Annotated in this window: 54 protein-coding genes, 2 tRNA genes, 1 other RNA gene and 1 pseudogene (1 of these 58 cut by a window edge); 20 read left to right on the plus strand and 38 right to left on the minus strand. The window is 76.2% G+C overall.

Annotated elements, in window-relative coordinates:
• Window positions 1–114 precede the first annotated feature (114 nt).
• Entirely contained in the window at window positions 115–1923 is a 1809-nt protein-coding gene (locus tag ACI796_RS15705; protein ID WP_456942162.1) for an ABC-F family ATP-binding cassette domain-containing protein, read from the minus strand.
• Between the two features lie 161 nt (window positions 1924–2084).
• On the opposite strand from ACI796_RS15705, the gene ACI796_RS15710 reads away from it, so the two are divergent.
• The 6 genes from ACI796_RS15710 (at window position 2085) to ACI796_RS15735 (ending at window position 7930) form a co-directional block, all read left to right on the plus strand.
• A complete protein-coding gene (locus tag ACI796_RS15710) occupies window positions 2085–2852 on the plus strand; it encodes a hypothetical protein (RefSeq protein WP_456942163.1) in 768 nt (255 codons plus the stop codon).
• A gap of 56 nt (window positions 2853–2908) precedes the next feature.
• Window positions 2909–4444 (plus strand): Mur ligase family protein, encoded by a 1536-nt coding sequence (locus ACI796_RS15715; RefSeq protein ID WP_456942164.1) that lies wholly within the window; start codon window positions 2909–2911, stop codon window positions 4442–4444.
• Window positions 4445–4522: 78 nt separating this feature from the next.
• Window positions 4523–5509: a pirin family protein gene (locus tag ACI796_RS15720; protein ID WP_456942165.1), complete on the plus strand. Its 987-nt coding sequence runs from the start codon at window positions 4523–4525 to the stop codon at window positions 5507–5509.
• Window positions 5510–5587: 78 nt separating this feature from the next.
• Window positions 5588–6499 carry a DUF5996 family protein gene (locus ACI796_RS15725; RefSeq protein WP_456942166.1) on the plus strand — a complete coding sequence of 304 codons (912 nt, stop codon included), beginning with the start codon at window positions 5588–5590 and terminating at the stop codon, window positions 6497–6499.
• A gap of 34 nt (window positions 6500–6533) precedes the next feature.
• Window positions 6534–7505: a pirin family protein gene (locus tag ACI796_RS15730; RefSeq protein WP_456942167.1), complete on the plus strand. Its 972-nt coding sequence runs from the start codon at window positions 6534–6536 to the stop codon at window positions 7503–7505.
• The gene (locus ACI796_RS15735) at window positions 7502–7930 is read left to right on the plus strand and encodes a PPOX class F420-dependent oxidoreductase (RefSeq protein ID WP_456942168.1); all 429 of its coding nucleotides are present in this window, start codon (window positions 7502–7504) and stop codon (window positions 7928–7930) included. The genes ACI796_RS15730 and ACI796_RS15735 overlap by 4 nt, the downstream gene beginning before the upstream one ends.
• A 6-nt stretch (window positions 7931–7936) precedes the next feature.
• On the opposite strand, the gene ACI796_RS15740 is transcribed toward ACI796_RS15735, so the two are convergent.
• Window positions 7937–8698 carry a VOC family protein gene (locus tag ACI796_RS15740; protein WP_456942169.1) on the minus strand — a complete coding sequence of 254 codons (762 nt, stop codon included), beginning with the start codon at window positions 8696–8698 and terminating at the stop codon, window positions 7937–7939.
• Between the two features lie 85 nt (window positions 8699–8783).
• Window positions 8784–10823 (minus strand): TPM domain-containing protein, encoded by a 2040-nt coding sequence (locus tag ACI796_RS15745; protein ID WP_456942170.1) that lies wholly within the window; start codon window positions 10821–10823, stop codon window positions 8784–8786.
• Window positions 10824–10921: 98 nt separating this feature from the next.
• Here ACI796_RS15745 and ACI796_RS15750 point away from each other — a divergent pair, with 98 nt between their 5' ends.
• Window positions 10922–11281 (plus strand): Rieske (2Fe-2S) protein, encoded by a 360-nt coding sequence (locus ACI796_RS15750; RefSeq protein ID WP_456942171.1) that lies wholly within the window; start codon window positions 10922–10924, stop codon window positions 11279–11281.
• 137 nt (window positions 11282–11418) lie between these two features.
• Here ACI796_RS15750 and ACI796_RS15755 read toward each other — a convergent pair whose 3' ends face one another.
• The 21 genes and pseudogenes from ACI796_RS15755 to ffs all read right to left on the minus strand — a co-directional run bounded on the left by ACI796_RS15755 (window position 11419) and on the right by ffs (window position 33019).
• The gene (locus ACI796_RS15755; protein WP_456942172.1) at window positions 11419–12558 is read right to left on the minus strand and encodes an ABC transporter ATP-binding protein; all 1140 of its coding nucleotides are present in this window, start codon (window positions 12556–12558) and stop codon (window positions 11419–11421) included.
• Window positions 12555–13634 carry an ABC transporter ATP-binding protein gene (locus ACI796_RS15760; RefSeq protein WP_456942173.1) on the minus strand — a complete coding sequence of 360 codons (1080 nt, stop codon included), beginning with the start codon at window positions 13632–13634 and terminating at the stop codon, window positions 12555–12557. The genes ACI796_RS15755 and ACI796_RS15760 overlap by 4 nt, the downstream gene beginning before the upstream one ends.
• On the minus strand, window positions 13631–14572 hold the full coding sequence (locus ACI796_RS15765; protein ID WP_456942174.1) for an ABC transporter permease: 942 nt from the start codon (window positions 14570–14572) through the stop codon (window positions 13631–13633). The genes ACI796_RS15760 and ACI796_RS15765 overlap by 4 nt, the downstream gene beginning before the upstream one ends.
• Before the next feature lie 16 nt (window positions 14573–14588).
• Window positions 14589–15593, minus strand: coding sequence for an ABC transporter permease (locus tag ACI796_RS15770; RefSeq protein ID WP_456942175.1), 1005 nt, complete (start codon window positions 15591–15593; stop codon window positions 14589–14591).
• An 88-nt stretch (window positions 15594–15681) separates the two neighbouring features.
• Entirely contained in the window at window positions 15682–17388 is a 1707-nt protein-coding gene (locus ACI796_RS15775) for an ABC transporter substrate-binding protein (RefSeq protein ID WP_456942176.1), read from the minus strand.
• 192 nt (window positions 17389–17580) lie between these two features.
• Window positions 17581–18180 carry a recombination mediator RecR gene (gene recR, locus ACI796_RS15780; RefSeq protein ID WP_387987503.1) on the minus strand — a complete coding sequence of 200 codons (600 nt, stop codon included), beginning with the start codon at window positions 18178–18180 and terminating at the stop codon, window positions 17581–17583.
• Between the two features lie 35 nt (window positions 18181–18215).
• A complete protein-coding gene (locus ACI796_RS15785; RefSeq protein WP_456928344.1) occupies window positions 18216–18557 on the minus strand; it encodes a YbaB/EbfC family nucleoid-associated protein in 342 nt (113 codons plus the stop codon).
• A 58-nt stretch (window positions 18558–18615) separates the two neighbouring features.
• The gene (locus ACI796_RS15790) at window positions 18616–20985 is read right to left on the minus strand and encodes a DNA polymerase III subunit gamma and tau (protein ID WP_456942177.1); all 2370 of its coding nucleotides are present in this window, start codon (window positions 20983–20985) and stop codon (window positions 18616–18618) included.
• Between the two features lie 69 nt (window positions 20986–21054).
• Complete coding sequence (locus ACI796_RS15795; RefSeq protein ID WP_456942178.1) at window positions 21055–22014, minus strand: sugar kinase; 960 nt, start codon at window positions 22012–22014, stop codon at window positions 21055–21057.
• Complete coding sequence (locus tag ACI796_RS15800) at window positions 22011–22670, minus strand: bifunctional 4-hydroxy-2-oxoglutarate aldolase/2-dehydro-3-deoxy-phosphogluconate aldolase (RefSeq protein WP_456942179.1); 660 nt, start codon at window positions 22668–22670, stop codon at window positions 22011–22013. The genes ACI796_RS15795 and ACI796_RS15800 overlap by 4 nt, the downstream gene beginning before the upstream one ends.
• Window positions 22667–23815, minus strand: coding sequence for a pyridoxal phosphate-dependent aminotransferase (locus ACI796_RS15805; RefSeq protein ID WP_456942180.1), 1149 nt, complete (start codon window positions 23813–23815; stop codon window positions 22667–22669). Before ACI796_RS15805 ends, ACI796_RS15800 begins: the two co-directional genes overlap by 4 nt.
• Before the next feature lie 28 nt (window positions 23816–23843).
• Window positions 23844–24737, minus strand: a complete 894-nt coding sequence (locus tag ACI796_RS15810; RefSeq protein ID WP_456942181.1) for an amidohydrolase family protein — start codon at window positions 24735–24737, stop codon at window positions 23844–23846.
• Window positions 24734–25711, minus strand: a complete 978-nt coding sequence (locus tag ACI796_RS15815) for an ABC transporter permease (protein WP_456942182.1) — start codon at window positions 25709–25711, stop codon at window positions 24734–24736. The genes ACI796_RS15810 and ACI796_RS15815 overlap by 4 nt, the downstream gene beginning before the upstream one ends.
• On the minus strand, window positions 25708–27225 hold the full coding sequence (locus ACI796_RS15820; RefSeq protein ID WP_456942183.1) for a sugar ABC transporter ATP-binding protein: 1518 nt from the start codon (window positions 27223–27225) through the stop codon (window positions 25708–25710). The genes ACI796_RS15815 and ACI796_RS15820 overlap by 4 nt, the downstream gene beginning before the upstream one ends.
• Window positions 27226–27229: 4 nt before the next feature.
• Window positions 27230–28426 carry a substrate-binding domain-containing protein gene (locus ACI796_RS15825; RefSeq protein ID WP_456942184.1) on the minus strand — a complete coding sequence of 399 codons (1197 nt, stop codon included), beginning with the start codon at window positions 28424–28426 and terminating at the stop codon, window positions 27230–27232.
• The gene (locus ACI796_RS15830; protein WP_456942185.1) at window positions 28423–29463 is read right to left on the minus strand and encodes an ABC transporter permease; all 1041 of its coding nucleotides are present in this window, start codon (window positions 29461–29463) and stop codon (window positions 28423–28425) included. The genes ACI796_RS15825 and ACI796_RS15830 overlap by 4 nt, the downstream gene beginning before the upstream one ends.
• Entirely contained in the window at window positions 29460–30734 is a 1275-nt protein-coding gene (locus ACI796_RS15835; protein ID WP_456942186.1) for a M20 family metallopeptidase, read from the minus strand. The genes ACI796_RS15830 and ACI796_RS15835 overlap by 4 nt, the downstream gene beginning before the upstream one ends.
• Window positions 30698–31168 (minus strand): pyridoxamine 5'-phosphate oxidase family protein, encoded by a 471-nt coding sequence (locus ACI796_RS15840; protein ID WP_456942187.1) that lies wholly within the window; start codon window positions 31166–31168, stop codon window positions 30698–30700. The genes ACI796_RS15835 and ACI796_RS15840 overlap by 37 nt, the downstream gene beginning before the upstream one ends.
• Window positions 31165–32025 (minus strand): IclR family transcriptional regulator, encoded by an 861-nt coding sequence (locus ACI796_RS15845; protein ID WP_456942188.1) that lies wholly within the window; start codon window positions 32023–32025, stop codon window positions 31165–31167. The genes ACI796_RS15840 and ACI796_RS15845 overlap by 4 nt, the downstream gene beginning before the upstream one ends.
• Window positions 32026–32333: 308 nt before the next feature.
• A pseudogene (locus ACI796_RS15850) lies at window positions 32334–32810 on the minus strand (YceI family protein); the annotation flags it as partial.
• A 113-nt stretch (window positions 32811–32923) separates the two neighbouring features.
• An RNA gene (ffs, locus tag ACI796_RS15855) (signal recognition particle sRNA small type) lies at window positions 32924–33019 on the minus strand.
• A gap of 189 nt (window positions 33020–33208) precedes the next feature.
• On the opposite strand from ffs, the gene ACI796_RS15860 reads away from it, so the two are divergent.
• Window positions 33209–34150 (plus strand): DMT family transporter, encoded by a 942-nt coding sequence (locus tag ACI796_RS15860; RefSeq protein WP_456942189.1) that lies wholly within the window; start codon window positions 33209–33211, stop codon window positions 34148–34150.
• Between the two features lie 47 nt (window positions 34151–34197).
• Here ACI796_RS15860 and ACI796_RS15865 read toward each other — a convergent pair.
• Window positions 34198–34282, minus strand: a tRNA-Ser gene (locus ACI796_RS15865).
• A 155-nt stretch (window positions 34283–34437) separates the two neighbouring features.
• Between ACI796_RS15865 and ACI796_RS15870 the strand changes: the two genes are divergently transcribed.
• Both ACI796_RS15870 and ACI796_RS15875 read left to right on the plus strand, forming a co-directional pair.
• Complete coding sequence (locus ACI796_RS15870) at window positions 34438–34785, plus strand: hypothetical protein (RefSeq protein WP_456942190.1); 348 nt, start codon at window positions 34438–34440, stop codon at window positions 34783–34785.
• A 43-nt stretch (window positions 34786–34828) separates the two neighbouring features.
• Window positions 34829–36499: a serine/threonine-protein kinase gene (locus ACI796_RS15875; protein WP_456942191.1), complete on the plus strand. Its 1671-nt coding sequence runs from the start codon at window positions 34829–34831 to the stop codon at window positions 36497–36499.
• Window positions 36500–36554: 55 nt separating this feature from the next.
• Here ACI796_RS15875 and ACI796_RS15880 read toward each other — a convergent pair.
• The 5 genes from ACI796_RS15880 to ACI796_RS15900 all read right to left on the minus strand — a co-directional run bounded on the left by ACI796_RS15880 (window position 36555) and on the right by ACI796_RS15900 (window position 38995).
• Window positions 36555–36642: transfer RNA gene (locus tag ACI796_RS15880), tRNA-Ser, on the minus strand.
• A gap of 10 nt (window positions 36643–36652) precedes the next feature.
• Window positions 36653–37138 (minus strand): nucleoside deaminase, encoded by a 486-nt coding sequence (locus tag ACI796_RS15885; protein WP_456942192.1) that lies wholly within the window; start codon window positions 37136–37138, stop codon window positions 36653–36655.
• On the minus strand, window positions 37135–37791 hold the full coding sequence (locus ACI796_RS15890) for an HAD-IA family hydrolase (RefSeq protein WP_456942193.1): 657 nt from the start codon (window positions 37789–37791) through the stop codon (window positions 37135–37137). Before ACI796_RS15890 ends, ACI796_RS15885 begins: the two co-directional genes overlap by 4 nt.
• Entirely contained in the window at window positions 37788–38291 is a 504-nt protein-coding gene (locus ACI796_RS15895; protein ID WP_456942194.1) for a tRNA adenosine deaminase-associated protein, read from the minus strand. Before ACI796_RS15895 ends, ACI796_RS15890 begins: the two co-directional genes overlap by 4 nt.
• Window positions 38288–38995, minus strand: a complete 708-nt coding sequence (locus ACI796_RS15900; protein WP_456942195.1) for an O-methyltransferase — start codon at window positions 38993–38995, stop codon at window positions 38288–38290. Before ACI796_RS15900 ends, ACI796_RS15895 begins: the two co-directional genes overlap by 4 nt.
• Here ACI796_RS15900 and ACI796_RS15905 point away from each other — a divergent pair.
• Genes ACI796_RS15905 through ACI796_RS15915 form a run of 3 tightly spaced genes read left to right on the plus strand, consistent with a single transcriptional unit; the run spans window position 38994 to window position 40617 of the window.
• The gene (locus tag ACI796_RS15905) at window positions 38994–39437 is read left to right on the plus strand and encodes a PaaI family thioesterase (RefSeq protein WP_456942196.1); all 444 of its coding nucleotides are present in this window, start codon (window positions 38994–38996) and stop codon (window positions 39435–39437) included. The two genes, ACI796_RS15900 and ACI796_RS15905, sit on opposite strands and share 2 nt — an antisense overlap.
• Entirely contained in the window at window positions 39434–40345 is a 912-nt protein-coding gene (locus tag ACI796_RS15910) for a prephenate dehydrogenase/arogenate dehydrogenase family protein (RefSeq protein ID WP_456942197.1), read from the plus strand. Before ACI796_RS15905 ends, ACI796_RS15910 begins: the two co-directional genes overlap by 4 nt.
• A gap of 38 nt (window positions 40346–40383) precedes the next feature.
• A complete protein-coding gene (locus tag ACI796_RS15915) occupies window positions 40384–40617 on the plus strand; it encodes a DUF2630 family protein (RefSeq protein WP_456942198.1) in 234 nt (77 codons plus the stop codon).
• Window positions 40618–40655: 38 nt separating this feature from the next.
• Here ACI796_RS15915 and ACI796_RS15920 read toward each other — a convergent pair whose 3' ends face one another.
• Window positions 40656–41891, minus strand: a complete 1236-nt coding sequence (locus ACI796_RS15920) for a PucR family transcriptional regulator (protein WP_456942199.1) — start codon at window positions 41889–41891, stop codon at window positions 40656–40658.
• Window positions 41892–42067: 176 nt separating this feature from the next.
• Between ACI796_RS15920 and ACI796_RS15925 the strand changes: the two genes are divergently transcribed.
• The 7 genes from ACI796_RS15925 to ACI796_RS15955 all read left to right on the plus strand — a co-directional run bounded on the left by ACI796_RS15925 (window position 42068) and on the right by ACI796_RS15955 (window position 50225).
• Window positions 42068–42949 (plus strand): ABC transporter ATP-binding protein, encoded by an 882-nt coding sequence (locus ACI796_RS15925; RefSeq protein WP_456942200.1) that lies wholly within the window; start codon window positions 42068–42070, stop codon window positions 42947–42949.
• A complete protein-coding gene (locus ACI796_RS15930; RefSeq protein ID WP_456942201.1) occupies window positions 42942–43754 on the plus strand; it encodes an ABC transporter ATP-binding protein in 813 nt (270 codons plus the stop codon). The genes ACI796_RS15925 and ACI796_RS15930 overlap by 8 nt, the downstream gene beginning before the upstream one ends.
• A 37-nt stretch (window positions 43755–43791) precedes the next feature.
• Window positions 43792–44673 carry a branched-chain amino acid ABC transporter permease gene (locus ACI796_RS15935; protein WP_456942202.1) on the plus strand — a complete coding sequence of 294 codons (882 nt, stop codon included), beginning with the start codon at window positions 43792–43794 and terminating at the stop codon, window positions 44671–44673.
• Window positions 44674–44678: 5 nt separating this feature from the next.
• On the plus strand, window positions 44679–45842 hold the full coding sequence (locus ACI796_RS15940) for a branched-chain amino acid ABC transporter permease (protein WP_456942203.1): 1164 nt from the start codon (window positions 44679–44681) through the stop codon (window positions 45840–45842).
• Between the two features lie 113 nt (window positions 45843–45955).
• Entirely contained in the window at window positions 45956–47296 is a 1341-nt protein-coding gene (locus tag ACI796_RS15945; protein ID WP_456942204.1) for an ABC transporter substrate-binding protein, read from the plus strand.
• 187 nt (window positions 47297–47483) lie between these two features.
• Entirely contained in the window at window positions 47484–48461 is a 978-nt protein-coding gene (locus ACI796_RS15950; RefSeq protein WP_456942205.1) for a UDP-glucuronic acid decarboxylase family protein, read from the plus strand.
• A gap of 123 nt (window positions 48462–48584) precedes the next feature.
• The gene (locus ACI796_RS15955) at window positions 48585–50225 is read left to right on the plus strand and encodes a VWA domain-containing protein (protein ID WP_456942206.1); all 1641 of its coding nucleotides are present in this window, start codon (window positions 48585–48587) and stop codon (window positions 50223–50225) included.
• A 6-nt stretch (window positions 50226–50231) separates the two neighbouring features.
• Here the strand turns inward: ACI796_RS15955 and ACI796_RS15960 are convergent, their stop codons facing one another.
• The 7 genes in view from ACI796_RS15960 to ACI796_RS15990 are tightly spaced (at most 20 nt apart) and all read right to left on the minus strand, a layout consistent with a single transcriptional unit that may run on beyond the window.
• Complete coding sequence (locus tag ACI796_RS15960; RefSeq protein ID WP_456942207.1) at window positions 50232–51176, minus strand: glycosyltransferase family 9 protein; 945 nt, start codon at window positions 51174–51176, stop codon at window positions 50232–50234.
• Between the two features lie 8 nt (window positions 51177–51184).
• On the minus strand, window positions 51185–52570 hold the full coding sequence (rfaE2, locus tag ACI796_RS15965; protein WP_456942208.1) for a D-glycero-beta-D-manno-heptose 1-phosphate adenylyltransferase: 1386 nt from the start codon (window positions 52568–52570) through the stop codon (window positions 51185–51187).
• On the minus strand, window positions 52567–53247 hold the full coding sequence (locus tag ACI796_RS15970; protein ID WP_456942209.1) for a D-sedoheptulose-7-phosphate isomerase: 681 nt from the start codon (window positions 53245–53247) through the stop codon (window positions 52567–52569). The genes rfaE2 and ACI796_RS15970 overlap by 4 nt, the downstream gene beginning before the upstream one ends.
• A 20-nt stretch (window positions 53248–53267) precedes the next feature.
• Window positions 53268–54512 (minus strand): glycosyltransferase, encoded by a 1245-nt coding sequence (locus ACI796_RS15975; RefSeq protein WP_456942210.1) that lies wholly within the window; start codon window positions 54510–54512, stop codon window positions 53268–53270.
• Window positions 54509–55489, minus strand: coding sequence for a glycosyltransferase (locus ACI796_RS15980; RefSeq protein WP_456942211.1), 981 nt, complete (start codon window positions 55487–55489; stop codon window positions 54509–54511). Before ACI796_RS15980 ends, ACI796_RS15975 begins: the two co-directional genes overlap by 4 nt.
• Complete coding sequence (locus ACI796_RS15985; RefSeq protein WP_456942212.1) at window positions 55486–56511, minus strand: glycosyltransferase family 9 protein; 1026 nt, start codon at window positions 56509–56511, stop codon at window positions 55486–55488. Before ACI796_RS15985 ends, ACI796_RS15980 begins: the two co-directional genes overlap by 4 nt.
• Window positions 56508–56809, minus strand: the 3' portion of a protein-coding gene (locus ACI796_RS15990) for an HAD-IIIA family hydrolase (protein ID WP_456942213.1). 1189 nt of this gene lie beyond the right edge of the window; only the last 302 of its 1491 coding nucleotides appear in the window; its start codon lies beyond the right edge, outside the window — the gene reads right to left on this strand; its stop codon occupies window positions 56508–56510. The genes ACI796_RS15985 and ACI796_RS15990 overlap by 4 nt, the downstream gene beginning before the upstream one ends.

Here is a 56809-nt window from a genome sequence, read left to right on the forward strand (position 1 = left end):
CGCACACACCCCCCGCCCGCCCCCCCCGCCCCCCCCCCCCCCCCCCCCCCCCCCCCCCCCCCCCCCCCCCCCCCCCCCCCCCGCGCTCGCGTGAGCCAGGACGACGGCGCCGCGTCAACCCTCGGCGAGCTCCGCGGCGGCCAGCCAGTCGGTCTCGACCTGGTCCTTCTCGGCCAGCAGGGTCCGCAGCCGGCCGTCGAGCTCCATGACCCTCGCGTGGTCGGTGGCCGCGGCGGCGAGCTCGGAGTGCAGCCGCTCCTCCTCCGCGCCGAGCTTCTCCAGCCGCCGCTCGAGCCGGGCGGCCTCCTTGCGGGCGGCACGCACCTCCGCCGCCGAGGGCCCGGCCGGGGCGGGGGCCGCCGCGGTCGGGCCGGCCGGCGCCGCGGAGGGGAGCGCGGCCTCCCCGGCGGCCCGGCGGGCGAGGTACTCCTCCACCCCGCCGGGCAGCGCGGCCAGCGAGCCGTCGCCCATCAGCGCGACCACCGAGTCGCACACCCGGTCGACGAAGTACCGGTCGTGGCTGACCACCAGCACCGTGCCGGGGAAGGAGTCGAGCAGGTCCTCGAGCTGGGTGAGCGTGTCGATGTCGAGGTCGTTGGTCGGCTCGTCGAGCAGCAGCACGTTCGGCTCGGCCATGAGCAGCCGCAGCAGCTGCAGCCGCCGCCGCTCGCCGCCGGAGAGGTCGCCGACCGGCGTCCACTGCCGCGACGCCGGGAAGCCGAACCGCTCGGCCAGCGACGACGCGGAGATCTCCTGGTTGCCGATCCGGGCGATCCGCGCGACCTCCTGCACCGCCTCGAGCACCCGCAGCCGCCCGGGCAGCTCGGTGACGTGCTGGGACAGGTACGCCGGGGCGACGGTCTGGCCGCGCACCACCCGGCCGCGGTCGGGCTCGGTCTCGCCGACCAGCAGCCGCAGCAGCGAGGTCTTGCCGGCGCCGTTGACGCCGACCACACCGATGCGGTCGCCGGGCCCGACGTGCCAGGTCAGGTCGCGGAACAGCGGCCGCGGGCCGTCGTCGGAGGGCACCGCGTAGTCGACGTCCTCGACGTCGTACACCGTCCTGCCGAGCCGCCGGGCGGCGAAGCCCTTGAGCGCCATCGACTCCCGGGGCGGCGGCTCGTCGGCGATCAGCGCCTCGGCCGCCTCGATCCGGAACCGCGGCTTGCTGGTGCGCGCCGGCGCGCCGCGGCGCAGCCAGGCCAGCTCCTTGCGCACCAGGTTCAGCCGCCGCTCCTCGGTCACCGCCGCGACGCGGGCGCGCTCGGCGCGGGCCAGGGTGTAGGCCGCGTAGCCGCCCTCGTAGGCGTGCACCGCGCCGTCGGTGACCTCCCAGGTCTGCGTGCAGACCTCGTCGAGGAACCACCGGTCGTGGGTGACGACGACCAGCGCGCCGACCCGCCGCTTGACGTAGTCGGCCAGCCACGCGACGCCCTCGACGTCGAGGTGGTTGGTCGGCTCGTCGAGCACCAGCAGGTCCAGCGGCCGGATCAGCTGCGCGGCCAGGGCGACCCGCCGGCGCTCGCCGCCGGACATCGGGGCGACCGGGCTGTCCAGGCCGAGCCGGTCGAGCTCCAGGCCGGTCAGCACGCTGCGGACGGCCGGGTCGGCGGCCCACTCGTGCTCCGCGGCGAACAGCGTCTCCGGCAGGACGACGTCGCGGACGGTGGCGCCCGGCGGCAGCGTGCCGGACTGGTCGAGGACGCCGACGGCGAGGTCGCCGCGCCGCGTGACCCGGCCGGAGTCGGGCTCCTCGCGGCCGGTGAGGACGCCGAGCAGCGTGGACTTGCCGCTGCCGTTGCGCCCCACGACGCCGATCCGCTCGCCGGCGGCGACGCCGAGCGAGACGTCGTCGAGCAGCACGGTGGTGCCGTGGGCCTTGGAGACCCGCTCGAGGTTGAGCAGGTTCAGCGGGGCGCTCACGGCCGGGTCCAGGTCATCGGACGCCCAGTATCCCCGGCTCCCGGTCCGTCCCGGCCGCCCGGGGGCGGACCGCTAGTGGACCCCAAGGCACCCGCAAGTGCGATCCGGAGAGTCGTCGGCAGCACACCCCGGGTGTCCGGGGCGGACGAGCGGAGGACGACATGAGCATGACGGCAGCGGCCCACGACGCGGCGTTCCCGGGCCCGGCGCCGGCGGCACCGCGCCTGCGGGCGGTCCCGCCGCTGGCCGAGCCCGCCCCGGAGACGACGGCGCTGTGGTGGGCCCGGCTGCTGCGCCGCGGCCCCGGCCCCGTCGAGTACTCGCTGGTGGCGGTCAACTCCGACCGCTTCCCCGACGGCACCCCGGTCGACATGACCGCCGTCGACGCCCGCGGCCGCCGCCCCGCCGGCTGGCAGGTCGACGTCCGGCACCGCGCCTCCGACGGCCGGGTGGTGCGCATCGAGGTCGCCGAGGAGCTGTCGGGGACCTGCCCGCCGATGTGGTTCGCCGAGGTCACCCACGCGCACAGCGCGGTCCCGGCCGCCTCGCTGCTGGCCTTCCGCGGCAACGCCTTCCGGCCCGGCGCGGTCGTCCGCCCGCACGAGGTCGCCGCCGCCGGGGTGCGGATGACCGACCGGATCGCCGAGGTCCGCTGGTGGATCCGCTCCGGCCTGGTCGACGACGTCACCGTCGAGCCGGTGTACCGCGGCCGCGGCGTGGCCCGCACCCTGGTCACCGCCGCCGAGGGGCTGCGGTTCCTGCGCGGCTGGGCGCCGCTGCGCTCCGACGGCCGGCTCACCGACGCCGGCGCCGCCTGGCTCGGGTCGGCCCCGCCGGCGTGGCGGCCACGGCTGGCCGAGCGCAGCGAGGTGCTGCCCGACGCCGACGTCGAGGAGGAGCTGACCGGGGTCGCCCGGCTGCTCCGCTGAGCGCCGCCGTTCCTCTCGACCTGCAAGAAGATCGCGCGCCACCTATCGTCGGTCCGGTGCGACTCCCCGCCGTCCCCTGGTCGGCCGTGGAGCGCCGCGCCGCCACCGTCCCCGGCGGACCCGTCTCCCGCGTCGGGGGTGCCGGCCACCCGGCCGTGCGCGGTCTGGTCACCGACTCCCGGCGGGTGGTCCCCGGCTCGTTGTTCGCCTGCGTCCGCGGTGCGGTCAGCGACGGGCACCGGCACGCCGGGGCCGCCGCGCGGGCCGGCGCCGCGGCGCTGCTGGTGGACCGGCCGGTCGACGTCGCGCTGCCGCAGCTGCGGGTCCCGTCGGTGCGCGCCCAGCTCGGCCCGCTCGGCGCGCTGCTCGCCGGCGACCCGGCCCGCGCGCTGCGCCTGGTCGGGGTGACCGGCAGCAACGGCAAGACGACGACCGGCGCGCTCGTGCGCGGCGTGCTCGACGCGGCGGGCACCCGCACCGGCGTCGTCGGCACGCTCGGCGCGTCCGTCGGCACCCGCTCGCGCGGGACGTCGCTGACCACGCCCGAGGCCCCGGAGCTCCACGAGCTGCTGCGGTGGATGGTCGACGCGGGGGCGCGGCGGGCCGTCGTCGAGGCGTCCTCGATCGCGCTGGACATGGGCCGCATCGACGGGCTGCGCTTCGACGTCGCCGTGTTCACCGGCTTCGAGGAGGACCACCTCGACCACCACGGCACCCTCGAGCAGTACTGGGCGAGCAAGGCGCGGCTGTTCGAGCGCGACCGCGCGGCGGCCGGCGTCGTGGTCGTCGACGACCCGTGGGGCCGGCGGCTGGCCGACCAGGCACCGGTGCCGGTGACCCGCGTGGGTTCGGCCGCGGACGCCGACGTCCGGGTGCTGGGCTGGCGCACCGGCGCCGGCGGCACCGAGGTGCTGCTGGCCGACGACGCCGGCGGGCACCGGGTGCACAGCCCGCTGGTCGGCCGGGTGCACGTGACCAACCTGGCCGCGGCCTGGGCCACCGGGCGGGCGCTCGGCATGGACCCGGAGCGGATCGCCGACGGCCTGGCCACGGTCGCGCCGCCGCGGGGGCGCAACACCGTGCTCGGCGGCGCGGGGCGGCCGCTGGTCGTCGTGGACTACGCGCACACCCCGCGCGCGCTGGCCGCGGCGATCACCACCGCCCGCGACCTGTCCGGGCCCGGCGGCCGGGTGCACCTGGTGCTCGGCGCCCGCGGCCGGCGGGACCGGTACAAGCGGCAGGGCCTGGGCGAGTCCGCCCGCGCGGCCGACGTCGTCTGGCTGACCAACGAGGGCAGCCACGGGGAGGACCCGGCGGCGATCGTGGCCGAGCTGCGGGTCGGCCTGCTGGGGGCGGACGCGGCCGTGCGCACCGTCCCGGACCGGCGCGCGGCGATCCTGGCGGCGGTGCGCGCCGCCGGCCCGGCCGACGTCGTCCTGCTCGTGGGCCGCGGCCACGAGACCCGGGTGCTCGACACGACCGACCCGCGCGACGCCGTCCACCTCGACGACGCCGAGGTCGCGAAGACCGCGCTGCTCGCCGAGCACGGGCCGCCGACGAACGGCGCGGCCGGCGACGAGCTCGCCTCCTGACGCCCGGGCGGGAACACGCGGGGCCTTCCCGGTGCTACGGTCGCCACTGGTTGAGAGCTCAACTGAGGGAGGCCGGCCATGCCCGCCGTCACCGTCGAGGACACCACCACCCTGCCCCGCGTCCCGCTCCCCGCGCCGGGCACCGTGCGGCGCCGCACCCGCTCGGTGACCACCGCGCCGTCGGGGTTCGAGGGCGAGGGGTTCCCGGTCCGCCGCGCCTTCGCCGGGGTCGACCTGCGCGACCTCGACCCGTTCCTGCACATGGACCAGATGGGCGAGGTCGAGTACGCCCCCGGTGAGCCCAGGGGCACCTCCTGGCACCCGCACCGCGGGTTCGAGACCGTCACCTACATCATCGACGGCACCTTCGAGCACGCCGACTCCCACGGCGGCGGCGGCACGATCAGCAACGGCGACACGCAGTGGATGACCGCCGGCGGCGGCGTGCTGCACATCGAGCGGCCGCCGGAGCACCTGGTGGTCAGCGGCGGGCTGTTCCACGGCCTGCAGCTGTGGGTGAACCTGCCGCGGGCGCAGAAGTGGGTGCAGCCGCGCTACCAGGACCTGCGCGCCGACCGGTCGGTGCTGCTGGCCAGCCCCGACGCCGGCGCGTTCCTCCGGGTCATCGCCGGTGACGTCGCCGGGCACCGCGGGCCGGGCTCCACGTACACGCCGATGGCGATGGTGCACGCCACCGTCTCCCCCGGCGCGACGCTGGACCTGCCGTGGGACCCCTCGTTCAACGCCCTGGTCTACGTGCTGTCCGGCGCCGGCTCCGTCGGCATCGACGGGGCGCCGGTCCGCACCGGCCGGCTCGCCGTCCTCGGCCCCGGGGACACGGTGACGGTGCGCGGCGCGGTGCAGCAGGAGTCGCGGACGCCGGCCCTCGACGTCGTCGTCCTCGGCGGCCGGCCGATCCGCGAGCCGATCGCCGTGTACGGGCCGTTCGTCATGAACACCCGGCAGGAGCTGCTGGACGCGTTCGCCGACCACCAGGCCGGCCGGCTCGGCAGCATCCCGGCCACCGACGCGCACCGCGCCGTGCGCGGCGAGACCGGGCAGTGAACGCGGCCCCCGGTGGCGGCTTCCACGCCGCCGCCGGGGCCTGCATGCTGGCCGCAACCCGCCGACCGAGGAGTCCCCGTGTCCGTCTTCCCGCCCGTCCCGCTGGCCGAGTGGGCCGACACCAAGGACACCCTGCACCGGTTCCTGCAGGTCGTCGGCAAGCTGCGGCTGGCCAACGCCCCGCGGCGCAACCACTGGTGGCACGTCCCCTTCCACCTCACCGGCCGCGGCCTGACCACCCGGCCGATGGGCTTCGACCCCGTCTTCGCCGTCGACCTCGACCTGGTCGACCACCGACTGGAGATCGCCGTGGCCGACGGGCGGCGGGCGTCGTTCCCGCTGCCCGGGCTGAGCGTGGCGGCGTTCTACCGCCGGCTGCTCGGCAGCCTGGCGGCGCTCGGCCTGCCCGCGACCGTCGAGCTGCCCGTCCCGTTCGACCTGGCCGACCGCACGCCGTTCGCCGAGGACGAGCACCACGCCGCCTACGACCGCGCCGCGGTGACCCGCTACTGGGTGGTGCTCGGCCAGGTGGCCCAGGTGCTCGAGGAGTTCGCCGGCCGCAGCTACGCCAAGACCAGCCCGGTGCACCACTTCTGGCACACCTTCGACCTGGCCGTCACCCGCTTCTCCGACCGGCGGGTGGAGCAGCCGGAGACGGTCGACCCGGTCACCCGCGAGGCCTACTCGCACGAGGTGATCAGCGCCGGCTTCTGGTTCGGCGACGACCAGGTCCCGGAGCCGGCGTTCTACTCCTACACCGCGCCCGAGCCCGCGGGCCTGGCCGAGGAGCCGCTGCGGCCGGCGGCGGCGCGGTGGATCGACAGCCGCGGCGCCCACCTCGCGCTGCTGCCCTACGAGGACGTGCGGACGGCGGCCGACCCGCGCGGCACCGTCCTGGACTTCCTGGAGAGCGCCTACGCCGCCGGCGCCCGCCGCGCCGGCTGGGACCTGGGCGCGCTGCGCTGCCCGACCGCGCCCGAACCCCGCTGACCCTGCCCACCGCCCGCCGTCCGGAGGTCCGCCCGTGAGCAACACCGAACCCCGTCCTACCCCGCGCGAGGTGGGCGGCCTGGACGGCACGGCCGCCGGGCCCGCCCTCGACCTGCTGCCCGCCAAGGAGGTGCCGCTGGGCGAGTCCACCGTCGTCCGGCGGCTGCTGCCGACGCTGGGCCGCCGGATGGTCGGCGCCTGGGCGTTCGTCGACCACTACGGCCCCGACGACGTCGCGGCGACCTCTGGCATGCAGGTGACGCCGCACCCGCACACCGGCCTGCAGACGGTGTCCTGGCTGCTGCAGGGCAGCGTGCACCACCGCGACTCCCTCGGCAGCGACGTCACCTTCGGCCCCGGCCAGCTCGCGCTCATGACCGCCGGGCACGGCATCGCGCACTCCGAGCAGTCCCCGGTGCCGCACCCGCGGTTCCTGCACGGCGCCCAGCTGTGGGTGGCCCTGCCCGACGCCGCCCGCGACACCGCGCCGGCGTTCGAGCACCACGCGACCCTGCCGGGCTTCACCTCCGACGGGCTGACCGCGACGGTGCTGCTGGGTGGCTTCGGCGGCGCGGTGTCGCCGGGCACCGCGTACACGCCGATCCTGGGAGTCGACCTGGACCTGGCCGCGGGCGCGGACGTCGAGGTGCCGCTGGAGCCGGACTTCGAGCACGCGCTGCTCGGCGCCTCCGGCGGGGCCGACGTCGAGGGCGCGCCGCTGGCGCACGGGGCGATGGTCTACCTCGGCACCGGCCGGCGGTCCGTGCGGATCCGGACCGAGGCGGCCACGAGGCTGCTGCTGCTCGGCGGCGAGCCGTTCGAGGAGCGGCTGGTCATGTGGTGGAACTTCGTCGGCCGCTCGGGCGAGGAGATCACGGAGTACGCCGAGCGGTGGAACGACGGCGACCCGCGGTTCGGCGTCGTCGCCGGGTTCGACGAGGACCAGCGGCAGCTCGCGCCGGCGTTGCCGCCGGTGCCGCTCAAGGCCCGGGGGCGGGTCCGGTGACCGTCCACGACCGGCACCTGGCGTTCGTGGCGGAGCACCAGATGGGCGTGCTGGCCACGATCAAGCGCGACGGGCGGCCCCAGGTGTCCAACGTCGGCTACTCCTACGACCCGGAGCAGCGGCTGTTCCGGGTCTCGGTGACCGCCGACCGGGCCAAGACGCGCAACCTCCAGGCCGACCCGCGGGTCACCCTGCACGTGACCTCGCGCGACTTCTGGTCGTGGGTGGCCGTCGAGGGCACCGCGGAGCTCACCCCGGTCGCCGCCGACCCGCACGACGCCACGGTGGAGGAGCTCGTCACCTACTACCGCGGCGTCTCCGAGGAGCACGAGGACTGGGACGACTACCGCCGGGCGATGGTGGCCGAGCGGCGCCTGGTCGTCCGGTTCACCCCCGAGCACACCTACGGCCAACTGCCCGGCTGACCCCGCTCACGCGGCGGGTGGCTCCTGGAGCACGGAGAAGCCGGCGCCCCACGGGTCCGCGACCACGGCGAAGCGGCCGAACCCGGTGTCCTCCGGCGTCGTCGTGACCTTTCCGCCCGCCGCCTCGACCGCGGCCACCGCCTCGTCGGTGGAGGCGACGGAGAAGCAGGTCGCCCAGCCCTGCGGCGCGCCCGGGACGACCCCGCCCAGGCCGCCGAGCGGGCGCTCGCCGGTGGCGAAGGTGGCGTAGCCGCCCATGCCCTCCAGCTCGTCGAACCGGAAGCCGAACACCGCGGCGTAGAAGGCCCGCGCCACGGCGGGGTCCTCGACGGCGGCCTCGTTCCACGCCAGCGAGCCGGGCTCGCCGTGCACCTCCACGCCGGTGTGCGCGCCGGCCTGCCACAGGCCGAACTGGTTGCCCTGCGGGTCGCGGGCGACGGCCATCGCGCCCAGCGGCCCGATCTCCACCGGCGCCACGACGACGGTGCCGCCGGCGTCCCGGATGCGGTCGCAGGTGGCCCCGGCGTCGCCGGTGGCGAAGTACGTCGTCCACGACGGCGCGGCGCCCGGCTCCGTCTGCGGGCCGAGACCGGCGGCCCGGTGCCCGTCCCGGAGCGCGGTGACGTAGCCGCCGGACCCGGGCGCGTCCTCCGTCCAGTCCCAGCCCAGCAGCGCGCCGTAGAAGGCCTTCGCCGCGGCGGGGTCGACCGCGCCGTAGTCCACCCAGCAGGGCGTGCCGTCGGGCCAGGGGGCGTTCCGGGTGGGCATGGCTCCTCCTCGGGTCGGGAGGGCACCGTCCCACCGGTGACCGACAGTCCGCCGCCCTCCGGGGCGCCCTCCGGAGGGGCCGCGGCTAGAAGCGGCCGCCGCCGCTGCGGCCGCGGCTGCGCGAGCCGCCGAAGCTGCCCCCGCGCGGCCGCCCACCACCACCGAAACCGCCGCCGAGCCCCCCGCCGCCGTAGCCGCGCCCGTGCCCGCCGCCGAAGCCGCCGGCCAGGATGCCGCCGAGCACCAGGCTGCCGAGGTCCACGCCGCCACGTCCGCCGCCGTAGCCGTAGCCGGACGGGTAGCCCGGCCCGTAGCCCGGCCCGTAGCCGCCGTAGCCCGCGGACCAGCTCGTGACGTCGGACTGCGCGAGCTGCAGCGCCGACTGCGCGAGCTGGTCGGCCAGCTGCGCCTCCCGCAGCGCGCCCTCGGGGTCGGTGCGCCCCGTGCCGACGGCGGCGTCGAGGTGGCGCTGCGCCTCGGCCAGCCGCGTGCGGGCCTCGGGGCCGACCGCACCGCGCCGGGTGGCGACGAAGTCCGCCGCCGCGGCCACCGCCGAGCGGGCCCGCAGCAGCGTCTGGTCCAGCGCCGCGGCCGCCCGGCGGGCCCGGGTCTGCGCGTCCCGGGCGACGGCGAGCGCCTGCTCCAGCGCGAGGTCCGCCTCCTCCAGCCGGCGCAGCGCGGTGAGCGGGTCGGGCAGCGCGCCGCCCGCGGAGCCCATGGCCTCCTCCGCGGCGGCCAGCCCCGCCTCGGCCCGGGCCACCTGCGGCCGCAGCCCGCCGGCGTTCCCGGAGGCCACCAGCGCGCGGGCCTCGGCGAGGTCCTCCTCGGTCTCGGCGCGGACGGCGGGCAGCCGGGCGGCGGCCTCCTCGAGGTCGCGCTCGAGCCGCCCGACGGCGTCGAGCAGCGTGCCGACCTGGGCCACCGCGTCCTCCGCCGCCCGCAGGTCGCCCACCGCCTCACCCGAGCGGCCGGCGTCGAGCGCGGCGCGGGCCTCGGCGGCCTCCTGCTCGGCGGCGGCCAGCCGCGCGCGGGCCTGGTCGAGGTTGTCGGCCACCGGCGCCAGCGCGGACGCCGCGTACCGCCGCTGCAGCCAGGTCATCCGCTCCTCGTCCTGCGGCAGCCGGCCGTGCAGCGCGGTGATCCGCGGGCCCAGCGCCTCCAGCGCCTGCGGGGCGGTGCGCTCGAGGTCGCGCAGCTGGTCGAAGGCCTGCGCCTGCTCGTCGAGCCGGGCGTCGGCGGCCGCGGTGAGCTGCAGGATCTCGCCCAGCACCCGCCTGCGGGTCGGCTCGTCCTCGGGCACCTCGTCGTCGAGCTGCTGGCGCAGCGTGAACGCGCGGGTCAGCTCCTGCCGCGACCGCCCCAGCGCCTCGGTGAACCCGGCGACGGCGGCCTCCCCGTACTGCAGCCGGGCGAAGTCCAGGTCCAGCTGCGAGGTCTTCACCGCCTCGTCGAGGTCGAGCAGCGCGGCGCTGGCCCGGCCCTGGAGCTCCTCGGTGGGCACGCCGGCGTTCGGGTCGGGCCGCTCGATCCGCGTCGTCGGCGGCTGCTGGGCCCCCTGCCGGCGGCGCCGCGACCGCGCCACCAGCCAGGCGCCCCCGCCGACGACTGCGACCCCTCCGACGACGGTGGCGGTGACGGCACCCGAGCCCGAGCCGGAGCCGGAGCCCGCCGCGTCGCCGACGCCCTCGGCGAAGGCCACCCCGGCGCCGGCCCAGTCGCCGGCGCCGAGCTCGGGCTCGACGTCCCGCGCGAGGAAGTCCTCGATCTCCGCGTCGCTCTGCGGGAACGCGTCGTCGACCCAGTAGCCGTAGCGCCGGTCGTCCACCGCGACGGCGAACAGCACGTCGGTCGACCCGAGTCCGGACGCCTCCGCGGTCGCCTGCGCCCACGCCCCCTGGTCGAGGCCGTCGAAGCTGGCCACGTAGACGACGAACGCCTGGGTGCCGTCCTCGGCCTGCCGCTCGTCGACCGCCTGCTGCACCTGCCCGAGGCCCCCGGAGCCGAGCACCCCGGCGCGGTCGGTCACCTCGTCGGGGACGTCGAGGGGCGGCTCGGCCAGCGCCGGGCTCCCGCCGGCGACCAGGACCGCGGCCGTGACTGCGAGGACTCCCACCAGCCGGCGCACGGTCCCGACCCTAGGGGGGCGCCCGCCCCTCGGCCGGGTAGGACGGGCACGACCGGGTAGGGGGCGGTCGACCGAGTCCCGGCCCGAGGAGGACCACCGTGAGCGAGACCGACCGCATCCCCGCCGACCGGCTGCCCCCGGGGACGGTGGGCCGGGCCGGGAAGTGGGCCGTGGGCAACCGCGACGGCGAGTACTTCGCCGTGTCCCGCCGCTGCCGCCACCAGCTCGCCGACCTCTCCGGGGGCTCCCTCGACGAGAACGGCTGCCTCGTCTGCCCGTGGCACCAGGCCCGCTACGACGTCCGCACCGGCGACATGGTCGAGGGCCCGCGCGGCTTCCTCGGCTACCACGGGCCCACGCCGGGCTACACCCAGTTCGTCCGCGGCTACGCGAAGGTGCTGCGGCTGCGGGTGAAGCGGGCGCTGCGCCGCGGCAACGACGTCGTCGTGGAGGACTGACGTCGTCGTGGAGGACTGACGTCGTCGTGGAGGACTGACCTCGTCGTGGAGGACTGACCTCGTCGTGGAGGACTGACGTCGTCGTGGAGGACTGACGTCGTCGTGAAGGACTGACGTCGTCGTGGAGGACCGAGGCCCTAGGTCCGCTCGATCGGCGCGTCGAGACCCTGCACGAGCGCATCGCTCTCCGGGCTCTCCGCGCCGGTCGGGCGGACGCTGACGCCCTGCGTGGCGGCGACCTCCTCCGGCGAGCGCGGTGCGAGCAGCCCGTCGCGGATCTCCTCCGCCCAGTGACAGCCCACCAGGTGCCCGGTGCCGAGCTCGCGGAGGACGGGCACCTCGTCGTCGCACCGGGTCTCCTGCCGCCACGGGCAGCGGGTGTGGAAGCGGCAGCCGCTGGGCGGGTTGGCCGGGGAGGGCAGGTCCCCGGCCAGCAGGATCCGCTCCCGGCTCTCCTCGACCACCGGGTCGGGCACCGGGACGGCGCTCATGAGCGCCCGCGTGTACGGGTGCAGCGGCTCGGAGTAGAGGACGTCGGAGGGGGCCTGCTCGACCAGCGAGCCCAGGTACATGACGCCGACGACGTCGCTGATGTGCCGGACCACCGCGAGGTCGTGGGCGATGACGAGGTAGGTCAGGCCCAGCCGCTCCTGCAGCTCCTCGAGCAGGTTGACGACCTGCGCCTGCACGCTGACGTCGAGCGCGGAGACCGGCTCGTCGGCGATGAGCAGGTCCGGCTCGAGGGCGATCGCGCGGGCGATGCCGATGCGCTGGCGCTGGCCGCCGGAGAACTCGTGCGGGTAGCGGCGCAGCGCGGCCGACGGCAGGCCGACCGCGTCGAGCAGCGTCCGGATCCGCTCGGCGATGCCCTGCCGGCCCCCGCCCAGGCCGTGGGCCACGAGCGGCTCGGACAGCAGCGACTCGACGTTCTGCCGGGGGTCGAGGCTGCCGAGCGGGTCCTGGAAGACCATCTGCATGCGGCGGCGCAGGGTCCGCAGCGGCTCCCCGGACAGGGAGGCGACGTCGGTCCCGTCGAAGACGACCCGCCCGCCGGTGGGCTCGACCAGGCGCAGGACGGCGCGCCCGAGGGTGGACTTGCCGCAGCCGGACTCCCCCACCAGCCCGTACGTGGTGCCGCGCTCGATGCTCAGGTCGACGCCGTCCACGGCGCGGACGTGGCCCACGGTGCGGTCGACGAACAGCCCCCGCTTGATCGGGAAGTGCACCTGGAGGCCCTCGACCCGCAGCAGCGGGTCCGCGGACGGGACGGCGGTCATCGGGCGGCTCCGGACGCGGTGGCCCCGGCCGGGGACCCGGGGTACTCGAGGGGGTGCCGGCAGCGCAGCTCGCGGCCGGGGCCGTCGTACTCCAGCGGCACCGTGCTGCCGGCGACCTCGGTGAGGCAGTCGTCCTGGGCGTTGTCACACCGCGGCGCGAACGCGCAGCCCTCGGCCCAGGGGATGGCGTCGCGCGCGGAGCCGCGGATGGGGTGCAGCGGCGCGCCGCGGGCGCCGTCCAGCCGCGGGACGGAGGCCAGCAGGCCGCCCGTGTAGGGCTGGCGGGGCCGGGCGAACAGCTCGTGCCGGTCGGCCGACTCGATGATCCGGCCGGCGTACATGACGTGCACCCGGTCGCAGAGCCCGGCGACGACGCCCAGGTCGTGGGTGATCATCACCAGCGCCGTCCCCGAGTCGACGACGAGCTCGCGCAGCAGCTCGAGGATCTGCGCCTGGATCGTCACGTCGAGCGCGGTCGTGGGCTCGTCGGCGATGAGCAGCCGGGGCGCGCAGGCCAGCGCCATCGCGATCAATGCCCGCTGCCGCATGCCGCCGGAGAGCTGGTGCGGGTACTCCTTGAGCCGGCGCCGGGGGTCGGGGATGCCGACGCGGTCGAGCAGGCGGGTGGCCTCGTCGACGGCGTCCTTCCTCGACAGCTCCCGGTGCTGGAGGAGGACCTCGGTGACCTGGGTCCCGATGGGCACCGTCGGGTTCAGGGAGGACAGCGGGTCCTGGAACACCATGGCCATGTCCGCGCCGCGCCGGTCCCGCAGCTCCTTCTCGGGCGCACCGACCAGCTCCGCGCCGTCGAGCCGGACCGACCCGCCGACCTCCACGCCGCGGCGCGGCAGCAGGCCCATGACCGCGAGGGACGTCACCGACTTGCCGCAGCCGGACTCGCCGACCAGCCCGATCGTCTCGCCCGGCGCCACGCTGAAGCTGACGCCGTCGACGGCCCGCGTCGGCTGCTCGCCCCGCCGCGTGAACGTGACGGTGAGGTCCTCGACCTCGAGCACGGGCAGGCCGGTGCGGTCGACGGATCTGGGCGGCAGCTCCTCGATGGTCAGCGGGCTCACCTCCGGAACTTCGGGTCGAGCGCCTCGCGCAGCGACTCGCCGAGCAGGGTGAAGCCGAGCGCGACGACGACGATGCACAGGGCCGGGTAGACGGCCAGCTCCGGCCGCACGGACAGGAAGTCCTGGGCGTTGGACAGCATGGCGCCCCACTCGGGGCGGGCCAGGTCGGGGTCGCCCAGGCCGAGGAAGGACAGGGCCGCGGCCTCGATGATCGCGGTCGCCAGCGACAGCGTCGTCTGGACGATCACCGGCGACAGCGAGTTGGGCAGGACGTGCCCGAACACGATCCGGCCCCGTCTGATGCCCAGGGCCTGGGCGGCGAGGACGTAGTCGCTGTTCCGCTGGCTCAGCATCGACCCGCGCAGCAGCCGGGCGAAGACGGGGACCTGGGTCACCGCGATGGCGATCACCAGCGACCACTGGTTCTGGCCCAGGAGCACCGAGATGCTGATCGCCATCAGCAGGCCCGGGATGGACAGCATGATGTCGACGAGCCGCATGATGACGGTGTCGACCCAGCCGCCGAACGCTCCGGCCAGGACGCCGAGGGACATGCCGACGACGACGCCGATCAGCGTCGACACCACCCCGATCAGCAGCGACTGGCGGGAGCCGACGATCAGCCGCGAGAGCAGGTCCCGGCCCAGCTCGTCGGCACCGAGGGGGAAGCCCTCCCGGGCGCCGGGGATGAAGCCGGGGCGGATCTCCGACAGCAAGGTCTGCGCCAGCGGGTCCCGCGGGGCCAGCAGCGGCGCGAACGCCGCCACGAGCAGGAACACGACGACGATGACCGCGCCGGCGATCGCCACCGGGTTGCGCCGCAGCCGGCGGAACGCGCTGCGGGTGAGCGAGACGCCGCCCTCGCCCTCGGGCACCTGGCCGGCGCGGGCGGCCAGCTCGTCGATCCGCCGCCGGCGGACGTCGCCCACCGCGGTCATCGGCCCTCCCCCTCGTTCACGAGACCCTGACCCGGGGGTCGAGCAGCCCGTAGGAGATGTCGACCAGCAGGTTCACGATGACGTACATGATGGCCAGCATCAGGACGAAGCCCTGCAGCAGCGCGTAGTCCCGCTGGAAGATCGCATCGTAGATGGCCGACCCCACCCCGCCGAACGCGAACACGGTCTCGGTGAGCACCGCCCCCGACAGCAGCAGGCCCGTCTGCAGCCCGATCGTCGTCGACACCGGCAGCAGCGCGTTGCGCAGGACGTGCCGGCGCCGGACGGTCGCCGTCGCCAGGCCCTTGGCGTTCGCCGTGCGCACGTAGTCCTCGTTCACCACGTCCAGGACCGAGGCCCGGGTGATCCGCACGATGATCGCCAGCGGGATGGTGCCCAGCGCGATGCCCGGCAACACCAGGTGCGTGAAGGCGTCCCAGGCGGCGTCCCACTCGCGCGTCAGCAGGCCGTCGAGGACGTAGAAGTTGGTGACGCGGGTGGCGTCGATGCGCACCTCCTGGCGCCCGGAGCCGGGCAGCCAGCCGAGCTCGACGGCGAAGAGCAGGCGCAGCAGGTAGGCGAGGAAGAAGACCGGGATGGCGACCCCGATCAGCGAGCCGATGACCGACGCCGAGTCCAGCCAGCTGCCGTGCCGGCGGGCGGCCAGGTACCCCAGCGGGATGCCGACGCCGATCGCGAACACCATCGCGAACACGGTCAGCTCGATGGTGCCGGGCATCCGCTCGAGGAACTCCTCGGTGACCGGGCGCCCGGTGCGCGCGGAGTTGCCGAAGTCCAGTTGCACGGCGCGGCCGAGGAAGCGCAGGTACTGCACGTACAGCGGCTGGTCGAGCCCGAACAGCTCGTTGTAGCGGGCGATCGCCTCGGGGGTGGCGCGCTCACCGAGCGCGGCCTGGGCCGGCCCCCCGGGCAGCGCCCGCAGCCAGGCGAAGAGCAGGACCGACAGCCCCAGCAGGATCGGGATCAGCTGCAGGAGCCGCCGGACGACGAAGCGGAGCACGCGCTCGGGTCACCTCTCCGGGGGCAGGAACGGCGCCGGCCGCGCCGGGGACAGGATCCTCCTGCCCCGGCGCGGCCGGCACTGCGGGTCAGTCGCTGAGCGACACCGTCGCGAACTCCTCGGCGGTCAGCGGGCTGGGCTCCAGGCCCTGCACGTTCTCCGCGACCACCAGGGCCGGCGGGGAGTGCGAGATCGGGACACCCGGCAGGTAGTCCATGATCAGCCGGTTGGCCTCCTGGTAGAGCTCGGTGCGGCGGCTGGCGTCGGGCTCCTGGTCCGCCTGGTCCAGGGCCTGGAAGATCTCCGGCGCGCTGAACGCGCCGAACTCCGCCGACGCCTGGTTGTTCGCGTCCTCGGCGAAGAACGTGCCGATGAAGTTGTAGGCGTCGTTGTAGTCACCGGTCCAGCCGAGCAGGTGGACGTCCGCCTGGCCGGCCTGCACCGCGTTGGTGTAGTCCGGGTTCCACGGCAGCGCCGTCGCCTCGACCGTGAAGCCGGCGTCGGTCAGGTTCTGGCTGATGACCTGGAACATCGCGGCCGGGTCCGGCAGGTAGGGCCGGCTGACGTCGGTCGGGTAGTAGAACCGCAGCGTCGTGCCGAGCTGGCCGGCCTCGGTGAGGAGCTGCCGGGCGCGGTCGGGGTCGTAGTCGTAGGTGGTGACGTCCTCGGCCCAGCCGTCGACCGTCGGCGGCATGAACTGGGTGGCCGCCTCCGCACCGGCAGGCAGCAGCGAGTTGACGATCGTCTCGCGGTCGATGGCGTGCGCGATCGCCTGCCGCACCCGGATGTCCTGCAGCGCCGGGTTGGCGTTGACGCCAGGCACGTTGCCGCCGTTGATACCCAGGTACAGGATGTTGAACGGGTCGCGGACCAGGACCTGGAGGCCCTCGTCCTCCAGGGACTGGTAGTCCGCGGGGGCCACGTAGTCGTAGCCGTCGATCGAGCCGGCCTGGAGCTCCTGCCGGCGGGCGTTCCCGTCCGGGATCGTCCGGAAGATGATCTCGTCGAGGAGTGCGGAGTCACCCCAGTAGTCGTCGTTGCGGACGATGGTGACCTCGCCGTTGCCGCGGTCCCAGCTCTCGAACTTGAACGGACCGGTGCCGACCGGGTGCTCGAGGGCGTACGCGGGGTAGGTGAGCGCGTCCTCGCTGCCCGAGAGGTTGTCGGCGTCGTACTCCTGCAGGGCCGTGGGGCTCTGGATGGAGAACGCCGGCAGGGCGAGCGCGGAGGGGAACTTCGAGGTGACCTGGGTCAGCCGGATGACCGCGGTGTTCTCGTCGCTCGCCTCGCAGCTCTCGTAGATGCTCGGGAAGTCCGGCGTGCTGGCGAAGCCGCCGAAGACCGCCTGGTAGTAGTACGAGGCGCTGGGGCTCTGTGCCAGGCCCTCGAAGTTGTACCAGCGGTCGAAGTTGAAGCAGACCGCCTCGGCGTTGAAGTCGGTGCCGTCGTGGAACGTCACGCCCTGGCGCAGGTTGAAGGTGTACTCGAGTCCGTCCTCGCTGACCTCCCAGTCCTCCGCCAGTTCGGGCTCGGGATCGGTTCCCCCCAGTTCGTTGCCCAGGAGGCCCTCGAAGATCTGCCGGGAGACGCGGAAGGTCTCACCGTCGCTGCCGAAGGCCGGGTCGAGCATGGCCGGGTCACCGGCCGCCCCGAAGACGAGGGTGCCGCCGGACTGGGCCTCGCCACCCTCCCCGCCGGAGCCGGAGTCCCGGTCACTGGAGGCACAGGCGGCCAGGGTCACTGCGGTGAGCACGGCCGCCGAGGCGGCGAGCGCACGCTGTGGTCGACGCTGCATCGCGGAAGACCTGCCTTCTCGACCCCGCGGGGCCGGATGAGTTCGACGCTGGGCGGCCGCGCGGCGGAAGAACCGCGCGGACGTGCGTCGGACCCTAGGTCTCCCGGGGAGAGGTGCCCGAGCCGTCGGCCCCCATCGACACCATCCTGTGACCTTGCCGGACGGCGCCCGTGACCGGCCTGGCCGCGGGCGCTAGGCGTCGATGCGGCGGCGGCCCTCGAACGCGCGCCCCAGGGTGATCTCGTCGGCGTACTCGAGGTCGCCGCCGACCGGGAGCCCGCTGGCCAGGCGGGAGACGGTCAGGCCGAGCGGGCCGACCAGCCGGGCCAGGTACGCCGCGGTGGCCTCGCCCTCGAGGTTGGGGTCGGTGGCGATGATCAGCTCGGTGACCGTGCCGTCCATCAGCCGGGTCATGAGCTCCTTGACCCGCAGGTCGTCGGGGCCCACGCCCTCGATCGGGCTGATCGCGCCGCCGAGGACGTGGTAGCGGCCGCGGAACTCGCGGGTGCGCTCGATGGCGACGACGTCCTTGGGCTCCTCGACGACGCAGATGACGTCGTCGGAGCGGCGCGGGTCCTTGCAGATCCGGCACTGCTCGCCCTCGGCGACGTTGTAGCAGGTCACGCAGAAGCGCACCTCGGCCTGCACGCGCTGCAGCGCGGCGACCAGCCGGCCGACGTCGGCGGACTCGGCGGCCAGCAGGTGGAACGCGATGCGCTGCGCGCTCTTGGGCCCGACGCCGGGCAGGCGGCCGAGCTCGTCGATGAGGTCCTGGACGGCCCCCTCGTACACGGTGCTCCTCGGGGAGAAGGGAGGTGGTGCGCCGGTCAGGCGCCGGGCAGCCCGGGGAAGCCGCCGCCGAGACCGCCGGCCAGCGGGCCCATGCGGTCGGCGGTCAGCTCGCTCGCCAGGCGCGAGGCGTCGCGGACGGCGGCGACGACGAGGTCCTGCAGGGTCTCCACGTCGTCGGGGTCGACGGCGGACGGCGCGATGGTGACCGACCGCAGCTCGCCGTCGCCGCTCATCGTCGCCGTGACCAGGCCGCCGCCGGCCGAGCCGGTGACCTCCTCGTTCGCGAGCTGTTCCTGCGCGGCGGCCAGCGCCTGCTGCATCTGCTGGGCCTGCTGCAGGATCGCCGACAGGTCGGGCTGGCCACCACCGGGGAACATGACCCGAGGGTAGGCCGCCGGTCCGACATCCGGGGGGACGGCGGCCGGACCGGCGCGGTCAGCCCTCCAGCGGCTGGGCACCCAGCTGGGCGCGCAGCAGCGCGAGCGCCGCCTGCTCCGGGTCGACGGAGGGCTCGCGGTCGGCGGCGGGGTCGTCGCCCTCGGCCGCCCGCTGCGCCATCAGCTCGCGCGCCTCGGCCGCCTCCGCCGCCCGGGCCGCCTCGCGCGCGGCCTCCGGGGACGGGCCGGCCGGGCCCGAGCCGCGGGTCGCGCCCTCGACGACCGCCTCGACCTTCCAGCGCACGCCGAGCAGCTCGTTGAGCGCCTCGCGCAGCACGTCCTTGTTGAGGTCGTCGCCGATCCGGCGGGCCAGCGCCGGCGACGACGTCGCCAGCGTGAGGACGCCGTTGCGCAGCTCGTGCACCTGCGCGTTCTTGAGCAGCGCCTCGGTGGTGCGCTTGTGCCGCTTGACGGCGGCGAGCACCTCGGGCCACACCCGGCGGACGTCGCCGGTGGACAGGCCGCCCTCGCCGGCGTCCCCGGTCCCGGGCTGGTCGGCGGGCGGGTTCGCGGACACCACCGGTCTCGGCTCGCCGCCGCGCGGGGCGGGCGCGGACTCGGCGGCGGCCCGCGGCGGCGCGGCCGGCGGGCGCGGCTCGGCCACCCGGGACGCCGCGGCGCGCGCGGCGGCGGGCTGGGCGGGGTGCGGCCAGTCCTCGTCGTCGGTCGGCTCCGGCGGCAGCGGGACGTCGGGCTCGCCGGTGGCCACCCGCACGCCGGGCCGGGGGCCCGCGGGGGCGGCCGCGGGACCGGCCGGGGCGGGCGCCGGGCGGGACGGGGCCGAGCCGGGCGGCGTGGTCTCGGGCCAGTCGTCGTCGGCCGCGGCTGCCGGGGACGCGGCCGGTGCCGGGGCCGGGGCGCCGGCGCCGGGCGCCCGGGTCTCCGGCCAGTCGTCGTCGGCCGCCGGGGTGGCCGGGGACGCCGGCGCGGAGGACGCCGCGGCGGGCGCCGGGCTCGGCAGCGGGCCCGCGGCCGCCGGGGCGGGCGGGGCCGTCGGCGGCGTCACCGGAGGCGCCGCGGGCGCGGCCGGCTCCGGCGCCGCCGGGGGCTGCGCGGTGCGCTGGGACGGGCGGACGTACTCGCGCCGCGGCGGGCCGCCGCGCTCGGCCGGGGCCGGCTCCTCGCGGACCGGCGCGGGCCGCGCGGCCTCACGGGCGGGCGCCGCGGCCGCGGTGGCGGTCCCGGTCGCGGCCTCCGGCACGCCGCTGATCGCCAGCCGCCGCTCGAGGCGCTCGAGCCGCTGCAGCGCGCCCGCGGCGGTGTCGTCGGTGGCCGGCAGCAGCATCCGCGCGCAGACCAGCTCCAGCAGCAGCCGCGGGGCGGTGGTGCCGCGCATCTCGGTCAGCCCGGCGTGCACCGTGTCGGCCAGCCGCGACAGCGTCGCGGACCCCAGCGCCTTGGCCTGCTGCACCATCAGGTCCAGCCGGTCGGGCGGGCAGTCGAGCAGGCCGTTGGCGCCGGCGTCGGGCACGGCGTCGAGGACGATGAGGTCGCGCAGCCGGTCGAGCAGGTCGGTGGCGAAGCGGCGCGGGTCGTGCCCGGCCTCGACGACGCGGTCGACGGCGCGGAAGACGCCGGGCGCGTCGGTGGCGGCCAGCGCGTCGATGGCCTCGTCGAGCAGCGCGTCGTCGGTGACGCCGAGCAGCCCGACGGCGCCGGCGTAGGTGACGCCCTCGGGCCCGGCGCCGGCCAGCAGCTGGTCGAGGATCGACAGCGAGTCGCGCACCGAGCCGCCGCCGGCCCGCACGACCAGCGGGAACACCGTGGGCTCGACCTGCACGCCCTCGGCGGCGCACGTCCTCTCCAGCAGCCCGCGCAGCGTCGTCGGCGGCACCAGGCGGAACGGGTAGTGGTGCGTGCGCGAGCGGATCGTCGGCAGCACCTTGTCCGGCTCGGTCGTCGCGAAGACGAAGACGAGGAACTCCGGCGGCTCCTCGACCACCTTGAGCAGGGCGTTGAAGCCCTGCGTGGTCACCATGTGCGCCTCGTCGACGATGTAGACCTTGTAGCGGCTGTGCACCGGCGCGAAGAAGGCGCGTTCCCGCAGGTCGCGGGCGTCGTCGACACCGCCGTGGCTGGCCGCGTCGATCTCGATGACGTCGAGGGAGCCCGGGCCGTCGGGCGCCAGCGCGACGCAGGACGCGCACACGCCGCACGGGGTCGACGTCGGCCCCTGCTCGCAGTTGAGCGAGCGGGCGAGGATCCGCGCCGACGACGTCTTGCCGCAGCCGCGCGGGCCGCTGAACAGGTAGGCGTGGTTGACCCGGCCGCCGTCGACGGCGTTGACCAGCGGGGTGGTCACGTGCTCCTGGCCGACCACCTCGGCGAAGGTCGCCGGGCGGTACTTCCGGTAGAGCGCCAGAGCCACGCGGCGAGGTTACGCGGCACCGCGGACAGCCCGGCGGACCTCGGGCCCGCCGGTCCCCGCGGACCGCGCTCAGCGCACGACGGTGTCCGGGTCGGCGTCCAGGAGCGCGAGGTCGGCGCGCGACGGCAGCCCCTCCCAGTCGCCCGGCACGGTCACCGCGAACGCCCCCGCCGACGTCGCCAGCGCCAGCCGCTCCTCCGGCGGCAGCCCCAGGCACAGCCCGCCGAGGTAGCCCGCGCCGAACGCGTCCCCGGCCCCCACCGGGTCCACGACGTCGACCCGGCGGGCCGGGACGCGGCGGAGCACGCCCTCGACGCTGGACAGCGAGCCGGCGGCGCCCTTCTTCAGCAGCACCTGGCGCGGCCCCAGCGCGGTCAGCCCGGCGAGCAGCGTCCCGTCGTCCGGGCCCTCGACGAGCAGCCGGGCCTCCTCCTCGGTCGCCAGGACGACGTCCGCCGAGCGCACCAGGTCCTGCAGCACCGGCGCGGCCTCGGCCGGCGACCACAGCGCGCTGCGGTAGTTCAGGTCCACCGACACCGGCACGCCGGCCGACCGGGCCTCCTCCACGGCCGCGAGGACCGCCTGCCGCGCGGAGGAGCTGAGCGCCGGCGTGATCCCGGTGACGTGCAGGACCCCGGCGCCGGCGACCGCAGCGGGGTCGACGTCGTCCGGGGACAGACGGGAGCCGGCGCTGCCGGAGCGGTAGTAGAGGACGCGGGTGGCCCGCGCGGTCCGCCGCTCCTTGACCATCAGCCCGGTCGGGGCGCCGGGGTCGACGACGGCGGTCGTGGTGACGCCCTGCCCGCGCAGCGTCGTGGTGACCAGGCGGCCGAACTCGTCGTCCCCCACGCGGCCGATCCACGTGGCCGGCACGCCCAGCCGGACCGCGCCCACGGCCAGGTTGGACTCGGCGCCGGCGATGCCCAGCCGCAGCGCGGGCGCGTGCCGCAGGAGACCCACCTCCGGCGGCCACAGCAGCGCCATGGTCTCCCCGAGCGTGACGACGCCGCGGCCCCCCGCCGCGGTCACGCGCCGCTCCTCCCGCGGGCCACCGCGTCGAGCGCGGCGCGGGCGCGGTCGGCCAGCCCGGCCAGCTCCGCGTCGTCCTCGAGCGCCCGGCCGAGCAGCGGGCCGCCCATCCCGACGGCGACCGCGCCCGCCTGCAGGTAGCCGGACACGTCCTCGACGCCGACGCCGCCGGTGGGCACCAGGAGGACCTCGTCCAGGGGGCCGCGCACCTCGCGCAGGTACCGCGGGCCGCCGGCCGAGCCCGCCGGGAAGACCTTCACCGCGCTGGCCCCGAGGTCCCAGGCACGGGCGATCTCCGTGGGCGTGAGCGCGCCGGGGTACCAGGCCAGTCCCCGCTCGGCCGCGCGCCGCCCGACCGCCTCGTCGGTGTTCGGGGCGACGACGAAGACGGCGCCGGCGTCCGCGGCGCGGTCGACGTCCTCGGCCCGGCGCACCGTGCCGACGCCGATCTCGGTCCCCGCGCCGACGTCGGCGGTCAGCCGGCCGACGACCTCCAGCGCGCCCGGGGTGTTCATCGTGACCTCGAGGCAACGGACGCCGGCGTCGAGGAGCACCTCGCAGGCGGCGGCCAGCCGCTCCCCGGAGCGGCCGCGCAGGATGGCGACCAGGCCGCTCCCGGTGAGCACCGGTCCGGGCTGCAGCCGTGTGCCGGTCATCGCGCCGCTCCCATCCGCCGGACGCCCTCCAGCAGGTCCTCGGTCGCCGTGGCCAGGGACAGCCGCACCCACCCCTCGCCGAGCGGCCCGAACGTGGTGCCGGGCGCCACCGCGACGGAGTCCCGGCGCAGCAGCTCCAGCGCCCACGCGCCCACGTCCCCGCCGCTGCGGTCCCGGACGTCGACCCACAGGTAGAACGCCCCCTCGGGGCGCAGGTACCCCATCCCGCAGGCGCCGAGCGCGGCGACGGCGAGGTCGCGCCGCTCGCGGTAGGTCTCGCGCATCGCGACGACGTCGTCCTGGGGGCCGCGCAGCGCCGCCAGCGCCGCGGCCTGGGCGGGGGCGTTGACGCAGGCCAGCAGCGGCTCCTGCAGCTTGGCCGCCTGCCGGGCGACCTCCTCCCCGGGGCTGACCAGGTAGCCGACGCGCAGCCCGGTCATGGCGTAGGTCTTGGAGAAGCTGAACGCGCTGAGCACCCGGCCGTCCCGGTCGAACCGGCCGGGGCTGACGTGCGGCCGGTCGAAGGTCAGCGCGTCGTAGCACTCGTCGGAGAGCAGCCACAGGTCGTGGTCGTCGGCGAAGCGGACCAGCGCCTCGACGTCGTCGGCGGGGAGCACCGTGCCGAGTGGGTTGGACGGGGTGTTGACCACGATGAGGCGGGTGCGGTCGGTGACCAGGCCGGCCAGCTCGCCCGGGTCGGGGCGGAAGCCGTTCTCCGGCCGGAGCGGGTAGCGCACCGGGACCGCCTGCAGCAGCTGCACCGCCATGGCGTAGTTGGGCCAGCCCGGGTCGGGGATGAGCACCTCGTCGCCGGCGCCGATCGTCAGGGACAGCGCGTTGTGCAGCGCCTGCGCGCCGCCCGCGGAGACGACCACCTGCGCGGGCGTCGTGGGGAAGCCGTTGACCGTGCTGACCTTCTCCGCGATCGCCTGCCGCAGCGGGTCGATCCCGGCGTTCGGGACGTAGTGGGTCTCCCCGGCGGCGTAGGCCGCCCGCGCGGCCTCGACGACGTGCGCCGGCGCGGGGAAGCTCGGCTCCCCCACGTGCAGGCCGATCACCGGGCCGGGCAGGCTCCACGCGAGGTCCATCACCTGTCGGATGCCGGAGCGCGGCATGGTCTCCGCTCCGGTGGCCAGGCTGGGCATGGGTCGGTCGTCTCCTCGTCGGGGTCGGTCAGGCCGCGGGGGCGGCCAGGCGGGGGAACAGCGCGCGGGCGGTGCCGCCCGTCACGCGCGCCGCCTCCCGCTCGGTCAGGTCCGGCAGCGCGGACGCCACCAGGCCGCGGAGGGTGTCGTACCCCGGGACGTCGCTGGGCCACGGGTGGTCCGAGCCCCACAGCAGCCGGTCGGCGCCGTAGGCGGCGGCCAGCCGGCGCGTGACCGGGAACAGGTCGGCGTACGGCGGCTCCTCGGCCGACAGCGCGTACTGGCCCGAGACCAGCACGTGCACCCGCGGCGCGTCGGCCAGCCGCAGCAGCCGCTGCACCAGCGGCTCGGGCAGCGGGTCGTCGAACCGGGGCCGGCGGTGCTCGTCGACCCGCATGTCGTGGGGGCAGAAACCGAGGTGGTTGAGCACGACGACCAGGTCCGGCAGCTGCCGCACCAGCTCCTCGAGCAGGGGCAGCTGCGGGGGCGGCAGGTAGCTCCACAGCGGCAACCCGTCCTCGGCCATCAGCCGGAGCACCGGCAGGGCCGGGGACTCGGCGACCGGCATGGACGGGTCGCCGAGCCAGCCGGTGCGCAGGGCGCCGACGTCCCAGCGTTCGCGCCGCCGGCGGAGTGCTGCGACCGGGTCGGCGCCGGCGGTCCCCAGCTCGGCCCCGGTGGCGACGGCGACGCCGGCGAACCGGGTGGGGAACCGGTCGAGGGCGTCGGCGATGTCGTCGTCGTGGGTGTCCAGGGCCACGAGCACGGCCGCGTCCACGCCCGCGGCCTCCATGCGGGCGAGCAGGTCCTCGGCGGGCGCCTCCCGGTCCGCCGGGGCCAGCTCGTCCACCCCGCGCGGGGAGACGGCGGCGGACCGGAAGACGTGCGCGTGGCCGTCGACCACGCCGCCGCCGACGCTCACCGCCGGGTCCGGGTGACGAAGACCGCCGCCGCCGCGAGGATCACGACGCCGCGGATGAGGTCGGTGAGCGTCGCCGGCAGCTGGAGCAGCGTGACCGAGCTGCTGACCAGCGACAGCAGCACCACGCCGCCCATCGTGCCGACCAGGCTGCCGCGCCCCCCGAGCAGCGACGTCCCGCCGAGGACGACGACGGTGATCGCCGACAGCTCCAGGCCCTGCCCGGCGGTGGGCGACCCGACCGTGGCCCGCGCGGCGAGCAGCACGCCGGCCAGGGCGGCCAGGACGCCGGCGAGCACGTAGGCCGTGACGAGGACCCGCGCCACCGGGACGCCGTTGGACCGGGCCGCCGCCTGGTCCCCGCCGACGGCGAACAGCTGCCGCCCGAACGCCGTCCGGTGGAGGACGAACGCGACGACGGCGAGGGCCAGCACCAGCACGCCGAAGGAGTAGGGCACCGGGCCGATCCGCTGCAGCGCGATCGTCGAGAGCGCGGTGGTGACCCGCCCCGTCGGCGTGGTGCTGATCGTGAAGGCCGCGCCCTGGATGAGGTAGAGCGTGGCGAGGGTGACGATGAACGGCGGGAGCCCCACCCGGGCGACCAGCACGCCGTGCAGGAGGCCGACCAGCGCGCCGAGCACGAGCATCCCCACGACGACGGGCGCCGTGCGGATCGGGTAGCCGTTGATGAGGATCGCCGTCAGCAGGGCCGACAGGGTGGCGAGGGACCCGACCGCCAGGTCGATCCCGCCGCTGAGCACGACCAGGTGCTGGCCGAGCGCCGCCAGGCCCAGGACCACGGTGGCCGTGAGGACGTTGGCGATGTTGGCCGGCGCCCAGAACCCGCCGGCGTCGGCCACGGTGAGGGCCAGCACCGCGACGGCGACGACGATCCAGACCGCCGCCCCGGTGCGGGTGAGGCTCGCGAGCAGGGACCCGCGGGTGCGGGCGGGCGCGACCCCGGCCGCGGCGCTCACCGCGCCGCCCCCGCGGTGTCCAGGGCGAGGTGCATGACGTTCTCCTCGGTGACGTCCTCGCCGGCCAGCTCGCCGACGACCCCTCCCGCGCGGCAGACCAGGACGCGGTGGGACAGCCCGAGGACCTCGGGCAGGTCGCTGGAGACCACGACCACCGCCATCCCCTCGGCCGCCAGGCCGGCGATCAGCCGGTAGATCTCCGCCTTGGCGCCGACGTCGACGCCGCGGGTGGGCTCGTCGAGGAGCAGCACCCGCGGGCCCCGCCGCAGCCACTTGGCCAGCACGATCTTCTGCTGGTTGCCGCCGGAGAGCTGCCAGGTGCCCTGTTCCGGACCGGACGCGCGGATGCCCAGGCGGGCCTGCTCCTCCTGGAACACCGCCCGCTCCCGGCGGACGGAGAGGAAACCGCCGCGCAGGACCTGCCCCAGCGCGGCCAGCGTGGTGTTGGCGCGCACCGGCAGCGGCAGGACCAGCCCGTCGGTCTTGCGCTCCTCCGGGACCAGGGCGACGCCGGCGGCGATGGCCCTGCGGGTCCCGGTGGGCACCGGGCGCCCGGCCACCTCGACCGTGCCCGCCGCCCGCCGGTGCTCCCCCGCGATCGTGCGCAGCAGCCGGCTGCGGCCGGAGCCGACCATCCCGGCCACGCCGACGACCTCGCCGGCCCGCACGTCGAGGTCCAGCGGCGCGGGCGCCCGGTGGGTGCTGACCGGGACCAGGCCGCGCACCCGCAGCACCGTCTCCGCGCCCGGCTCGGGCAGCGGCGGGAAGACGGCGTCGACGTCGCGGCCGACCATCTCGCGGATGATCCGCGGGACGTCGTACCCCGCCGACGGGCCGGTCGAGACGACCCGCCCGTCGCGCAGCACGGTCACGTCGTCGGCGAGGTCGGTGACCTCCTCGAGGAGGTGGCTGATGTACACCACCGCCACGCCGTCGGCGGCCAGCCCGCGGACGACGCCGAACAGCGCCTCCAGCTTGTCGCCGGAGAGCACCGCGGACGGCTCGTCCAGGACGATCACCCGGCTCCTGCGCACCAGCGCGCGGGCGATCTCGACCATCTGCTGGTTGGCCAGCGACAGGTCCTCGGCGCGGGTGCGGGGGTCGAGGTCTCCCAGGCCGACGCGGGCCAGCGCGGACCGGACCTCGCGGTCCTGGGCCGGGCGGTCGAGGACCCCCCGCGCGGTGCGCTCCTGCCCGAGCATCACGTTGTCCTCGATGCTCATGGCCGGGAGCACGGTCAGCTCCTGGTAGACGGCGGTGATCCCGGCCGCCATCGCCTGCCGGGGATCGGTGAACCGGACCGGCTCGCCGTCGAGCAGCAGCTCGCCCTCGTCGGGCACCTGGTTGCCGGTGAGGATCCGGACGAGCGTCGACTTGCCGGCCCCGTTCTCACCGACGAGGGCGTGGACCCGACCGGGCCGACACGAGAGGTCGGCCCGGTCGAGCGCCCGCACGCCGGGGAAGGACTTGCTCAGTCCCCGCGCCTGCAGGACGGCCGTCGTGGAGGACGCCATCGGATCAGCACAGCCCCAGTTCGCGCAGCTGCTCGTCCGGGAGGCCGGAGGGGACGAACAGGTTGTCGCTGCACTCGGGCCGCACGTACTCGTCGATCTGCTCGTGCGTGAAGCTCGGGCTGTCGATGTACACCTTGTCGAGGACCGGCTCGCCCTCGAGCACCGACATCGCCGTGTCCAGGCACTCGGTGCTCTGCTCGGGCGGGAAGGACGACAGCGCGAACTTGACGTCGGTGCCCTGGACCGCCTTGAGGAAGGCGTTGATCGCGTCACCGGTCATCGGCGGCACGGGGCGCCCCGCCTCCTGGTAGGCCTGCACGACGCCCAGGTCGCCGTAGCCGGAGTCCGACCAGATGCCGTCGAGCTCCGGGTACTGCGTCACCAGGTTCGCGGCCACCGTCTTGGCCACCGTCGGCGACCACTCGGTGTACTGCTCGGTGACGACCTCGATGCCCGGGTACTGCGAGAACACCTCGAGCGCCGCGGCCTTCTGGAACTCGGCGGTCGGGACGCCGGCCAGGCCGCTGAGGACGGCCACCTGGCCCTCGCCGCCCAGCTGCTGCACCAGCCACTCGGCGTACATGGTGCCGAGCAGCTCGTACTGGCGGGTCACGGTGGACACCGCGCCGCTGTCCGCGCCGAGCCGGCCGGCGCAGAGGACCACCGGGATGCCCTGCGAGGCGGCCGCCTGGACCTGGCCGGTGATGCCGTCCCCCATGGGGACGACGACCATCGCGTCGGGGTCCTGCGAGGCCAGCTGCTGGATGTTGTCGACCTGGGCGGTGGCGTCGCCGTTGGCCGAGGCGTAGAGGACCTCGACGCCGAGCTCGTCGGCGTGGGCGCGGAAGGCCTCCTCGTTGGTCAGGCCCCAGGAGTTGGTCGGGCCCTGCGCGGCGAAGGCGATCCGGTAGGTGTCGCCGCTCTTCGGCTCGGCGGCCCACTCGGAGGTGTCGACCTCGCAGATCTCCTCCTCGACGGGCTCGAGCTCCTCGAGGCCGAGCTGCTCGGCCGCCGTGGTCCACGCCTCCCGGTAGGTCGTCTGCGCCTCCTCCGAGTTGGCGCACTCCTCCCCTCCGCCCCCGCTCGCGGACGTGCCCTCCTGCTCCGTGCCGCAGGCCGCCACCAGCGCGGCCGCCATGCCGAGAGCCAGGGGCAGGCGCAGCCGGCCCCCGCGGCGCGAGGTGCTGACGTGTGTCCTCATCGCACTCCATCCCTCTGCTTGTTCCGACGAGGGGACCGGACGGTCCACCCGCTGCTCTGGAGCCAGACGGCTAGCAGGATCACCGCGCCGCTCACCACCAGCTGCGCCCCCGCCCCGGCGCCGAGCTGCCGCAGCCAGGCGAGCAGCACGGCCAGGAGGACGACACCGGCGACCGTCTGGCCGATCCGGCCGCGCCCCCCGGTGAGGGCGATGCCGCCGATCACCGCGGCGGCGACGGAGTTCAGGTCGAGGCTGCGGGACAGGCGCGCGTCCACGTAGCCGATGTAGCCGGCGTTGATCAGCCCGGCGAGGACCGCGAGCAGGGCCGAGGCGACGAAGCAGCCCACGACGATCCACCCGGTGCGCACCCCGGACAGCGCCGTCGCCCGGGCGTTCGCCCCGGTCGCGTAGAGCCGCCGCCCCAGGCCGGTGCGGGACAGCACCACCCCGGCGACCACCGCGACGGCGAGGAAGACCCAGGTGGGGACGGGGACCCCGAGCCAGCGTCCGGTCCCCAGCCCGCCGAGACCGCCGGGGATGTCACCGGAGGGGGCGCCCCGGGTCCACGCGGTGATGACGCCCTGGACCAGCACGAAGGTGGCGAAGGTGGCGACGAACGCCGGCACCAGCCGCCGCACCACGAGCAGGCCGTTGAGCAGCCCGACGACCGCGCCGGCGCCGAGCGCGAACAGGACGGCGCCGAGCAGCCGGTCGTCGTCGCCCCGCGTGTACTCGGCGAGGATCACCGTGGTCAGCCCGACGACGGCGCCGATCGACAGGTCGATGCCCCCGACCAGGAGCACCAGGGTCTGACCGATCGCCGTCACGCCGATCAGGCCGACCTGGAAGAGCACCAGCCGCAGCACCCCGCCGCTGTAGAAACCCGGCGTCGTGACCGCCGCCAGCAGCAGGACGACTGCGAGCCCGGCCAGCGGGGCCACCAGCGACAGGGCCCGGCGCAGGAGGTCCCGGCCGGCGCCCGGTCCGGCCTGCGCCGTCCCCGTCGTCGTGCCCTGCGGCGGCGCGCCGGCGGTCACGACGTCCCCCCGCGCTCCCGCGCCGTGAAGGCCCGGCCCAGGTGCTCGTACAGGTCGACGGCCCGCCGCACGGCGGTGACCGACACCCACTCGTCGGCGCCGTGCGCCCGGCACAGCAGCCCCGGGCCGAGCGCCGGCAGGGTGGCGATCCCCTGGGCGGCGGCGAACCAGGTCGCGTCCGTGGTGCCGGGGAAGACCGACAGCGGCGGCGCGCCGCCCAGCACGGCCTCGCACGCCTCCTGCGCGGCACGGGCGACGGCGTGGCCCGCGGGCACGGCCGCCGGCGGCAGCCAGTCGTTGGGGGCGGCGTCGTACTCCACCGCGAGGTCGGCCCCGGTGTCGCCGGCCACCCGGGTGACCAGCCCGCTGAACGCGTCGGTCACCGCGCCCCGGTCCATGCCCGGCAGGAGCCGGACCTCGGTGTCGACGGCGACCCGGCCGGGCAGCACGCCGTAGCCGACGCCGCCGCGGAAGGTCATGCCGGTGTTGACGGTGGCCGCCCAGCCCTCGAGGGCGTCGTCGTTGGCCGGCACGGCGAGCTCGAGGTCGTCGGCGACGGCGGTGACCAGGCGGGCGGCGTCGACCCCGGCGTTCCGGGTGCCCGGGACGCCGGACAGGCTCGAGTGGCCCTGCCGGCCGCGGGCGACCAGCCGCAGCCGGGCGATCCCGCGGCTGACGAGGTGCACCCGGTCGAAGTCGTCCTCGATCCCGCCGGGCTCGCCGATCACGACGGCGTCGGCGTCGAGCGGCCGGGTGGAGGCGACGTGGTGGGCGCCGTAGGTGGCGCCGTCCTCCTCGTCGGCGGTGAGGAGCAGGCTCAGCCGGCCCCGCCCGCCGGGGTCGCGGGCGAGCCGCGCCGCGGCCACCAGCATCGCGGCGATCGCGGCCTTCATGTCGGCCGAGCCCAGCCCGTACAACCGGTCGCCGTCGACGTCGGCGCCGAGCGGGTCGACGGTCCAGGCGGCGTCCCCGACCGGCTTGGTGTCCAGGTGGCCGGACAGCACGAGGTGGCTGCCGCCGGGCCCGAGGTCCAGCGTCACCAGCAGGTTGGGGCGCGCCGGGTCCAGCGCCAGCACCTCGGCGGCCGGGAGGCCGAGGGCCGACAGCGCGTCCCGGACCACGCCCGCGACGGCGCGCTCGTCGCCCGGGGGGTTCGGGCTCGGCGTCCGCACCAGCGTCCGCGCGAGCTCGACGACGTCGAGGACGTCGCCGGCCGGTCCGTCCGCCGCCCCGGTCACTTGTACCGCCGCGCCCAGTCCTGCCCCTGCCACGTCTGGAACGTGACCGGGACGAGCCGGTAGAGCCAGCGCGGCTTGTCGAGGGTCGGCTCGAGGTACTTCGGGCCGTTCTCGCCCAGGTAGCGGGTGGACATGCGCTCGGCGACGGGCACCCACCGCCCGCCCACGTTGGGGCGCTCGACCAGCTCGGCGCGGCACTGGGCCACGACCTTCCGCTGGGCGCCCTCCTCGTCGACGGTGATCGCGCACCGCGGCTCGGCCGCGAGGTAGCGGCCCCACGCCGCCTTCTCGCGCGGCACCACCCAGAACGCCTCGCCGTCCCACTCCTGCCAGCACGGCACGACGTAGGGCCACCCCTGGTCGTCCAGGCAGGCCAGGCGCGCGATCCGCGGCTCGGCCAGGAACGCGGCGACCGCGTCCTCGTCGAGCTTGCCGACCGTGCCGCGCCAGCTCTCGTCCTCGCTCACGGGATCCTCCTCTCGGCGCCCGGGGTCTCCGGGGCGCTGGTCAGGACGCCGGCCGGGCCGTTCCCGTCCAGCGGGGCGCCCAGCCGGCGGGACAGCTCCGTGGTCACCCGCAGCACGTCGGGCGCCAGGCGCTGCACGTCGTCGCTGGTGAAGCGGTAGGCCGGCGCGGACACCGACAGGCCGGCCACGACGGCGCCGGTGTGGTCGCGGACGGGGGCGGCGACGCAGCGCACGCCCTCCTCGTTCTCGATCTCGTCCGTGGCGTAGCCGCGCTCGCGGACGCCGCGGACGTGCCCGAGGACCGCGGCCGCCTCGGTGAGGGTGTTCTCGGTGCGCCGCTCCAGGGGGTCGGCCAGCAGCGCGAGCACCTCGTCGTCGTCCCGCCCGGCCAGCAGCACCTTGCCGATGCCGGTGGAGTGCAGGGGGTTGCGGGAGCCGGGCCGGGCGGCCGGGCGGACCGGCTTGGGGCTGTTCACCGCGGCGACGTAGAGCACCTGCCGGCCGTCCAGGACGCCGAGGAAGCAGGTCTCGCCGCTGATCTCGACCAGCTCCTCCATGAGCTCGGCGGCCTGCGAGCGCAGGTCCAGGCGGTCGAGGAAGGACTGACCCCACGCGGCGACGCGCGGGCCGAGCGTGTAGGCGCCCTGGCCGTCCACGCGGAGCACCTCCGCCCGGCAGAGGACGTCGAGCAGCCGCAGCGCCGTGGGGCGCGGCAGGCCGCTGGCCTCGACCAGGTCGACGAGACGCAGCGGGCGGTCGCTGTCGGCCACGTGCTCGACCAGCCACAGGCCCTTGACCAGGGCCTTGGCCGATCCGACCGCAGAAGTGGACGCAGCGTCCAGTTCGGCTTTGGACACGGGGTCCATTCTGTGGCGATCACGTTCCCGCACAAGCCCCCCGTGCGTGACGATCTCGTTTCCCGGCGCCTCGGTGCCTCCGCTGTGCGGCGCCGCCGGACCGCCCGACGCGGCTCAGAGGGTGAGCTCGAGCGGGAACTCGACCTGGCCGCGGTCCTCGACGCGGACGAAGCCCGGGTCCGGCGCCGAGATGCCGGAGTCGGCGAACACGACCGGGATCGCGCCGGAGACCTCGACCCCGTCGGCGTGCGGACGACGGAGAGGTCGGTCTGGACCTGGCGGGTCGTGCCGCGCAGCGTGAGGTCACCGGTCACCGGCACGGTCACCGGGGTGCCGGACAGCTCCGGCAGGTCCACCGGCCCGCGGACGGTGGAGGTCGCCGTCGGGTACGTGCCGACCTCCATGACGCTGTCCCGGAAGTAGCCGTCCCGCTGGCTGCGGTCGGTGGTGATGCCGGCGACGTCGACGGTGACCTCGGCCGAGGCCGTGTCCCCGCCCTGCACGACGACGGAGCCGGTGACCCGGTCGGTGGTGCCGGCGACGGTGACGTCGGCCTCGTTGAGCACCTCGTCGACGCGGTAGCCCGCCGAGGAGCCCGCGGCGACGGTCCAGGTCCCGTCGGTGTCGGCGGTCAGCTCGACGTCGGAGGGCTGTGCCTGCACCGTCGGCGCCGCGGCGGCGTCCTCCTCGAGCGCGGCGTAGACCAGCGGGCCCACGCCCAGGCCGGGGGCGAGGACCGCGACCGGTCCCCCGACGATCCACCACGCGCGACGGCGACGGGCCATCACGGGCTCCCCTCCTTGACGGTTCAAGGAGACTGGCGCACCGACCTGGGAGCCGGCTGTGGACCGCGCCACGGAGCAGGACGTGGGGCACGGAGCAGGACGTGGGGGAGGAAAGAAGGGACCCCCCGCGTACCCGCCAGAGCCCGCTTATCCTTGCTGCCTTCCGGCCCTGGGGAGGTTCACGGGGTGACGCCACACGAGGGGTCTGCCCCCACTGTAGAGGACGCCGCCCGCTAGCCTCACGGTCCATGGCCCCCCGGCGCGCCCTCGTCCTGCCCCCGCCCCGCTCCTGAACCGGAGCACCGCGGGCTGACCCGCGCGGCCGCCACCCCCGCCGGCCGCCGCTGCGCCGTGCTCCGGACCCGGTCCCCCGTCCGGAACCAGCGCCCAGGAGCGTCGTGTCCACCCCGTCCTCCCCCGCCCTCTCCTCCCCCGCAGCGAGTCGCGGGTTCCTCCTCGTCGTCCTCGCCGCGCTGTGCTGGGGCACCTCCGGTCTGTCCGGCCGGCTGATCGCCGACCGCAGCGACCTGTCGGCCCTCGACATCGCCTGGTACCGCCTCGCGATCGGCGCCGCCGCCCTCGCGGTCGCCCGGCTCGCGACCGCCCGCCGCCGCACCACCGCGGTCACGGTGACCCGGCCGGTCGCCGTCCGGCTCGTCCTCGTCGGCGCCGGGCTGGGCGCCTACCAGCTCGCCTACTTCAGCGCGGTCGAGCGCGCGGGCGTGAGCATCGCCACGCTCGTCGCGCTCGGCCTCGCGCCGCTGCTCGTCGCCGTCGGGGGCACGCTGCTCGGCCACGGCCGGCCGAACCGGGCGACGGCCGCCGCGCTGGCGGTCGCCCTGGTCGGGCTCACGCTGCTGGTCGGCGTCTCCGCCGGCGCCGGCACCGGGACGACGGTGCTGCTCGGCGCCCTGATGGCCAGCGGCTCGGCGCTCGGCTACGCCGTCGTCACGCTGGCCGGGAGCGGCGTGCCGGCCGGCGTCCCCGTGACCCTGACCGGCTTCGCCGGCGGCGCGCTGCTGCTGACCCCGGTGGTCCTGGCCGAGGGGCTGTCGGTGCCCACCGACGGCGCGGCGCTGGCCGTGCTGCTGTACCTGGGCGTGGTGCCGAGTGCGCTGGCCTACGGCCTGTTCTTCACCGGCGTGCGGACGGTGCCCGGCGCCGTGGCCTCGATCGTCACGCTGCTCGAGCCGCTCACCGCGACCGTCCTGGCCACCGCGTTCCTCGGGGAGCGTCTGGCCCCGGCCGCCGTCGCGGGCGGCCTGCTGCTGCTCGCGGCCGTGACCGGGCTCTACGTCCGCCAGCTGCGGCGGAGTCCGGAGCCGGTGGCCGGGACGTAGACGACGACGGGCTCCCGGCGGTCGGCCGGGAGCCCGTCGTGCGGCTGCGGAGGATGGGAGATTCGAACTCCCGAGGGGTTGCCCCCAACCCGCTTTCCAAGCGAGCGCCATAGGCCACTAGGCGAATCCTCCCGTGCACGCCGATGGTACCGGGCGCCGCGCCGCGGGTCAGCCGCCGCCCCGGCACGGGCGCGCCGCCCCGGGTGGTCCGCGCGGGCGGCACGGGGCAGGCTGGACCGGTCGGGCTCCGCGCGGGGTCCGCACGGGGGCAGCGAGGAGGCAGACGGATGAGCGAGCCGGCCCAGGTCCGACCGGAGGTCGTGGAGGCGATCGTGGCCGTCCTGCACGGGGCCGACCCGTCGGGGCTGCCGCCCTCGGCGACGGCGGAGGAGAAGGCGGCCGCCAAGGACCGCTACCTGTCGGAGTTCGCCGCCGAGCGCAGCAAGCGCGACCGCCAGGCCCAGGCGTGGGAGCTGCTGCTGACCCGCGGCTACGACGAGCCGCCGACGTGGGCGCGGCTGTTCGACGACCTGGCCCCCGACGCGGTCGCGCAGCTGGGCGAGCTGTACGACGTCCTGCCCGAGGGGGCGCAGGAGGAGTACGCACGCCGCTTCGGCGTCCCCAGCACGGTCTGAACCGGCCCGTGCCGGGCGCCCGCCTCCGGGGTAGGAGCCGCCCGTGACCTCCACCGTCCCCGGCCGCCTGGTGGCCGGCCGCTACCGCCTCCTGGAGCGGATCGGCGGCGGCGGCATGGGCGCCGTGTGGCTGGGGCGCGACGAGCTCCTCGACCGCCGGGTGGCCGTCAAGCAGGTGCTCCTGCCGGTCGGCGCCGACCCGGAGACGACCGACCACCACCTCCAGCGGGCGCTGCGCGAGGGCCGGATCGCCGCGCGGCTCACCCACCCGCACGCCATCTCGGTCTACGACGTGGCGCTGGAGCAGGGCGTCCCGTGGCTGGTCATGGAGTACCTGCCCTCCCGCAGCCTGGCCGTGGTGCTGGCCGAGGACGGGCCGCTGCGCACCGACCAGGTGGCGCAGGTCGGCGCCCAGCTGGCCGACGCGCTGGCCGCCGTCCACGCGGCCGGGATCGTGCACCGCGACGTCAAGCCGGCCAACGTGCTCATCGGCCGCGGTGACCGGGTCGAGGGCCTGGTCAAGATCACCGACTTCGGCATCTCGCACGCCGCCGGCGACGTCACGCTCACCCAGACCGGGCAGATCACCGGGACGCCGGCCTTCCTCGCCCCGGAGGTCGCGCAGGGCAGCGGGATGACGCCGGCCAGCGACGTCTTCTCCCTGGGCGCCACCCTCTACACCTGCGTGGAGGGGCAGCCCCCGTTCGGCATGGACGACAACGCGTTGCGCCTGCTGCACCGGGTCGCCGGAGGGGAGATCCGCCCGCCCGCCCGCGCCGGGTCCCTGGAGCGGCCGCTGCTGCGGATGCTCGCCCGCGACCCCGCGGACCGGCCGGGGATGACCGAGGTCCGCGACGTGCTCGCGAAGCTGGCCGCCGGCCGCGACGGCGACACGACGACGGTCCTCCTGGCCCGCACCGACCTGCGGTCCTCCCGTGACCGGGACCGGACCGCCGCGGTGCCGGCCCCGGTGCCCCCGACCGACCCGGCGGCCCGCGCGGACCCGCCGACCGCCGTCCAGCCCGCGGCCGTCCCCGCCGGCCCGCCGGCCCGCGAGCCGGCGCCCGCCGCCCGCCCCGAGCCGGAGCCCGTCCGGACCGGGTCCCCCGTCGGCCCCCGCCGCGCGCGCCGCCGTCCGCTGCTGATCGCCGCGCTGGTCCTGCTCGTCGTGCTGGCCTCGCTCGGCACCTGGCTGGCCGTGCGCGGCGACGGCGGGAGCCCGTCGGCCGACCCCGCACCGCAGAGCTCGGCGGACCCGACGTCGCCGGCGCCGGAGCCGACTCCCGAGCCCGCGCCGGAGACCGGGTCCGCCGGGCAGCCGACGGAGGAGGCGGAGGAGCCCACTCCCGAGCCCACGGACGAGGGGACGCCGGCGGACGAGGCCGAGCCCGCGTCGGACGCGGAGACCGAGGTGCGGCAGACCCTGGAGCAGTACTACGAGTACCTGCCCGGCGACCCCGAGAGCGCGTACGCGATGACCGGGCCGAGCCTGCGGTCGCGGGCGAGCCTCGACTACTACCGCGACTTCTTCGGCCGCTGGGACGAGGTGTCGCTCGTCGACGTCCGGGACGTCGAGGAGCAGGACGACGGCCTCACCGCGACCAGCCGGGTCGAGTTCGTGCGCGGCGGCGAGCGCGTGGTGGAGACGCACGCGGTGACGTTCGTCCGCGGCGACGACGGGGAGCTGCTGGTCGACCTCGACGTCGTGGCCTGACCCCGGGGACGACGACGGCGGCGCCCCGTCGCGGGGCGCCGCCGTCGATTCCTGCTGGCGGTGGCGGTGGGATTTGAACCCACGGAGGCTTGCACCTCACACGCTTTCGAGGCGTGCTCCTTCGGCCGCTCGGACACGCCACCGCCGAAGAGACTACAGGGCCCGCTTCCGGCGGAAGAACGCGCGTAGGAGTGTCGCGCTCTCCTCCGCCCGGACCCCGCCGGTGACCTGCGGCCGGTGGTTGAGCCGGCGGTCCCGGACCACGTCCCACAGCGACCCGGCGGCGCCGGCCTTGGGGTCGTCGGCGCCGTAGACGACGCGCGCCACCCGGGCCAGCACGCTCGCGCCGGCGCACATCGTGCAGGGCTCCAGCGTGACCACGAGCGTGGCGCCGGTCAGCCGCCAGCCGTCGCCGTGCACGGCGGCCGCGGCGCGCAGCGCGAGCACCTCGGCGTGCGCGGTCGGGTCGCCGCGCTTCTCGCGCTCGTTGGCCGCCTCGGCCAGCACCGCGCCGTCCGGCCCCAGGACGACGGCGCCGATCGGCGTGTCGCCCCACTCCTGCGCGGCGACGGCGAGCTGCAGCGCGCGGACCATCGCGGCGTCGACGACGTCGTCCGGCAGGACGCCGGGGGCCGTCACCGCCGGGCGCCGGCCAGCGGGAGGCCGACCAGCGAGGACAGCTCGGCCAGCGCGCTCGCGGGGTCGGCCACCTTGATCGTGTGCATGCCCAGCGCCCGGGCCGGCTTGAGGTTGATGCCCAGGTCGTCGAGGTAGGCGCAGTCGGAGAAGGCCAGGTCCCGGCCGGTGGCCTCGTTGAGCCGGGCCAGCGCCCGCCGGTAGATCTCCGGCTCGGGCTTGCGCACGCCCTCGACCGAGGACTCGACGACGGCGTCGAACAGGTCCAGCAGCTCGGCCAGCCGCCCGGTGCGCTCCATCGGCGCGACGTTGTTCGACAGCATCCCCAGCGGCAGGCCCGCGGCCCGCAGCGTCCGCACCGCCTCCACCATCTCCGGGCGGATCTCCCCGGACAGCGCGGCCAGCACGCGGCGGGCGTCCACCCGGTGCCCGGCGGCCAGCGCCTCGGCCTCGAAGGTGTCGACGAACCCCTCGACGTCGAGCTCGTTGCGCTCGTACCGGGCCCAGGCGTTGGTGTCGGGATCGGTGCTGTTGAGCCGTCGGATCAGCCCCTCGGGCAGGCCGGCCTCGGCCTCGTAGGCGGCGAAGGCGAGCATCGGGCTCTCGGTGATGACCCCGCCCAGGTCGAACACGACGGCGGTCGCGGTCGCGGTCACGCCCGCACCGCCGCGGCCAGCTCGTCGGCGAAGCCCAGCCGGGCGGCGATCCGCGCGACCATCTCGTCGGCCCACAGGTCGTCGGCGGTCACGATCGGCCGCAGCTCGTCGGCGGGCAGTCCGTCGTCGGCGAACACGTCCAGGTCCCCTCCCGGCCATCCGGTCTCGTCGTCGTCGAAGGCGCCGTCCTCGTCGACGGCGATGCCGTAGCGCTCGACCACCTCGGCGCCGAGCACCCACTCCTGCATGGTCGCGTCCGAGATCAGCGCCCGGACCATGCCCCCCGGCCCGTGCCGCAGCACGACGAAGTACAGCCGCGAGTCGACGACGACCACGAACGGCCCCGGCCACTCCTCGGCACCGGGGTCGCCCAGCGCCCGCTCGAGGACCGGCAGCTCGTCGGAGGCGTCGGCGGCCAGCAGCTCCACCCGCCAGCGCCCACCGCGGCGGGCGACCCGCACCGCCCAGCTGGGCGGGGCGGCCGTCTCCCGGGCGCTCACCGGACCCGCAGCACGGTCAGGCCGTCGGCCAGCGGCAGCAGCACGGTCTCGAAGCGGGGGTCGGTGGCCAGCGCGGCGTTGAGGTCGGCGAGCACGCGGTCCTCGTCGCTCTCGGGCGCCAGCACGCGGCCGCTGCGCAGGGTGTTGTCCAGCAGCACGAGGCCGCCGGGCCGCATCCGCGGGTGCAGCTCCTCGACGTAGGCGGGGTAGCCGCCCTTGTCGGCGTCGACGAAGGCGAGGTCGAACGCGGGCTCGGCGGGCACCGCGCGCAGCAGGTCCAGCGCCTCCCCCAGCCGCAGCTCCACCCGGGCGGCGACGCCGGCCCGCTCCCAGTACCGGCGGGCGACCGCCGTCCACTCCTCGCTGCGGTCCAGGCACAGCAGCGAGCCGCCCTCGGCCAGGCCGCGGGCGATGCACAGGGCGGAGAACCCGGTGAAGGTGCCGATCTCGACGGCCCTGCGGACGCCGAGCGCGGCGGTGAGCAGCTGCATGAGCACGCCCTGCTCGACGGCGATCTGGAAGGTGGCCGGGGCCTCGCCCCGGTCGGCCAGCGCCGCGGTCTCGGCGACCAGCGCGGCGGCCACCTCGTCCAGCGGTTCGGAGCTGGCCCGCACGTAGTCCGACACCTCCTGCGTGAGGAGGAACGACCGCGGGGTCATGCCGGAGGCCGGGAGCGCGGGGAGTGCGGCATAGCCTCTGATCATGGCCGATCCCGCACCCTCCGACGGAGCCGAGGTCGACGCCGCGCTGTTCGCCCGGCTGGCCGCCGACCCGCTCGCGGAGCTGCTCGGCATCGAGCTCGAGCAGGTGCGGCCGGGGTACGCGCGGGCGGCCATGACCGTCGGCCCGCGGCTGCTCAACGCCGTCGGCACCGCGCACGGCGGCGCGACGATGGCGCTGCTCGACGTCGTCCACGCGGCGGTGAGCAACAGCCACGGCACGGTGGCCGTCGCGCAGGACGTGCACACCGAGTTCCTGGTCGCGGGCCGGCCCGGGGAGCGGCTGGTGGCCGAGGGCAGCGAGCTGCACCGCGGGAGCCGCACCGCCGTCTACCGGATCGACGCCCGCGGCGAGGACGGCCGGCTGGTCGCCACCGCGCTGGCCCGCGTCTTCCGCACCGACCGGCCCTGGGGCTCGCCGGCATGAGCCTCCCCGTCCCGACGATGCCGGCGCCGCCGGTCGGGGTGGTCGGCCTGGGCCAGCTGGGCGGGTCCCTGGCGGCCGCGCTGGTCGCCGCCGGCCGCGAGGTGTCCGGGTGGGACGTCGACCCGGCCGCGCGCGAGGCGGCCGCGGCGCGCGGTGTGCGGGTCACCCGCGAGCTCGGCGGCGTCGTCGTCCTCGCCGTCCCCCTCCCGGCGATGGCCACGGCGCTCGACGGTCTCGACGTCGACCCCGCCGCCACCGTCACCGACCTCGGCTCGGTGAAGGTCCCGGTCCTCGCCTCGGTGGGGGCGGCGCTCGGCGGCCGGTTCGTCGGCGGGCACCCGATGGCCGGGACCGAGCGGTCCGGGCACGGCGCCACCGACCCCGGCCTGTTCCGCGGCGCGCGCTGGGCGCTGTGCCTGGAGCCGGGGACCGACCTGCGGCGCTGGCTGCGCGCCGCCGAGGTCGCGCTCGACGCCGGCGCCGAGGTGGTGCCGGTGACCGCCGCCGAGCACGACGACGCCGTCGCCGCGGTCAGCCACGTGCCGCACCTGCTCGCCGCCGCGCTCGCCGCGGCGGCCGGGGAGGCCGGCCCGCTGGCGCTCGCGCTGGCGGCCGGCAGCTTCCGCGACGGCACCCGGGTGATCGGCAGCGACCCGGCGTTCGTCACCGCGATCGTCGAGGGCAACGCCGGGCCGACGGCGGCCGCGCTGGCGCGGGTGCGCGCGCAGCTGGACCGCCCCTGGCCGGAGCTGGTCGCCGCCGGGCACGCGGTGCGCGGCGCGGCCCCCGGGCGCCGGGCGGTCCGGGTCCCGCTGGACCGGCCGGCGCTGCTGGCCCTGGGCCGGGCCGGCGGCGCGGTGACGCGGCGGCTGGCCGCGTTCGTCGAGGGCTGGGTCCCCGGGGGCTGACCGGTCGTCCCGGCGGGATCTGGGGCAGAGTGGCGGGCATGGACGAGAAGGACCTGCTGAGCCGCATCCACGCCCTCGTCGACGAGGAGCACCAGCTGCGGGACAACGCAGAGCACACCGCGGAGTCCCGGGCGCGGATGAACGACCTGGAGGCCCAGCTCGACCAGTGCTGGGACCTGCTGCGCCAGCGCCGCGCGAAGCGGCAGTACGACGAGGACCCCGACACCGCCCAGGTCCGCCCGAAGTCCGAGGTCGAGGGCTACCTCCAGTAGCGGACGGCGCCCCGCCGCCGGGTCCGGGCGGTCCGTCGTCAGGCGGAGTCGCAGACCGGCCTGCGGTGCCCGGCGTCGTGGTGGCCGGTCCCCAGCAGGGCCAGCTGCCACAGCAGCCGGGCCCGCGGGTCGGTGAGCTTGCGGCCGGTCACCGACTCGATCCGCCGCAGCCGGTGCATGACCGTGTTGCGGTGGCAGTACAGGAGGTCGGCCGCGCGCGTCGGTGAGCCGTCGGCGTCGAGGAAGGCCGACAGCGTCTCCAGCAGCACCTCGCGCTCGTCCCCGGGCAGCTCGAGCAGCCGGCCGAGGGTCTGGCCGACCAGCCGCGCGGCGATCTCCGGCGAGTTGCTCAGCAGCGCCTCGGGCAGCCGGTCGTCGATGGTCACCACCCGGGCGACGTCCGCGGGCAGGGTGCGCGCGGCGGTCTCGGCCAGCCGGTAGGCGCCGGCCACCGCCGCCGCGCCCTCGACCACGGAGGACACCCCGACCGGGCCGGTGGCCGCGGCACCGAGCCAGGCCAGCAGCTCCGGCAGCCGGCGGGTCCCCATCGCCACCACGCCCACCGACGCCTGCGACCGGGTGGCCCACGCCGAGCGGATGCCGCGCTTGAGCAGCGTCGACGTCGCGTCCGGGAACCCCTCCCCCTCCTCGGGGGCCGGCGCGACGACGACCACCAGCCGGCCGGCCAGCGGCACCGCCAGCAGGTCGGCGGCGGTGCGGGCGTAGGCGGGGTCCCCACCGCGGCCGTCCAGCAGCCCGTCGAGCAGCCGCTGGCGCTCGGCGGCGTCGAGACCCGACCGGCGCCGCTCCTCGGCCCGGTAGCCCTCCGCGGCGGCGCTGCAGCCGCGGTCGTTGGTGCGCCACAGCGAGCCCGCGACCTCGAGCAGCAGCCCGTCGTCGTGCCGGTCGCCCTGGCGCGACAGCGCGACCAGCGCCTCCCAGGTGATCTGGCCGCCGAGCCGGTAGGCGCGCAGCACGGCCTCCAGCGGGATGCCCTGCGCGGCCCGCAGCCGGCCGACGGCCCGGGCCCCCTCGGCGTGGCTCTGGTGGTAGGCGGCGGGGACGTCGGGCAGCAGGCCGCGGACGCCGACCTCGAGGTTGCGCCGCAGCGTCGCGCGCATCTGCTGGTCGCCCCCGGTCAGGGCCTCCCGGTAGGCGGGCTCGGTCTCGACCAGCACCTCCACCAAGCGGTCGGTCATCTCGTCGAGCCGGTCCAGCAGGGCCGGGACCAGTTCGGCGAGGCGCTCCTCCACACCCCAGGGGGCAGTCCGCACGCGCTCACCTCCTGTGTTCATCGCACAGAGCACAACACGTGCCCCCCATCACTGTGCGGTGCGCCCATTGTGACGGTCCTCACCGGCCAGCAGAGTCAAACGGACGTAGCCGTGACCCAATCGTCGCCCCCCGGGCGGCGGTCGGCAGCGCGGCGACCTCCCGACGCAGAGGAGACGTGGGCACCTTGGCGCAGCCGCCGGACACCACAGGCAGCAGCACCCGGCACCAGGACCGATCGCCCACCGCCCGGCTCGAGATGACCGGGATCAGCGTCGCCTTCGGCGGCGTGAAGGCCCTCACCGACGTGTCGCTGACCGTCGAGCCGGGTCAGGTGCACGGCCTCATCGGCCCCAACGGCGCCGGCAAGACGACGATGTTCAACGTGGCCTGCGGGCTGGTCCGCCCCACCGAGGGCCGGATCGTGTGGCGAGGCGAGGAGCTGCGGCGGCTGCGGCCGAACCAGCTCGCGAAGCTCGGCATCGCCCGCACCCTGCAGGGCGTGGGCCTGTTCCCCGGCCTGACGGTGCTCGAGAACGTGATGGTCGGGGCGCACAAGCACGCCCGCGCCGGCTTCTTCTCCGCGCTCCTCGCGATCCCGACGTCCGACAAGGACGACGCCCGCCTGCGCGAGCGGGCCACGGCCGCCCTCACCGAGCTGGAGGCCGAGGGCTACGCCGCGCGCTACCCCGGCAGCCTCCCGTACCCGGTGCAGAAGCGGGTGGCGCTGGCCCGCGCGCTGGTCTCCGAGCCCGAGCTGCTGCTGCTCGACGAGCCGGCCTCCGGCCTCAGCGAGGACGAGATGCACGAGCTCGGCGAGCTCATCCAGCACCTCAGCGGCCGGATGAGCGTCCTGCTGGTCGAGCACCACATGGACCTGGTCATGCGGGTGTGCGACCACATCACGGTGCTCGACTCCGGCAAGGAGATCGCCGACGGCACCCCCGAGCAGGTCCAGAACGACCCGGCGGTCACCGAGGCCTACCTCGGCGACGCCGTCGACGACACCACCGACGCCAGCGAGCTGGCCGCGACCGACGGGGGGACGACCCGTGGCTGAGGCGCACGGCAGCACCGCGGCGGGCGCCGCCGGGAGCACCGCCGGCACCGGCCTGACCAAGGGCGCCACGGGCACCGCCGGCGGCACGGCGACGGCCACCGCCCTCCTCGAGGTCGAGGGCCTGTCGGCCTCCTACGGCCCGGTCAGGGCGCTCGACGGCGTGACCCTCCGCGCCGAGCAGGGCCGGATCACCGCGGTGCTCGGGGCCAACGGCGCGGGCAAGACGACGCTGCTGCGCACGATCAGCGGCCTGGTGCGGCCCACCGCCGGCCGGGTGGTGCTCGGCGGCGAGGACGTCACCCGCGCCCCCGTCGAGGCCATGGTCACCAAGGGGATGTCGCACGTCCCCGAGGGCCGCGGCGTCATCGCCGAGCTGACCGTCGAGGAGAACCTGCGGGTCGGCTCGCTGTTCCGCGGCAAGGTCGGGCAGGACGAGTTCGACCGCGTCTACGACCTCTTCCCGCGGATCAGGGAGCGGCGCAACCAGACGGCGCACACGCTGTCCGGCGGTGAGCGGCAGATGCTCGTCATCGGCCGCGCGCTGCTGGCCCGGCCGAAGGTCCTGCTGCTCGACGAGCCGTCCCTGGGCCTGGCCCCGCGGATCGTGGCGCAGATCTTCGGCCTGGTCCGCCACCTGGTCGACACCGAGGGCCTGTCGGTGCTGCTGGTCGAGCAGAACGCGCGCAGCGCGCTGTCGGTGGCCGACACCGGCGTCGTGCTGAACCTGGGCCGGGTCGTGGTCACCGACGACGCCGCCCGGCTCGCCGGCGACGAGGACCTCCGGCACGCCTACCTCGGCTTCTAGACCCCCGCTCCCCGCAGCACCAGGAAGGCAGCCCCCAGTGCGAGAGTTCGTCAACCTCACCCTCGGCGGGGTGATCAACGGAGCGGTCTACGCGGCGTTCGCCCTGGCCCTCGTGCTCATCTGGCGGTCCACCCGGATCGTCAACTTCGCGCAGGGCGCGATGGCCGCGCTCACCACCTTCATCGCCCTCGCCCTCATCGAGAACGGCCAGTCCTACTGGGTCGGTCTCGTCGTGGCCCTGCTCGCCGGCCTGGTCATCGGCGCGGTCGTCGAGCGGGTCGTCATCCGCCCGGTCGAGGGCGGGCCGGAGCTGAACGCGGTCATCGTCACCCTCGGCCTGTTCATCGCGTTCCAGGCGCTGATCTCGGTCCTGTTCGGCGTCAACCAGCGGGCCTTCGTCCCGCCGTTCTCGAACATCGGCTTCACCGTCGGTGACTCGAACCTGGCGCTGAGCCCCAACACCGTGTTCACCCTCCTCGCGGTGCTGGTGGTCATGGCCGGTCTGACCGCCCTGTTCCGGTTCACCCGCGTCGGCCTGGCCATGCGCGCCTCGGCGTTCGGCCAGGAGGTCGCCCGGCTGCTCGGCGTGCGGGTCGGCCGGATGCTCACCCTGGGCTGGGCGCTGGCCGCCGTCGTCGGCTCGCTGGCCGGGATGCTCATCGCCGCCGAGACCGCCTTCGTCACCCCGACGTTCATGGACTCGCTGATCGTGTTCGGCTTCGTCGCCGCGGTGCTCGGCGGGCTCGACTCGCCCGTCGGCGCCGTCGTCGGCGGGCTGCTGCTCGGCCTGCTGCTGAGCTACGTCCGCGGGTACGTCGCCGACGAGCTGGTCGGCCTGGCCGCCCTGGTCGTCCTCGTGATCGTCCTGCTCGTCCGGCCCGGCGGCCTCTTCTCGACCACCCAGACCCGGAGGGCGTGAGCCGCATGAGCGACCTGCAGACCCCCGCATCCCCCGCACAGCCCGGCGCCGCGTCCTCCGACGCGCCGTCGCTGGCGACGGCCGCGGCCGACGCGAGCTCGGCCCAGGCCACCGGTGGCCGCACGTTCCTGCCGCGCAACACGCTGCTGCGGCACCTGGTCGTGCTCGTCATCGGCGCCGTCCTCGCGGTGATCCTGCTCGAGTCCACCGACCTCGGCTTCAACGCCCAGATCGGCTACGTGGCCTACTACGCCATCGCGGCCGGCGGGCTGACCGTGCTGACCGGCCTCAACGGGCAGATCTCCCTCGGGCACGGCGCGCTCATGGCCGTCGGCGGCTACACCACCGCGCTGCTGCTCGACGCCGAGGAGCCCCTGCCGCTGGCCGTGGTCTTCCTGATCGCGGTGGCCCTCACCTCGCTCGTCGGCGCGATCGTCGGGGTGGCCGCGGCCCGCCTGCACGGCCCCTACCTGGCCGGCGCGACGCTCGCGCTCGCCGTCGGCCTGCCCGGCCTGGCGCTGTACTTCTCCGACACCCTGGGTGGTGAGCAGGGCCTGACGGTCTCCACCCCGGACCGGCCGGACTGGTTCGTCGAGACGATCCGCACCCTGTCGGGCAACTCGGCCTCGGGCGTCAAGTGGATCGCCTACATCGCCGTCGCCTGCCTGCTCCTCACCTACTTCCTGCTGGCCAACCTCATGCGCAGCCGGGTCGGCCGCACCTGGCGCGCGGTGCGCGACCAGGAGGTCGCCGCCGAGCTGGCCGGCATCGACCTGGGCGCCTGGCGGGTGACGGCGTTCGTCGTCAGCGCCGCGGCCGCGGGCCTGGCCGGCGCGGTGCTCGCCCTCGTCGTCCGGCTCACCGCGCCCACGGCGTTCACCATCGTCCTGTCGCTGTCCCTGCTGACCGCGATCGTCATCGGCGGGCTGGGCAGCCTCTTCGGCGCGCTGATCGGCTCGGCGCTGCTGGTCTTCCTGCCGCGGTACCTGCGGGACCTCGGGGAGTCCTTCGACATGGACGCCGCCCAGGCCGCCGAGATCTCCTACGTCGTCTACGGCGTGATCCTCGTGCTGGTCATGCTCTTCGCCCCCGCCGGCCTGGTCGGGTCCGTCCGGCTGGCCTGGATGAAGCAGCGCGCGCGGCGCGGCGCCGCCCGCGCCAGGGGGTGAGGAGCCGGGACCCGACGGCTGTCCCCCACCCCGGCCAGCGGCCGCACCTCCGCTTCCCCACCCCCCACCAGACCCCCGGGCGACGGCGCCCGGGTCCCTCCAGAGGAGAACCCTTGACACGATCCTCACGACGCCTCGTCAGCTTCGTGGCCGCGGCGACCGTCGCCACCACCCTGGCCGCCTGCGGCGGCGGGGACTCCGGTGGCGGCGGCGGTGGCGGCAGCGAGGAGAACGAGGCCTCGGACGTCGGCATCACCGAGGACACGATCAAGCTGGGTGCGCACTACCCGCTGACCGGTGTCGCGGCGCCCGGCTACAGCGAGATCCCGACCGGTGTGCAGGCGTACTTCGACTACGTCAACGCCAACGGCGGCGTCAACGGCCGGCAGATCGAGTTCGTCTACCGGGACGACGCCTACAACCCGACCAACACCAGCCAGGTCGTGAACCAGCTCGTCCTCGAGGACGAGGTCTTCGCGCTCATGTCGGGCCTGGGCACGCCGACCCACAACGCGGTCACCGACTTCCTCAACAGCGAGGGCGTGCCCGACCTGTTCGTCTCGTCGGGCTCGCGGCTGTGGGACGACGTCGAGGAGAAGCCGTACACCTTCGGCTGGCAGCCCGACTACGAGATCGAGGCCAAGATCATCGGCCAGTACGTGGCCGAGAACTACCCCGACGCCAAGGTCGGCCTGTTCCTGCAGGCCGACGACCTCGGCGAGGACGGCGCCGCCGGTGCCCGCCGGTACCTCGAGGACCAGATCGTCGCCGAGGAGACCTACGTCCCCGGGAACACCGACGTCCGGCCGCAGATCTCGGCCCTGCAGGCCGCCGGTGCGGACTTCGTCATCGGCTTCAACGTGCCCAGCTACACCGCGCTGTCGCAGCTGACCGCGCTGCAGCTCGGCTACCGGCCGCAGTGGTTCTACTCGAACATCGGCTCGGACCCGCAGCTGGTCGGCTCGCTGCTGGCCCGCTTCTCCGAGGGCCAGGTCAGTGACGCCAGCCTGCTCGACGGCGTCCTGACCACCGAGTACATCCCGACGGTCGACCAGCCGGACAACCCCTGGATCCAGCTGTTCCAGCGGGTCTGGGACGAGTCGGGCCAGGAGGGCGAGCTCTCCAACTACCGGATCTACGGCATGTCGCAGGCCTACACGATGGTGCAGGCCCTGCAGTCGGCCGGCCAGAACCCGACGCGTGACGACCTGGTCGCCGCCGTCGAGCAGGCCGGCTCCGAGTGGGAGGGCCCGGGCTTCTCGCCCTTCCGCTACTCGGAGGACAGCCACGCCGGCTACAGCGGCATGTCGGTCAGCCGGATCGTCGGCCAGGGCTCGGAGGACCTGACCCCCGTGCTCGTCACCAACAACGGCGACGCCGACATCGAGGAGTACGACGGCGAGGCCGCCACCCCGCCGGAGAACGGCATCCCGGACGAGGAGCCGGTCAACTAGTCGGAGGCTCGCCCTCCGCTCGCACGGCAGCGGGCCGTCGATCCCCTCCCGGGGGTCGGCGGCCCGTTCGCCGTCCCGGGGGACCCGCGCACGAACACTCAGCTCCCGAAGTGTCGGCTGTTGATCTCCGGGTAGGGCCTCCCGCAGGCCCCCGCGCGGGGTACGACGGCGAGACGAGGAGCACGGCATGGTGCACGCGGCGCGGACGATCCGGCGGGCGGTGGTGACCGGCGGCGCCGGGTTCCTCGGCTCCCACCTGTGCGAGCACCTGCTCGACCGCGGCGTCGAGGTCGTGTGCCTCGACAACTTCCTCACCGGTTCGCCCGAGAACGTCGTCCACCTCGTCGACCACCCGGGCTTCCGCCTGGTGCGCTGCGACGTCACCGACTTCGTGCACGTCCCCGGCCCCGTGGACCTCGTGCTCCACTTCGCCTCGCCGGCGAGCCCCCTCGACTACCTGAGGATGCCGATCGAGACGCTCAAGGTCGGCAGCCTGGGCACCCTGCACACCCTGGGCCTGGCCCACGAGAAGGGCGCCCGCTACGTGCTGGCCTCCACCTCGGAGGTCTACGGCGACCCGCTGGTGCACCCCCAGCCCGAGGAGTACTGGGGCAACGTCAACCCGGTGGGCCCGCGCGGCGTCTACGACGAGGCCAAGCGGTTCAGCGAGGCGATGACCACCGCGTACCGCACGTCCAAGGGCACCGACACCGCCATCGTGCGGATCTTCAACACCTACGGGCCGCGCATGCGCCCCGACGACGGCCGCGCCATCCCCGCCTTCGTCGGCCAGGCGCTGGCCGGGCGGCCGCTGACCGTGGCCGGCGACGGCTCGCAGACCCGCTCGATCTGCTACGTCGACGACACCGTCCGCGGGATCCTCGCCCTCGCCTGCTCCGACCAGCCCGGCCCGGTGAACATCGGCAACCCCGACGAGCTGTCGATGCTGCGGCTGGCGCAGTGGATCATCGAGCTGACCGGGTCGTCGTCGGGGATCGAGCACATCGACCTGCCTGTCGACGACCCGAAGGTCCGCCGGCCCGACACCCGCCGCGCCGAGGAACTGCTCGGCTGGCGGCCCACGGTCCCCTCCGAGGAGGGCCTGCGCCGCACGGTCGCCTGGTTCGCCGAGCAGCGGGAGGCCGCCGCGCTGCGCGTCGGCTGAGCCCGCCGGGTGTCCTGGGCCACTTCTCCGCACCACCCCTCCTCCGTGTCCTGATTCACGTTTACATTGGGACGGGCGGCTAGGGGGCACGCCGAGGAACCGGACACCGACGGAGAGCTACCGATGGGCCGCCACGCCGACACCAACTCCATGCGCCGTGTGCAGCGCCCGGCCCCGGTCGCGCTGGTCGTGGCCCTGGTCGTGGTCGCACTCGTCGCCGGCGGCGTGGTGTGGTGGCTGGCCGGCTCGGGCAGCAGCGACGGGTGCGAGACCACCCGCACCGTCCGCGTGACCGTCGCCCCCGAGCTCGGCGACGTCGCCCGGGACCTCCTCGCCGACCCCCAGGACCTCGGCGGCGGCGCCTGTGCGACCGCGGAGGTCACCGCCCAGGAGCCGCTGCAGACCGTCGGCGACCTCTCCGCCCTCGAGGGCTCCGCGCTGCCCCAGGTGTGGGTGCCCGACAGCTCGCTGTGGGCCGTGCGGGCCGGCGACGCGCCGCTCGACCCGTCCGGCTCCATGGCCACCTCGCCGGTCGTGCTGGGCACCAGCCGGGCCGCGGCCGACGCGCTCGGCTGGAGCGGGCAGGCGCCGCAGTGGAGCGAGGCCCTGTCCGGGGCCCGCCCGGTCGCCGTCCCGGACCTCGCCGCCAGCGCCGAGGGCGTCGCCGCGCTGGCCGCGGTCCGCGCGTCCCTGGGCGGCGGCGACGCGGCGGACAACGCCGTCGTCCAGGCGGTCCTGGCCGCCCGCCGCGGGCCGGCCGTCAGCCCCGCCGACGCGCTGGCCACGGCGCAGTCCGGCGACCCCGAGTCCCCGCTGGTGCCGGTGAGCGAGCAGGAGGTCATCAGCGTCAACCGCGGCGTCGAGGACCCCCGGCTGGTCGCGGTCTACCCGGCCGAGGGCTCGCCGGAGCTGGACTACCCGGTGCTGCGGGTCGGCTCCCCCGGGGACGACGACCGGGCCGCCGTGGACGCCGTCGTCCGGGCGCTGACGTCGGAGGCCGCGGGCACCGCCGTCCTCGCCGCCGGCTTCCGCGACGCGGACGGGACCGCGCCGACCGACCCGGGCCCCGGCGTGCAGGAGCAGGCGCCCGAGGTGCTGCCGGTCGACGCCGAGCAGGTGCAGGGCCTGCTGGCCGAGCTCGCCCGGCTCGCCGCCCCGTCGCGGCTGCTCACCGTCATCGACGTGTCCCAGTCGATGGAGGCCCCCGCCGGCGACGGCACCCGCGCCACGCTCGCCCGGGACGCCGCCAAGAGCGCGCTCACCCTCATCCCCGGCACCTCGTCGATCGGGCTGTGGGTCTTCGCCTACCAGCTGCAGGGCGTGCAGGACTGGGTGGAGCTCACCCCCATCCGCGCCCTCGAGGACGAGGTCGACGGCGGCACCCAGCGCGACGCGCTCGACGAGCAGCTCGACAGCCTCCCCGGCCGGCTCTCCCCGGGCGGCACCGGCCTGTTCGACACCGCGCTGGCCGCGGTCCGCGCCGCGCGTGAGCAGTACGACCCGAACGCGGTGAGCAGCGTCGTCCTCGTCACCGACGGCACCAACGAGGACTCGTCGGGCATCGCGCTGGACCAGCTGGTGCAGACGCTGCAGGACGAGGCCGACCCGCAGCGGCCGGTGAAGGTGATCGGCGTCGCGCTCGGCCCGGACGCCGACGTCGCGGCGCTCGAGCAGATCGCGCAGGCCACCGGCGGCGCCGCCTACTCCGCCGTCGACCCCAACGACCTGCAGGGCGTCCTCTTCGACGCGCTGCGCCAGCGCTAGGCGCCGCTAGAGGTCCAGGCGCTCCAGCGCCGCGGTCACCTCGTCGACGGTCACCTCGGCCAGGGCCGGGTCCAGCTCGGTGCCCCACGGGTCGCCGGTGCCGTCGCCGTGCCAGAGCACGACGTGCTGGGGGCGCGGCGGCGGGCCCCAGAGTGCCGGGGACACCGGGCCGAACAGCACCACCGACGGCCGGCGGTAGGCGGTGGCGAGGTGCGCGACGCCGGTGTCGCCGCTGACCACCACCCGCGCCGCGGCGACCGTGGCGGCGAGCTCCAGGGTGGAGGTGCGCCCGGCGAGCACCGCGTCGTCGGACAGTCCCGCCCCGCGCGCCACGGCGCAGGCCGGCTCCCGCTCGGCCGGCCCGCCGGTGACGCGGACGTCGTGCCCGGCGTCGGCCAGCCACCGCGCGACCGCGGCGAACCGCTCCGGTGGCCAGCGCCGGCCGGGGAACGCCGCCCCGGGGTGCACGAGCGCGGCGCCGGGCACCACCGGCGGCACGTCCGGGACGGCGAGGTCGAGCGCGTCGGGGTCGGCGGGCACGCCCAGGCCCTCGGACACCAGCCGGCACCAGCGCCGGACCTCGTGCTCGTCGGGATACCAGGCCGGGCCCGGGTAGCCGGGGCTGGCGAAGGTGAGCAGCCGCCGCGGGTGCAGGTCGGCGACGACGACGTGCGAGGCCGGCCCCTTGCCGTGCAGGTCGACGGCGAGCTCCGGCGGCGGCCCGGACCAGTCCAGCGGCTCGAGCTCGCGGGCGGGCAGCACCTCGTCGACGACGTCGACCAGCCCGGCCAGCGGCGCGAGCGCGGCCGTCGTCGCGAGGACCAGCCGGTGGTCCGGCACGGCCGCCCGCACGGCCCGGATCGCCGGGACGCCGGTGAGCAGGTCACCGAGCCCCAGCGGCCGCAGGACGACCGCCACCGGCCGCCCGTCGGAGGCGGCGGAGATGGCCATTCCCGCCGCTAGACGCGCGAGCGCTCGACCAGGGCGGTGGTCGAGTGGCCGTCCAGGTAGGGCAGGACGACCGCCTGGCCGCCCCACTGCCGCAGCACCGCGGCCTCGGGCAGGTCGGCGCCGGCGTAGTCGCCGCCCTTGGCCCAGACGTCGGGCCGCAGCCGGTCGAGCACCTCGGCGGGGGTGTCCTCGTCGAACACCACGACGGCGTCGACGAACTCCAGCGCCTCGAGCACCCGCGCGCGGTCGGCCGCGGTCACCAGCGGCCGCGACGGGCCCTTGAGCCGGCGCACCGAGTCGTCGGAGTTGATGCACACGACCAGGCAGTCCCCGAGCCCGCGGGCGGCGCGCAGCGTGGCCACGTGCCCGGCGTGCAGCAGGTCGAAGCAGCCGCCGGTGGCCACCACCGTGCCGCCGGCGGCGCGCACCCGGGCGAGCAGGGCGGACACGCCGTCCTCGGCGGCCACGTTCGGCTGCGGCACCGCGGTGGTGTCCCACGCCCCGTTCCAGTTGCTGGCGCCGCCCGCGGCGACGAACCGGCCGGCGAAGGCGACCGCCGCGGCCACCGCCTCGCCGGTCACCGCGCCGTCGGCGAGGGCCAGCGTCGCCGCGGCGGCGAAGGAGTCGCCGGCGCCGCACGGGTCGCCGCCGGTCACCGGCACGGCGGGCACGACCATCGGCGCGCCCTCGCCGTAGGACAGCAGCGCGCCGCGGGCGCCGAGGGTCACCACGACCGCGCCCACGCCCCAGTGCCGGATCAGTGCCTCGGCCCGCGCCCCGACGGCGGCCAGGCCGTCGCCGTCGGCGGGCACGCCCGCGACCGCGGCCACGCGGGCGGCCTCGGAGCCGTTGGGCGTCACCAGCCGGACCGACGGCACCGGGTCGGCACCCCGCGGGTGCGGGTCCCACACGACCGGCCCGCCGGCCTCGGCCAGCAGCGCCCGGACGGCGGGGTCGGCGGTGGTGCCGCGCCCGTAGTCGGCGACCAGCACCGCGGCGGCGTCGCGGACGGCCGCGCGCGCCTCCTCGGGCAGCTCGCCGAGGGTGACGGCGGCCGCGCCGCTGTCCAGCCGGACCACCGAGTGGTCGCCGACGCGCACCCGCCGCTTGACCGCGGTGCCGCCGGTGGCCGGGACGGCGACCAGCCGCACCCGCCCGGCCAGCAGCGCCCGCAGCCGGGCCGCGCCGTCGTCGTCGGCGAGCGGGGCGACCAGCACGACCTCGCGGTCGGTGGCCTGCGCGGCGATCACCGCGGCCAGCGCCGCGCCGCCGGGGCGCTCGCGGGTCTCCAGGTCCTCGACCACCGGCACCGGCGCGTCGGGCGTCAGCCGCGACGCGGTGCCGACCAGGTCGACGTCGAGCAGCGCGTCACCGACGACGACCAGCGGCCTCACTTCGCGATCCCGAGGCGGGTCTGCGGCACCCGGGCGGGCTCGGCCAGCACCGCGGCGTCGAAGGCGGCGCACAGCAGGTGCAGCGCGACCAGGTGGCACTCCTGCACGGTCGCCGTCCACGGGGAGTCGATGCAGACCGCCTCGTCGGAGGCCGCGGCCAGCGGGTTCGGGGCGGGACCGGTGATCGACAGGACGGTGATGCCGCACTCGTGCGCCCGGCGGGCGGCGGCGACGGCGTTGGGGCTGCGGCCGGAGGTGGACAGCAGCACCAGGACGTCACCGGCTCGCCCGTGCGCCTCGACCTGGCGGGCGAACAGCTCGTCGGCCGGGTAGTCGTTGGCGATCGCGGTGAGCGAGGAGGTCTCCGCGGTCAGGCAGATCGCCGAGAACGGCGGCCGGTCGGCGCGGTAGCGGCCCACGAGCTCGGCGGTGAGGTGCTGCGCCTGCGCGGCGCTGCCCCCGTTGCCGGCCGCCAGCAGCCGCCCGCGGGACTCCCCGCACAGCACGTCGGCCAGCAGCCGGCCCCAGCGGTCGAGGGTGTCGACCGCGGCGTCGAGGCTGCGCACGGCCGCGTGCAGGGACGCGACGTGGTCGCGGCCGGTGAGGTGCGTGCACGAGTCGGGCGGGACGACCCCGCCGGCCGTGCTCTCGTGGGCATGGTGGGGAGCGACACTCACGGGGCGACCTCCAAGGGCGCTCATCGGACGGCCTCGACGGGACGCCGGGTGGACAGGACCTGCCGGTAGACGGCCTCGGTGTCGGCGGCCACGCGGGCCCACCGGTAGCGGGCGCGGGCGCGCCGCACCCCGGCCGCCCCGTAGGCGGCGCGGCGGGCGTCGTCGGCCAGCAGCGCGGCGAGGACCTCGCCGAGCCGGGCCGGGTCGCGGGGTGGCACGAGGTCGCCGGTGACGCCGTCGGCGACGGAGTCCTGCAGCCCGCCGACGGCGGTGGCGACCACCGGGCGGCCGCAGGCCATCGCCTCCAGCGGGGTGATGCCGAACGGCTCGTACCAGGGCACGGCCAGGACGACGTCGGCCGAGCGCACCCACGCGGGCACGTCGGCGCGGGCGACCGACCCGGCGAAGCACACCCGGTCGGCGACGCCGACCTCGGCGGCGACGGCGCGCAGCCGGCGGACCTCGGGGTCGGCGTCGACCGCGCCGGCCGGCGGGCCGCCGACGACGACGAGCTCGGCGTCCGGGACGGCGGCCAGCGCGCGGACGGCGTCCTCCTGGCCCTTGCGCTCCACCAGCCGGCCGAGCACGAGCAGCCGCGGCCGGCCCGAGCGCGGCGCCACGGGGCCGCGCGGGGTGAACTCGGTGGTGTCGACGCCGCACGGGACGATGGACACGCGGTCGCGCGACAGGCCCAGCCGGCGCAGCTCGAACACCTCGTCGCTGCAGGTGGCCACCACGTGGTCGACGGCCGCACACAGGTCCCGCTCGAGCTCGATGCGCCCGGCCGGGGAGGTGTCGGCGTCGCCCTGGTGGCGGCGCTTGACCGAGCCGAGGGCGTGGAAGGTCTGCAGCACCGGCACCGGCGTGAGCAGGCTGCCGGCGGCCTCGACGGCGGCCAGGCCGCTCATCCAGAAGTGGGCGTGGACGACGTCGGGCGGCCGCACCGCCCAGCGGGCGCGCAGCGCGGCGGCCAGCGCCGGCATGTGCCCGAGCAGCTCGTCCTTGGGCAGCGCCTCCGCCGGTCCGGCGGTCAGGTGCGCGACGACGTAGCCGTCGGCGGTGGGCACCTCGTCGGGCAGGTCCGCGTCGTCGCGGCGGGTGTGCACGGTGACCTCGTGGCCGCGCGCGGCCAGACCCGCGGCCAGGGCGGCGACGTGCACGTTCTGCCCGCCGGCGTCCACGCCGCCGATGGCCGCCAGCGGCGAGGCGTGCTCGCTGACCAGGTCGACGCGCAGCGGTGCGCCGGGAGCCCGGTGCGTCCTCATCGGGTGACCTCCTCGAGCAGGGTGTCCCAGTCGGAGAGGAACCGGGGAAGCCCGTACCGCTCCAGCGCGGCGGCGCGCGCCGCCTTGCCGGCCAGCCGGGCGGCGTCCTCGTCGTGCAGGTAGGTGCGGACCGCGTCCCACAGCACCTCGGGCCGGGTGGACAGCACGCCGGCGCCCTGCGGCACCGCCTCGACCACCTCGGTGGCCGCGAGCGCGACCACCGGCATGCCCAGGTGCATCGCCTCGAGCAGGGAGAGCCCGAGGGAGGTCCAGCGGACGGGGTGCACGTAGACCCGGCGGCGGGCCAGCTCGGCGTGCATCGCGGCCTGCGGCGGGTCGTCGTGCAGCGCCACCCGGCCGGGGTCCAGCCCGTACCGCTCGTGCAGGCCGGACAGGCCCATCCCGAACACGTCGACCGGGGCGGCGGCAGCCAGCCCGGGCAGCAGGTCGGCGCCGACCGTGCGGCCGCGGCGCACCGGCTCGTTGGCGACGACGGCGGCGCGGGCCAGCTCGCCGGTCCAGCGCTCGCCGGGGTCGACGATGCCGTGCTCGACCACCGTCGTCGGGGCGCGGCCGTTGTCGTAGAAGAGCCGGTTGAAGTGGGTGACGTGCGCGATCGGGACGTCGTCGCGGTCGGCCATCGGGTGGCGGGTGTGGGGCACCGGCGCGGCGCCCTCCTCCAGTCCGGGGGCGTTGTGCTCGAGGAACACCGCCGGCAGGTCCCGGCCGGGCTCGCGGTCCAGCCACTCGCGGACCAGCTCCAGGTCCCGCACCCGCTGCAGCACGACGACGTCGACGTGCTCGTTGCGCAGCTGCTCCGGCGTCACCTCGCGGGCCGAGGCGGGCCAGTCCCACGTGCGCGCGCGGCCGAGCCCGTCGGGCCCCCGGTCGGGGGTCACCGGGACCAGGTACTCGTGCGGGCCCTGGACGAACGCCGTCGTCCAGGAGCCGTGCACGTGCCAGACCAGGACCCTCATGCGGCGATCACCTTCTCGGTGCTGACCTTCTGGACGGCGGCGACGACGTCGGCGGCGCTCACCGACGAGAGGCAGGGGTGGCCGGGCACCGGGCACACGCGGGCCCGGGTGTCGCGGCAGGGCGCGTCCTGGTCGCCGAGCAGCACGGTCGGGACGCCGTAGGGCGCCCACCGGACCGCCGGGACGACCGGGCTGAACAGCGAGACCACCGGGGTGCCGACGGCGGCGGCGAGGTGCGCGGGGCCGGTGTTGCCGACGACGACGGCCGCGGCGCCGTCGAGCAGCGCGGCCATCTCCGGCAGGGTCGTGGCCCCGCCGAGGTCGGTCCCGCGGGTGCCGGCGACGGCGGCGGTGAGCGCCCGCTCCCCCGGCCCGCCGGTGACCAGCACCCGGTGGCCGGCGTCGGCGAGCGCCTCGACGGCCTCGGCGCAGCGCTCGGCGGGCCAGGCGCGGGCGGGGACGGAGGCGCCGGGGTGCAGCACGACGTAGCCCGGATCGTGCGGCGCCGGCGGCAGGGGGCGGCGCACCGCGAGCCGGCCGTCGTCGCCGTCGAGCAGGTCGAAGCCGGCCGCGCGGGCCAGCGACAGCGCCCGCTCGGGCTCGGGCAGGTCGTCGTCGACCCGGTGCCGGACGTCGAGCAGGGAGCCCGGGTAGTCGACGCTGGTGGCCGAGATCCGGGGGACGCCGGCGGTGCGCAGCAGCAGCGCCAGCGGCAGCGGGGACTGGTGGAACGAGGTGCTGACGACCGCCTCGTCGGGGGCCAGGACGCGCACCCGGTCGGTGAGCGCGGCGAGGTCGGCGGGGTCGACCGGCGGCGGGTCGCCGAGGATCCACGGGCAGGCCCAGGTCCAGACCTCGTCGACGCCGGGCAGCAGCGCGGCCGCCTCGGCGCCGGCGGGACCGGCGAGGAACACGACGCGTTCCGCCGACGCGGCGACGGCGCGGACCAGCGGTCCCTGGAGGAGGACGTCGCCGGCGTTGTCGAGCCGGGCGACGAGGACGGTGCCCCGGCGCGGCCTCACCACCGGCCGGCCAGGACGTCGTCGACCGCCGCGGTCAACGTCGCGGCCACGTGCGGGGCGGCCTCGACCTCCTGCCGCCGGGTCACCGGGGTGGGCACGAGGATCCCGCGCGCGCCGGCGGCCGCGGCGGCCTCGACGTCGGCGCCGATGTCCCCGACGACGACGGTCCGCGCCGGGTCGACGTCCGCCTCGGCGCACGCCGCCTTGACCATCCCCGGCGCGGGCTTGCGGCAGTCGCAGCCGTCGTCGGGGCCGTGCGGGCAGACCTGCAGCGTGTCGAACGGCCCGAGCAGCTCGG

Source organism: Geodermatophilus sp. SYSU D00525 (assembly GCF_054050475.1).

What these genes read in the sequence shown, in the direction of transcription:
- ACI796_RS15955 (WP_456942206.1), top strand. Translation starts at nt 48,585, where the DNA reads ATGGGCCGCCACGCCGACACCAACTCCATGCGCCGTGTGCAGCGCCCG.
- ACI796_RS15975 (WP_456942210.1), bottom strand. Translation starts at nt 54,512, where the DNA reads ATGAGGACGCACCGGGCTCCCGGCGCACCGCTGCGCGTCGACCTGGTC.
- ACI796_RS15710 (WP_456942163.1), top strand. Translation starts at nt 2,085, where the DNA reads ATGAGCATGACGGCAGCGGCCCACGACGCGGCGTTCCCGGGCCCGGCG.
- ACI796_RS15900 (WP_456942195.1), bottom strand. Translation starts at nt 38,995, where the DNA reads ATGATCAGAGGCTATGCCGCACTCCCCGCGCTCCCGGCCTCCGGCATG.
- ACI796_RS15910 (WP_456942197.1), top strand. Translation starts at nt 39,434, where the DNA reads ATGAGCCTCCCCGTCCCGACGATGCCGGCGCCGCCGGTCGGGGTGGTC.
- ACI796_RS15785 (WP_456928344.1), bottom strand. Translation starts at nt 18,557, where the DNA reads ATGTTCCCCGGTGGTGGCCAGCCCGACCTGTCGGCGATCCTGCAGCAG.
- ACI796_RS15870 (WP_456942190.1), top strand. Translation starts at nt 34,438, where the DNA reads ATGAGCGAGCCGGCCCAGGTCCGACCGGAGGTCGTGGAGGCGATCGTG.
- ACI796_RS15960 (WP_456942207.1), bottom strand. Translation starts at nt 51,176, where the DNA reads ATGGCCATCTCCGCCGCCTCCGACGGGCGGCCGGTGGCGGTCGTCCTG.
- ACI796_RS15950 (WP_456942205.1), top strand. Translation starts at nt 47,484, where the DNA reads ATGGTGCACGCGGCGCGGACGATCCGGCGGGCGGTGGTGACCGGCGGC.
- ACI796_RS15980 (WP_456942211.1), bottom strand. Translation starts at nt 55,489, where the DNA reads ATGAGGGTCCTGGTCTGGCACGTGCACGGCTCCTGGACGACGGCGTTC.
- ACI796_RS15740 (WP_456942169.1), bottom strand. Translation starts at nt 8,698, where the DNA reads ATGCCCACCCGGAACGCCCCCTGGCCCGACGGCACGCCCTGCTGGGTG.
- ACI796_RS15825 (WP_456942184.1), bottom strand. Translation starts at nt 28,426, where the DNA reads ATGAGGACACACGTCAGCACCTCGCGCCGCGGGGGCCGGCTGCGCCTG.
- ACI796_RS15915 (WP_456942198.1), top strand. Translation starts at nt 40,384, where the DNA reads ATGGACGAGAAGGACCTGCTGAGCCGCATCCACGCCCTCGTCGACGAG.
- ACI796_RS15755 (WP_456942172.1), bottom strand. Translation starts at nt 12,558, where the DNA reads ATGACCGCCGTCCCGTCCGCGGACCCGCTGCTGCGGGTCGAGGGCCTC.
- ACI796_RS15720 (WP_456942165.1), top strand. Translation starts at nt 4,523, where the DNA reads ATGCCCGCCGTCACCGTCGAGGACACCACCACCCTGCCCCGCGTCCCG.
- ACI796_RS15775 (WP_456942176.1), bottom strand. Translation starts at nt 17,388, where the DNA reads ATGCAGCGTCGACCACAGCGTGCGCTCGCCGCCTCGGCGGCCGTGCTC.
- ACI796_RS15820 (WP_456942183.1), bottom strand. Translation starts at nt 27,225, where the DNA reads ATGGCGTCCTCCACGACGGCCGTCCTGCAGGCGCGGGGACTGAGCAAG.
- ACI796_RS15905 (WP_456942196.1), top strand. Translation starts at nt 38,994, where the DNA reads ATGGCCGATCCCGCACCCTCCGACGGAGCCGAGGTCGACGCCGCGCTG.
- ACI796_RS15805 (WP_456942180.1), bottom strand. Translation starts at nt 23,815, where the DNA reads ATGCCCAGCCTGGCCACCGGAGCGGAGACCATGCCGCGCTCCGGCATC.
- ACI796_RS15800 (WP_456942179.1), bottom strand. Translation starts at nt 22,670, where the DNA reads ATGACCGGCACACGGCTGCAGCCCGGACCGGTGCTCACCGGGAGCGGC.
- ACI796_RS15940 (WP_456942203.1), top strand. Translation starts at nt 44,679, where the DNA reads ATGAGCGACCTGCAGACCCCCGCATCCCCCGCACAGCCCGGCGCCGCG.
- ACI796_RS15765 (WP_456942174.1), bottom strand. Translation starts at nt 14,572, where the DNA reads ATGACCGCGGTGGGCGACGTCCGCCGGCGGCGGATCGACGAGCTGGCC.